The following is a 54259-nucleotide window of genomic DNA, read 5'->3' on the forward strand; positions in this document are numbered from 1 at the left end:
CGGAGAGGAACGGCTTCTACGGCGACACCGGCGCGAGCTTCGCGGTGCCGCCCGTTCGCGGCGACATCGAACGCCTCTGCCGCGACGGCAGGCGCGCCATGTGGGAAGGCATCCGCGCGGTCCGTCCCGGCGCGAAGCTCAACGCGATCGGCGCGCGCATCGAAAGCTTCGCCGAAAGGCGCGGCTATACGCTGATCCGCAATCTCGCCAGCCACAGCGTTGGCCGCTCGCTCCACGAAGCGCCCGAGGCCATCGCCACCTGGCGCGACCCTTCCGACCGCCGCCTGATGCATGAAGGCCTCGTCTTCACCATCGAGCCTTTCCTCTCGCTCGGCGGCGACTTCGCGGCGGAAAGCGGCGACGGCTGGACACTCCTCGCCGATCCCTCGGCGCCCACCGTGCAATACGAACATTCCCTCGTCGTCACGAAAAACGGCCCGGTGATTTTGACGCTGGCGTGAAAAATTAATCTGCGAATGCAGCAATGCACACACACGATTAGATGAGTGCGTCAATGCTAATATCTGGTTGTGGGCAGGCTGTAGGAACGTCAGGACAACCAATAGGAGTCCTGCCTGCAGTGATTGACTGCGAACGGAGGAGTTCTACTGTTTTAGATCGAAGAGCTACCGACGCTTGGTATTGTGGGCGGCGAGAATTTCACTAATCTCACCGCCTACCTTTTCCCTCTGGTCGCCCAAAACCCAATAGACGTCCAAAGGGCCGATGCCGTGCCCGCCCTGATTAGCGGGTGCGTGTGCTTCTAAATTCCACACCGAGAATGCTGAGCTAGGTCTGTTGGCGCGCATAGCTGTATTTTGCTTTTGGCTCATAGGGGAACTCCATCGTCGATGGCTGTGTCCCACTCTTTGTGTCGAACCCATCTAAATGGACGGTCGGTGGTGATTACCGCAAGTTCAATAGGTCCGCCACAGGTTTGTGAGAAATTTGAGAATTTCAGAGCCTTGATCGTGCTGTAGATGCACACGTGCACGAAATCGATTGCCTCTCTTATGGGCAAGATAGGGTGTCCAAATTGGTGCTGTTGTACCAATGACACTAGATCTTGATCTGTTCCCGTCCAGAACTGGGAGTGGGCGATGCTATCCAAGAAGTTTGGATCAGCTCCGGTTATCAATCGGTGAAAAATATTCGGAGCTCCCCAAAACCACCGGGTATTTATTCCTAGCGATGTGGCAACGGGTGGGGCGTTGCTGAGGGGGTCAAACTCTATGCACAACGCTGACGGAGTTCGGTCGGGCAGCACCATTCCGCCTATGCAAAATCCCACAAACAAGTTTTGGTTGAGCTGGAGAAAGCTATTTTCTTCGAGCTTTGTCCTAGCGAGAGGGTCTGGGGCGACAGCGTTCGCGTCAAACGCAGGTTTTGCGGCAAGTTGTTTGCACTTTGCGATGAGTGGAGCAAGGTCGGCCGATTGAGTGTATGCACCCCAGAATTTTGCCACCCAGCGGGCGCCAACGTCCGCCATATCGTTAGGCGGATTAGTGCTCAGGTCGTCGGCGAGTTCTGCAAACAACGATCGATAGCTGGTAGTGCCGAGGCCCCCGAGGCCCCAAGTGACTACCCCGAGATTGCTTTGTTCGCCGATTTCAAAAAGCTTCTGAGTGTGGTTGAAGTAGTGAAATCCGTCGGTGGCTGTATTTATTGAGGCTGTACTGTCTGCCCCTAGAACAACGCCCTCTGGTGATATATAGCAAGCAGCTATTGTCACGGAGTCGTTCCTCCCTTTGTCATCTATGGAAAGAGTGAATCTGTTGTTGTTGATTCGCTATGATTCTTTGACGGAGGGGATTCGTTTTGTCCCCAAAGGTGAAGATATATGAGTCATTTTTGCAACGCCGGAGGGCTTGTGAGTTGTTTGTAACAACGCATATGCTCTGAGTGCTTTTAAGTCGGCCAGAATAAGGCACTTGTGATCCCTCAGAGTGCTGATGATTCGACTCTTATGTCTTCTTGCATGCAAAAATTTGTTCTCTGTCATTTGCTGGGCTCTCGTCCTCCCAACGCCTCCAGCCGGTCGAGCAGCGCCTCGAACAGCACCGGCGGCACGGCGTAGAACTCGACCCTGTTGCGGCTGAGCACGGCGAGCGTGTCGCCCCTCGCCTCGGTCATGTGCCGGGCGGGGTTCTTCCTGAAATCGGTAACGGAGATGGTGCGCCTTGCGCGCATCGGCGAGAGCATGGGCGGTCTCCCTGAAAGGGGCGAGGGGAGAAGACGGCGGCGGCGCGGTTCTGTGTATCTGTGCAGGCGCGCGCATAGCCGCCGTCTTCTTTCCCGTCATTCTCGCCGCCTCACGAACCCCGGAGATAAGTCGTCCGAAACGCCGCCGGCGCCTTTTGTGACAGTTTTTTGACAGTTCCGTGACAGAGGGGGTGTCCGGCTGCTGTGCGGCGCTGCCACATGCCGGGTTTTCTGCCGGAAAACGGCTGAAATCCGCGCGTTTTCGCCGGTTTCGGCTGTTTTGTGACAGTTTGATGACAGCGCTGCCAGCCAACTGCCGGTAAAAATGGCTGAAACCTGCCGATTATCCGCTTGTTCTTGACATCGCCCGCTCGTTCTCTTAAATAAGAATAAGTCGCAATAGCGATTGAAGAACGGGACAGAGCATCATGCGCGACCTTGCAAAGACCATGACCTACGGCACGCTCCATTTCACGGTGGGCTTCGGTGTCGTCTATGCGCTGACCGGCGAAGTCGCGCTCGCGGCCAGCGTCGCGCTGATCGAGCCCGCCGTCAACACGCTGGTCTTCTATCTGCATGAAAAGGCGTGGGCGCGGTATCCGGCCAAGGCCTTGAAAAACATCGGCTTTCGCGGACCGTTCCAGGCCGCCTAAAGTTCAGCGCCAAGCCCAGAGCGGCTGTTCGAGATGGGCGACCCGCGTCGCGCGGCCCCTCAAACCCACCTCCGCGAACTGCCAGAGCAGGGCCGCCGTCGGCGCGTGCACATGGGCATCGCCGATATGGAGGCGGATCACGGGCCGGTCGCTTTCGGCGATGGTCAGAAACTCGGGCGAGCCTTCGCGTTCGAGCTCGGCAAGCGGGATCGGATGGATCGAGGCGACTTCGGCGGGGTTCGGCGCCATCGCGCTTGTGTCTTCCGCCCAGATCACCACCGGGGTGATGAGATAGCCCGAACGCGTCGGATAATCGTCAAGCAAACCAATGACTTCGCGGGCATCGAGCTTCAGCGCCACCTCTTCCTCAAGCTCGCGTAGCGCCGCCTCGACCGGCGTTTCATTGCCGTCGATGCGGCCGCCCGGCAGTGCCCATTGGCCGCCATGGGCATTGAGGCGGGCCGCGCGCCGCGTCAGCAGGAAGGCGGCTTGATCCTTGTACGGAGCAATGGCGATCGCGACCGCCGCGCGCTTCAGGCCGGCGCCGTCGAGCGCCTCGCGCGGGAAGGCGGCGAGCCGTGCGGCGAGGCGTGTCTTCAGCTCGTCGTCGAAGCGATGCGTCATGCGCATGCTTTTAGCATGGCGTTCGGGGTGTTTAAAATCCGGTGGCGTGGCCTGCGCGGGCGCGGATATATCCCGCTCCCGCGAAACGCAATAGCGAGCGCCGGCAAGGGCTTGGCGGCTTGCGCGCCGCGCCGGCGGCCATGCCCGCCCTGTCTATAATCCTGAACAGCGGCGCCCGATTGGCCCCATGCCCCGCCTTGGAGTTGTCCCCGCGCGGCGCTACACTTTTCTCCCGTCCCCGACCCCCCGCGAGGCCCCCATGCGTATCGGCGTTCCCAAGGAAATCAAGATCCACGAATACCGCGTCGGCATGACGCCGCCCGCCGTGCGCGAGGCGGTGCATCACGGTCACGCGGTTCTGGTGCAGAAGGGCGCGGGCGACGGCATCGGGCTTTTCGACGCGCAATATGAAGCGGCCGGCGCGCGCATCGTCGACACGGCGGCGGAGATTTTCGCCTCCGCCGACATGATCGTGAAGGTCAAGGAGCCGCAACCGGCCGAATGGAAAATGCTGCGCGAGGGCCAGATTCTCTTTACCTATCTGCACTTGGCGCCCGATCCCGAACAGGCGCGGGGCTTGATCGATTCCGGTTGCATCGCCATCGCCTATGAGACGGTGACCGATGCGCGCGGCGGTCTGCCGCTGCTGGCGCCGATGTCGGAAGTCGCGGGCCGCATGTCGATCCAGGCCGGCGCCCATTGCCTCGAGATCGCGCAGGGCGGGCGCGGCATGCTGCTCGGCGGCGTGCCGGGCGTGCCGGCGGCCAAGGTCGTCATCTTGGGCGGCGGCGTTGCCGGCACCAATGCCGCGCGCATGGCGATGGGTCTCGAGGCCCATGTCACCGTCATCGACATCAACCTGCACCGGCTCTACGAGCTCGACATGCAGTTCGGTCCAAGCCTCAACACGATCTATTCAACGGTCGATGCGATCGAGCAGCATGTGATGGGCGCGGATCTTGTGATCGGCGCCGTGCTGGTGCCGGGCGCCGCCGCGCCGAAGCTCGTGACCGAGGACATGGTCAGGCACATGCAGAAGGGTTCGGTGCTGGTTGATATTGCGATTGATCAGGGCGGCTGCTTTGCCACCTCGCATGCGACGACCCATGCCGATCCGACCTATGTCAAACATGAAGTGGTTCACTATTGCGTTGCCAATATGCCGGGCGCGGTGGCGCGCACCTCCACCTTCGCACTCAACAACGCAACGCTCCCCTTCACGCTGGCGCTCGCCGACAAGGGCTACAGGAAGGCGCTTGCCGACAATCCGCATCTCCTGGCCGGCCTCAATGTCCATCGCGGGCAACTGACCTATCAGGCCGTCTCCGATGCGTTGGGCGTGCCCTATCACAGGGCCGAAACCGTGCTGGCGGCCTGATTTCAACCCGTTGAAACAAAACGGTTTTTTCTGCCGTCCGGCATTTTTTGTGCCAATCCGGGCCGGATTTTAAACGGTGATTAACCATAGTCGGGCGAATCTCTCCGCCGTTACCGGCGCTCCGTTTTCGGGGCCCGGGCGGGGATGGAGGGCGACATGTTCGACAAGGTTCAGCGCGACCGGTTCTGGATCTTCCTTGGCGCGGTGCTGATTGCGCTTTTCGTTATCCAGAAGGAACGGGGCATCGTCGAACCGCGCGAGGCGGCGCGCTACGATCAGCGCGCGATGACGCGGCTCGTTGAAAAAACCATTGAAATTCCGATGCTTGCGGTGCGCCCGCCGCTGCCGCGTCCGCGCGCCCGGCAGGTCGCGTGGCGCGACGACGATCTCGTCACGGGTTCGCTCTGGACCTCGGCGCCGCGGCCGCTCGCCCGTCCGGGCCGCGCCGGTGTCATCACCACGGCTTCGCTGGCCGCACCCGCCGCATCCGCCGGCCGCTATTATGTCCAGCTCGGTTCCTACAGCAGCATCGACCGCGCCAGCCGCCGCTATTTCGATATTCTCGGCCGCGAACCGGACCTCCAGGGCAATGAGCGCGTTTCGATCGACAGCGCCACCGTCGGCGGCGAGCCGGCCCACCGGGTCCGCATGGGCGCCTTCGACAGCGCAGCTTCGGCGCGGGCGGCCTGTGCGCGGGCGGCCGTGCCGGCGGACGAATGCGCGGTCGTCCGCCTCAACTGAGCCTTGCTGCCCGAGGGATTTTCGGCTGCTTATGGACTTCCGCGCGGTTTTCACTGTATAAGGCCGCCAAAGGCCGTCCCCACGGATTTCAGGTCCAGGGCGGGAGCGGCCAATCTTTTGTTTTCAAAGCCTTTTTTGTGAGGCGAGGGCCCCGGGCCCTGATCGGAGCGACACGTCATGGCCGTCCCCAAAAGGAAAACCACCCCGTCGAAGCGCGGCATGCGCCGTTCGGCCGATGCGCTGAAGCAGCCGGCCTATGTCGAGAACCCGGATTCGGGCGAGCTGCATCGTCCGCATCATGTCGATCTGAAGAGCGGCATGTATCGCGGCAAGCAGATTCTGAAGCCGAAGGCCGACTAAGCCTTTCACGGGGCTTTGCCTAAATTCGAACGCCGCCTTTCCGAGGCGGCGTTTTCGTTTGTGGAATCAGCTCTGCAGGCCGCGCAGCGCCGCCGCGCAGACGTCGCGCGTTTGCGCCGTCACCGTTTCCTTCCAGTCGTCGGCATCGACGTAAAAGGCATCGCGGATCAGCTTCGCGACTTCGCGCGCTTTCGGATTTTTGTGGCCGCCGTTCTGGTGCAGCCAGTTGTCGGCCTGCAGCGCCACCGTCACCTCGCGGATCGGCACGGTGCCGAATTCGAGGCCGCCGGCCGTTACCTCGCGGCCCTTCAGTTCCTCGGCAAAGCAGACCGGGATCGAGCCCGGCACGTTCGATGAAATCGAGTCGCCATCGACGGTCGAGCGGACGATTTCTCCCCACCAGGCCCGCATTCGCTTGAAGCTTCCGCTCGCCTCGGCATCGGTACAGATCATTTCGCCGGCGCCGCGTGCGCCGAGCCCGGAATGGATATCCACGAAAACGACACGGGCCGCCGCTGCCATCTCCGCGCGCAGGATCGCGCGCAAGGTGCGGTTCGACCACACCGGCTTGAGCCCGCCAAATTGCACGCCGTCCGGATGCGTGTACTGGCCGGCGCTCAGCGCATGCTGCATGGCGCCGTGCCCGTGCTTTTCCGCATAGGCTTTCAGCTTCTCGCGGCTTTCCGCCAATGCTTCCGGCGAAATGTCGCGCGGGTTGATCGCGTCGAAAAGCGCTTCATAGCCGGGGTTTTCCGGATGCGGCTTCGTGTGATCGAGGAAGTTGCGGTTGAGGTCGACATTGTCCTCGTTGACGCGGCGGTCGAAGGCAAAGCCGTAGGGGTTGATCGCGTGGATCAGCACCAGCGCCGTGTCGGGCGGCAGGTTGCGGGCGAAACTCTCGCTCAGAAGCGCCGTCTGAACGCCCGAGCCGCAATAGCCCTCGACGCCATGCGTGCCCGAGCCGATGCCGAGGATGTTGCGGGCGTCGGCCGGTCCGATGCGGGCAATGTCGGTCGCCAGCGTTTCGCCGTCCGGCCCTTTCAGGGGATGTTCATGCGCCGACAGCACGGCGCCGGCCCGCCGCGCCGCGTCGAGAAAACGGCGGCGCGCCTCGTTGTAGCTGTGAGAAAAATGGCTTGCCGTCGACATGGGCCTCTCGCCGGCAGCGGACTATTTCATGATCACCATGTCGCTGGCGAGCTTGTTGAGCTTCAGGCCGGTCCAGGTGTTGATGAAGACGTCGGAGAGCGACACCAGGCCGAAGAGCCAGAGCGCGCCGACCAGGTGGTAGGGAAGGTCGGTCGCGCCGTTGAAATGCTGCACGGCGGCATAGCCGACAAAGGCCAGCGGCACCAGCGACAGCATCGTGTCGATGAGATAGCGCGTTTCCTGTCCGACCGGCTGGGTAACGACGGTCAGCGCCTGCAAGGCCAGATAGAAAATCGCGATCAGCCCGGCGATGACGGCCAGGTTGAAGGCCTGTTCGGGCGTGTCGAGCACCGGCGTGTAGCCACCCCAGAAGATGTACCAGATCAATGCCGCGAAAATCAGCGACGATCCCTCGCGGGCAAAGAGCAATACCGATCCGAAAATAGTCAGGAAACTCCGCATAGTCTTTGCTCCCCCGAGTGGTTCCGACCGCAGGCGTGGCTGATCGGCCGTCAGCTAGTGGAAGCATCGTGCCATTCCGGGAAAAAGTCCAGAAGCCTTGAATTTTCGAGGGCTTGTGCGTCGCTGCAGGGTTAATGGCCTGGGCTGCGGTCAGTTGTTTCTGTCCGCCGCATCGAGCAGCAGTTCGTAGGCGGCAGCGAGGCGCGCGGTCATCGGATGCACAGGCAGCGCCCGCCCGTCGAGGCGTGTCAACGGCACGATCCCTGTCAGGCTGTTGGTCAGAAAGGCGCCCTCGATATGCAACAGACGTGTGAGGTCGATGCGGTCTTCCACCGTTTCGAGCCCAAGTCCCGGCGCGAGCTCGAGGATCGCGGCACGGGTTATCCCCGCCAGAATGCCGCAATCGCCCGATGGCGTGATCAGCCGGTCGTTCTCCCAGACGAAAACATTGGCCGCGCTGGCGCAGGCGAGATGTCCCTCGATATCGAGCATCAGCGCTTCCTCGGCGCCGCGCGCGCGGGCTTCCTCTTTCGCCAGCACATTGTCGAGATAGGCGATCGCCTTCAATTGCGCAGATGGCGAGCGGTTGTTCCGGCGCGGCATTGCGACAATCGCCGACAGGCCTGCCGGCGGCGGGGTGGCGATTGCGGCGGCGATCATCAGCGTCGGCGCGGGCTCGGGCGGCAATGCGAGACCGCGCGGACCGGGCCCGCGCGTCAGCGTCAATCGCAGCGCGGCACGCGGTGCCTCGGCCAGCCCGTTCGCATCGAGCAGCGCCGTGCAGGCCATTGCGATGCGCGTCGGATCGAGCGGCAGCGCAAGGCCGATCGCATCGGCGCCGCGCATCAATCTCAGCAGATGGGCGTCAAGGAACGCCACCCGTCCGTGTCGCGCGAGCATGGTCTCGAAAATGCCGTCGCCCAGCAAAAAGCCGCGGTCGGCGGGGTCGATCCGTGCTTCCGATGCGGGGACAAGTTCGCCGTTGAGCCAGATGGTGTTGGTATTGGCCGTCATGCCGCCGCCTTTGCGCGGGACAGTGCGAGGAAATTCGCCAGCAGCGCGTGGCCATGTTCGGTCAGCACCGACTCGGGATGAAACTGCACGCCGACGATCGGCAACGTTTCATGCGCCAGCGCCATCAGCGTGCCGTCATCGGCGAAAGCCGTCGCGCGCAAGGGTCCGCCTTCCGGCAGTTCGGCGATCAGCGAGTGATAGCGCGCGGCGGTGAAGGGACTTGGCAGGCCATGAAATATCCCCGTGCCGTCATGCGCGATGCGCGCGGGCTTGCCATGTACGGGTCTTGCGGCGCGGACGATGTTGCCGCCAAAGGCCGCCGCGACCGCCTGATGGCCGAGACAGACGCCGAGCAGCGGAATGCCGCGCTCGGCTGCCGCCTTGACCAGCGGCACCGAAATGCCGGCCTTGTCGGGACCGCAGGGGCCCGGCGAAAGGACGATCGCCCGCGGCTTGAGCGCCAGAGCTTCCTCGACCGAGATCGCATCGGTGCGGATCGTCCGGCGTTCATGCCCCAGTTCGCCGATATAGCGGGCGAGGTTGTGAACGAAGCTGTCGAAATTGTCGATGACGAGGATCATGCCGTCGCTCCCGCCGTGGCGGTCATTGTGGCTTCGGGCGCCGCGCTGTCCAAGCCTTCGAGCACATGGCGCATGTCGCGGGCCTTGTCGAGCGTCTCTTCGTATTCGGCGGCGGGATCGGAATCGGCCACGATGCCGCCGCCGGCCTGAAAGGTGACGCATCCGTCGCTCACGACCATGGTGCGGATGGCGATTGAGGTATCCATCGCGCCGTCGGCGCCGAGATAGCCGATGGCGCCGCAATAGGGGCCGCGCGCCGTCGGTTCGAGTTCGGCGATGATTTCCATGGCGCGCAGCTTCGGCGCGCCGGTGATCGAGCCGCCGGGAAAGCAGGCGGCGAGCAAATCGACCGGCGTTGCGTCGGCGCGCAACCGGCCGCGAACGGTCGAGACCAGATGGTGGACATTTGCGAAACTTTCGAGCGCGCAGAGTTTTTCGACCGTCACCGAACCGTCGGCACAGACGCGCGAAATATCGTTGCGCAGCAGGTCGACGATCATCACGTTTTCGGCCCGGTCCTTTTCGGATGCGAGCAGTTCGGCAGCGAGGTGCCGGTCTTCAGCCGGAGATAACCCGCGCGGCCTTGTGCCCTTGATCGGCCGGGTTTCGACCGCGCCGCCACGGCAGGCAAGGAAGCGCTCGGGCGAGGAAGAGAGGATCGCGCCTTCGCCGAAATTGAAGAAAGCGCCGAAGGGCGCGGGGCTTGCCGCGCGCAATCTCAAATAGAGCGCATAGGGCGTGTCGCCTTCGGCAAGACGCGCTTCGAAGCGTTGGGAGAGATTGGCCTGAAAGATATCCCCGGCATGGATGTAGTCGATCACCCGCGCAGCCGCGCGCTCGTAGCCGGCGCGTGTGAAGTTCGATGCAATCGCCGCCGGTGCGGTACGCGGCGCGGGCGGCAACGGAGCCGCCGCCTCGAAGCGCGCGCGCAAGCGTGCGGCGCGTTCCGGCGCGCCGGTCGATATTGCCCATGCGCGGCGCTCGATCATGTCGAAAGCCAGCACGGCGTCGTAAATGCCCAGCGCCATGTCCGGCAGGTTCCGGTCCCTGACGGCGAAGGGTGGCGTTTCCGGCGGCAGGCGTTCCAATGTCCGGCCGAGGCCATAGCCCAAAAAGCCGGCGGCACCGCCGATAAAGGGCGGCAGGCCGGGCCGGGTGGTTGCGAGCGGTAGTGTCGCGAGCCTTGCCTTCAGCGCCGCAAAGGGGGCGGGCTCGCCGGCAATACGCAGTGTCAGACTGTCGGCCGGATCGGCCGCGATGAAACTCCAGCGGCCATGCAGCGCCGGATCGCGGCCCGGCCCCGCCGTCGCGCTGTCGAGGAACAGCGCGAAGGGTTCGTCTGCAAAGGCGTGAAACGCCTCATGCGGCTCACGCCACGCCAATTCCTGAACGAGCGGTTCGGTCACGTCGGTTGTGCTTTCCTCAGGCAGCCCTTGTCAGGGCAGTGTCGGTTCGCCGGGCTCCGCTTCGCCGGGGCCGCAGCTCGCGCATTCACGCGCTTCCATGCGCGCAAGCGGTCCGCGCGGTTTGCCGGCTGCGCCGCCGGACGTTGCGCGCGCACTCTGCACAGCCAGAAAATCGGTCAGCAGGCGGCTCACCAGCGGCGCCTCGGCGAACGTGATGTTATGTCCCATGCCCGGATAGGAGCGAAGCTGCGCCTGCGGCATCAGTTCCAGCAATTGTGTCGCATGGGCGAAGGGTACGACCTCGTCGGCCTCGCCCCAGATGACGAGAACCGGCCGCGGCGAACGGCCGGCGGTTGCGAAGGCCTGATGCGCGCTGCCCATCGGATAATGGCGCATGGTCGAAAGCAGCGCGTCGCCATAACCGCGGTAGTCGAGCTGGCGACTGAAATTGGCCAGAAACGCACCGGGATTGGGCGCGCTTGGCGCCTCTTTGGCCGCAGCATTGTAGAAAAGCCGGGCATCGAAAAGGCGCATGATCCAGTCGCCGATCACAGGCCGGCGCAGAAGTTCCACATTGCGGTTCGTCTCGACGCCGAGACCGGCCGGTGCGATCAGCATCAGCGAGCGGACGCGCTCGGGGTAGCGCGCGGCGAAAATTGTGGCGATGGCGCCGCCCATCGAATAACCGACGAGATCGACGCGGCGGTTGACACCGAGCGCATCGAGCAGTTCCTCGAGCTGACGGTCGAAGAGATCGGCGTCATAGACCGCGGCGGGACGGTCGGACAGGCCGCGGCCGAAATTGTCATAGGCGAGTACGCGGTAGCCTGCATCGGTCAACGGCGCGATATGGTCGTTCCAGACGAAGGAGGGCGTCGAAAAACCGTGGACAAGAACGACCAGCGGCGCATCCTCACGGCCCTCGAGCCGGTAGTGCACCGTGCCGCCCGGGAGGTCGATGAAATCGTGGGCCACGCCCTGCGCCGTCAGCGATGCGCGCACCGCCGCATCGAGCGCGGGCCGTGCCTGACCGGCCGCCCAGTAGCTCATCGCCATGATGAGCAGGACGGCAGCCGCCAATATCGCGATACCCTTCACGAATGCCATGATGTCGCAAACTTTCCCATACGCTGCCGGGTTCCAGTTTTCCGCTGCGGAAGGCCTCTTCGGAACGGCAGTCTAGAGCCTTGCCGGTGTTGCCACAAATGGCGCACAGGCTTGCGGGCATGGCCAAATAAGGGCTTGATGCGGGCGCACGAGGCAGAGAATGACGGAGACCCCCATGCAGGATGCATTCAAGGAAAAAGTACTCGCGGGCAAGACGGCCTTCGTCGCCGGCGCCTCCAGTGGCATCAATCTCGGCATCGCGCAGCATTTTGCGCGGGCCGGCGCCAAAATTGCCCTTATCAGCCGCAGCCACGACAAGATCACGGCCGCCGCAAAGACGATCACGGATGAAGGTTTCGACGCCATCGGCATGGCGGCCGATGTGCGCGACTTCAATTCGGTCGAGACGGCGATGAAACAGGCGCAGGCGCGGCTCGGCAATTTCGACATCGTGATTTCGGGCGCCGCCGGAAATTTTGTCGCGCCGGCGCTCGGCATGTCGTCCAACGGCTTCAAGACCGTTGTCGACATCGATCTCATCGGCACCTTCAATGTGCTGCGTGCCTCGTTTCAGTTTCTGAACCGGCCGGGCGCGTCGCTGATCTCGATTACCGCGCCGCAGGGCGTCAATCCCTCGCTCTTCCAGGCCCATGTCTGCGCGGCCAAGGCGGGGATAAACATGCTGACCAAGTGCCTGGCGATGGAATGGGGCCCGGCCGGCGTTCGCGTCAATGCGATCTCGCCCGGCCCCATCGCCGATACTGAAGGCATGGCGCGGCTGGCGCCCTCGGCGGAAGCCGAGAAACTGATCAAGTCGCGCATTGCGCTGCGCGACTACGGCACCAAGACGGATATCGCGGATACCGCGCTTTTCCTTTCCACCGACAATGCCAAATACATTACCGGCACCATCGTCGATTGCGACGGCGGCTCGAAGCTCGGCGATGCAGGTCCCGATGCGCTGGGAGATTTCAAGTAAGCCGAAACGACGGCGGAGGAGGGAGGAACAAGGGATGGCGAAGGCAGTATCGATTGCACCGGCGGATTTCAGCTGCGTTCTCTATGAGGTTCGCGACCATGTCGCGATCGTGACCCTCAACCGGCCGGAGCGGCGCAATGCGCTCAACCGGCGCGCCTATGACGAACTGGAGGCGGCATTTCGCGCCGCTTCGGCCGATGAAGATGTACGCTGCGTTATCGTGACCGGGACCGATCCCGCCTTCTGCTCGGGCGAGGACGTCAAGGAGATGATGACCGGCGAGCAGCGCGACAAGAGCGTGGCGCGGCTGACGGCCGTCCGGCCCGAGCCGACGCCTGCGGCGGTTGCCGCGCTTGAATGCGACCGGCCGGTGATTGCTGCCGTCAATGGTGCCGCCGTTGGTTGGGGCATGGAATTGACGCTCTTCGCCGACATCCGCATTGCTTCGGAGCAGGCGAAATTCGGCGAGATATTCATCAAGCGCGGGCTGATTTCCGATGTTGGCGGCTTGTGGCGGCTGCCGGCCATTGTCGGCCCGGCCAAGGCGGCGGAACTGCTTTTCACCGGTGATATCATCGATGCGAACGAGGCCTTGAGAATCGGCCTTGTCGGCGAGGTCGTGCCGCATGACAGGCTGATGGAAAGCGCGCTGGCGCTTGCCGCCCGCATTGCTGTCAATGCGCCGCTTGCCCTGCGTTTCATGAAAGACGGCCTGCGCCGCACATCCTATGGCGATCTGCGCGAGATCGGCAGCTGGGTCAGCGCAACGCTCGGCCGGCTGTTCGAAACCGAGGATCACCGCGAGGGCGTGCGCAGTTTCCTCGAAAAACGCGCGCCCGAGTTCAAGGGACGCTGAGGCGGGATGTCGGACGATGGCGCTTTTCTTCGATCAGCAATGGTTTGACGAAAGACTGAAAGCGACAAGCCGGACGCGCGATGATGTGGCGGCGGCGCTCGGGCTTTCGCGCCGCGAGGTCGACGAAATCTGGAAAGACCAGCGCGAGGTGACGCCCAATCAGGTGACGATGCTGGCGCGTCTGCTCGAGGCGCCGGCCGCCGAAGTCGTCAACCGGGCCGGTGTGGCGACGCCGATGCCCGCCGCACCGCCCGCGGGAGATGCCGCGCTCGCGCGCCGGCTCGATGAAATCGATGTCCGGCTGACACGCATCGAACGCGCGATTGCCGATCTGCAATCGCTTGTTCTCGCCACACGACAGGGTTGAGGCTTCGATGCGCGATTTCCACCTGCCCGGCCGGTCCACCGTTCACAGCGTCAACGGCATGTGCGCCACGTCGCAACCCGTCGCGGCGGAAGCGGCGATCTCGATCCTGCGGGCCGGCGGCAACGCGGTCGACGCGGCGATTGCCGCAAGCGCGGTCCTTTGCGTGGTCGAGCCCTACAATACCGGGATCGGCGGCGATTGTTTCGTCCTCCTGTCGAAAAAGGGCAGCGGGGATATTGTCGGTCTCAACGGTTCGGGCCGCTCGCCGAAAGCGATTTCGCTCGAGAAGCTGAAATCGGCCGGTGTCACGGCGCTCACGCTCAACAGCGTTCATTCGGTCACGGTGCCCGGCGCCATCGACGCCTGGGCACGACTTATCGCCGATCACGGCACGATGGAGCTTGGCCGCGTTTTCGAGCCGGCGACCCGCCTTGCCGAGGAAGGCTTTGCGGTTGCGCCGCGTATCTCGCTCGAATGGAATTTTCTGAAAGGCCATATCGCGAAAGACGCAGACGCGTTTGCGCAGTATACGGTCGATGGCAAGGCACCCGCGGCCGGGGATAAGTATCGTCTGCCAGTTCTTGCAAGGACGCTCCGTCTTGTCGGGGAGAAAGGGCGCGACGCCTTTTACGAAGGCACGATCGCCGAAGACATGGTGAGGAAACTCAACGCACTTGGCGGCTTTCACACGCTGGAAGATTTCGCGGCCACGAGGTCGGACTATGTGACGCCGATAAAGACAAGCTATCGCGGACGCGACATTCATGAGATACCCCCGAACGGGCAAGGCATCACCGCGCTTCTGATGCTGAACATCCTGTCGCATGCGGGGCTTGACGAGCTGGATCCAAGGGGTGCGCTCCGTCTGCATCGCGATATGGAAGCAGCGCGTCTTGCCTACGACATGCGGGACAAGCATGTCGCCGATCCCTCGTTCGGCGACATCCCCGTCGATCATCTGCTCTCGGACAAGCTGGCGGCCGAGCTTGCCGCACGTATCGATCCCGACCGGCGTATCCCCGATCTGACCACGCTGCGCGACCCGCTCAATCGCGACACGGTCTATCTCACCGTGGTGGACAAGGATCGCAACGCCGTTTCCTTCATCAATTCGCTGTTCTTCGGCTTTGGCTGCGGCATCCTCGCGCCCGGCTCCGGCGTCATGTTTCAGAACCGCGGTTCCGGCTTTGTCATGGAGGAAGGACATCCGAACTGCGTCGAAGGCGGCAAGCGGCCGCTCCACACGATCATTCCCGGGATGATGGTCGAGAACGGGCGGGCGGTCATGCCGTTCGGCGTCATGGGCGGCGCCTATCAGGCGGTCGGCCATGCCCATCTCGTCACGAACATGCTGGACCACGGCATGGACGTGCAGGAAGCGCTCGACAGTCCGCGCGCTTTTCCGGCCGCGAACTGGCTCGACCTCGAGCCCGCCATTTCCTCTGAGGCGCGCGAGGGCTTGCGGGCACGCGGCCATGAGATCAGAGACACGTTCCTGCCGCATGGCGGCGGCCAGGCGATCCTGATCGACCATGAACGGGGTACGCTGACCGGCGGTTCCGATCCGCGCAAGGACGGCGCGGCGGTCGGCTACTAGCCGGGAATTTTCCTGAAAGTCAGAGCTTGCGCTCAAGCCTCGGCAGGCGCAGCGCCTCGGCCAGCATGTCCGGCAGCATGTCCGCATCGATATAGGCGGTCGCCGCCCGCTGGCGCTTCTCCTGCTTGCGGGAAGGGGAGTAGGGCCAATGCCAGTGCTGGTCGACATATTGCGCGAGAAAACCGGCGACAGGCCGTGTCGCGCCGAGCGGCGGCCGGCCGAGTGCGGCATGGGAGGGATCGGAAGCGCGCGCATCCGCCGGACGCATTGCAGGCTCGGCCCGTTGCGCACGCATGCTCGCCTCCGCCTCCCGCCGCGGCGCGGGCAACGTCAACTGCGATCTTGTCATGCGCTCGATCTTCGACATCCGGCGCTTTCTCTCCAGCAAGCTGTCCTCGCTGCCGTATCTCCCACCGGTCCTGCCGGTACGGAGTTGGCGGCCTTCCACCGACGCAGCAAGAAGTCTGCCACGAGATTCGCTTTGCCGGGAGATGCGGGTGCGTCGAAACGATACAGAATCGTCGAATTAACCGATTTATTTAAAGCTTTAGTCGTTAAAACGCTTCTCTAAATCTTAACTGGCACTGCGCGACTATCGCATGTTCCGAGCGTCCAGAAGGGCGCCCTCGGAGACGACGACGCCTGGATTGTTCAGGCAAGTGAGTGCGGCGGGAGTAGTGTTGTGGACTCGAGGACGCAGGATGCGCGCAGAGTCGGTGGAACGTTGGATCTCAACGGTAGTGAGGTTCAGCCGGACGATCTGCTGAGAGGCGCTGTAACGGCAGTGGGCGATGCGGCCTATCGCTGGTCGATCGAAGACGATCGGCTCGATTGGGGTCCGGCCGCCAGCATGCTTTTCGGCATTTCCGACATATCGGCGATAGCGGCGCATCGCGATTTCGCGGCGCGCATCGTCCTTGACGGGCCGAGCCGTTATGAGCGCATCTGTCTCTTGCACGAGAGCGATCCCGGTCAAGGCGTTCCTTACGAACTGGAATATCAAATTCGCGACGATTTCGGCGGCTTGCGCTGGGTCGAGGATCGCGGCCGCTGGTATGGCGGTGCGGATGGCGCGCCGGCTTATGCGATCGGCGTCATGCGCGCGATCGATGAGCGCCATCGCCGCGAAGCGCAACTGGTGCGGCTTTCCACCTATGACGAACTGACCGGCCTGCTCAATCGTGTCCGGCTGAAGGAAGCGCTGAGCGAGGCCCTGATTGCCGCCCAGCGCGGCCGGCAGAATTCCGCCTTCCTGCTGCTGGCGGTCGACAATCTGGCCCTGATCAACGACGCGTTTGGCTTCGACGTCGCCGACGAGGTCATCGTCCGTGTTGGCGAACGGTTGTCCGGCCTCGCGCGTCGCGGCGACTCGTTCGGCCGTTATGCCGGCAACAAGTTCGGCATCGTTCTCAACAACTGCAGCGAGGAGCGGCTCGACGACGTTTGCGAAAGATTGCTTGCCGAAGTGCGCGACAAGGTGGTCGTGACGGCGCGCGGGCCTGTTGCGGTCACAGTGTCGGCCGGTTCGATTGCCCTGCCAGGCCATGCATCCAGCGTTGATCAGGCGCTTGCGCGCGCTGAAGAAGCGCTGGGATCGGCCAAACAGCGGATGCGGAACTCGCATGTCATCTATGCGCCGTCCCGCGAGCGGGACAAGACGCGTCTGCGCAACATCAATGTTGCCGATGAACTTATCACCGCGCTCAACGACCGGCGTATACGTATCGCCTATCAGCCGATCGTCGATTCACACACCGGTGAAACCTGCATACACGAATGTCTTGTGCGGATGGAGCGGCCGGACGGGACAATCGTTCCGGCGGGTCATTTCGTCCCGGTGGCCGAGAAGCTCGGCTTGATCGGTCTTCTCGACTATCGGGTCATGGAACTGGCGGTCGCCACGCTGCGCGAGCGGGATGATGTCAAGCTGTCGCTCAATATCTCGGGCCGGACCATCGGCGACCGGTTGTGGCGCGACACGCTTGCTTCCCATTTGCATGCGGAATCCGGCTTTGCCGAACGCCTGATCATCGAGATTACCGAGACGGTGGCCATTCACGAGATCGAGGAGTTGACCGATTTCGTCGCGAGTTTCCGCGAGCTTGGCTGCCAGATCGCGATCGACGATTTCGGCGCTGGCTACACCTCGTTCCGGAATCTCAAAACGCTCGATGTCGATCTGGTCAAGATCGACGGGTCCTTCGTGATCGATCTGGTGAACAATCCCGACAACCAGTTCTTCGTCCGAACGCTGGTGAATCTCGCCCACAACTTCAATCTGCCGACGGTGGCGGAGTGGGTCAGCAACGACGCAGAAGTCGCGATGCTGCGCGATTTCGGCGTCGAATATCTGCAGGGTTTCCATCTGGGCGAGCCGGCCATGTCGCTGCCGGCCTCGCGGGTGTCGGACCCTATTTCTTCGACAAGGCTTCGAGCTGCGCCTGCATAAGCGCGATCTGACGCTTCAGATCATCGAGTTCGCTTTCGCGGCCGCCGCTCTTGTCGACCGTCTTTTCCGATTTTGCGGGCTCTTTCGTGTCGCGTTCGGCGCCTGCGCCGGTGCGGCCGAAAGGTGAGAACATACGCATCGCATTGTCGAATATTTCAAGATTCTGGCGAATCTGATCCTCGAACTGCCCCAGCCGCTCGCGCCCGCCCAGCGCGCCGACAAGACGGTTGCGCAGCTTTCCCTGCTCCTTGGAAAAGCTGTTCATGCTCATTTCGAGATAGGACGGGATAAAGCTCTGCAGGCTGTCGCCATAGAAGCGGATCAGCTGGCGGAGGAAGTTGATGGGCAAGAGGTTCTGTCCCTTGCCTTCTTCCTCGAAAATGATCTGGGTCAGCACCGAGCGGGTGATGTCCTCGCCCGTCTTGGCGTCGCGAACGACAAATTCCTTGCTCTGCTTCACCATTTCGCAGAGATGCTCAAGCGTCACATAGCTCGATGTCGCCGTGTTGTAGAGACGCCGATTGGCGTATTTCTTGATGACGATGACGTCATCGTCCGTGGATGCTGTCTTTTTGGCCACGGTCACTCTCTCGCTCAAGTGTTGTCACGCCGGGGTTGTTTTTATCCCGCACGATAGCCGTTCGGCACCGCCCGGGCCCCTGACCCCCTGTCTTTTGGCATTGTGACGCGGTATTGTTGCGCTGCGCAAGCCCCGCATTGCGATGCACAGAATTCGACGATCCGGTCACGGCGGGCGGGTGTCCCGCAGCAGCGGCGAATCGGTGACCTATCATTTCTCCGGCAAAGGTTTCAGGGAGCCAGCAATGAGTAAATCCGGTACCGAGGTGGTGATTGTCGGCGCGGCGCGCACGCCCGTCGGCGCATTCAACGGCTCTTTGTCCAGTTTGCCCGCTCATGAACTCGGCCGCATCGCCATTTCGGCCGCGATCGAACGCGCCGGCGTCGACAAGGCGCAGATTTCCGAGGTCATCCTGGGCCAGATCCTGCAAGCGGGCCAGGGGCAGAACCCCGCCCGGCAGGCCGCGATCAATGCCGGCCTGCCGGTGGAAGTGCCGGCCTGGAGCGTCAACCAGCTCTGCGGCTCCGGCCTGCGCGCCGTCGCGCTCGGCTTTCAGGCCATCGTCAATGGCGACAGCGAGATCGTGGTTGCCGGCGGGCAGGAAAGCATGAGCCAGGCGCATCATTCTGCCTATCTGCGGGCCGGCCAGAAGATGGGTTCGCTCGACTTCGTTGATACGATGATTACGGATGGTCTCTGGGACGCCTTCAACGGCTACCATATGGGTCAGACGGCCGAAAATGTCGCCGCGCGCTGGCAGATCACGCGCGAAGAGCAGGACGTCTTCGCCGTAGCGTCGCAGAACAAGGCCGAGGCCGCGCAGAAGGCGGGCAAATTCAAGGACGAGATCGCAGCCGTCACCATCAAGGGGCGCAAGGGCGACACGGTGGTCGACGCCGATGAGTACATCAAGTCCGGCGTCACGCTCGACGGCATCAAGGGGCTGAAGCCGGCTTTTCAGAAGGAGGGTGGCTCGGTCACGGCCGCCAATGCGTCCGGCATCAATGACGGCGCGGCGGCGGTGGTGCTGATGAGCGCCGAGCGTGCGCAGAAGGAAGGCCGCAAGGTCATGGGGCGGATCGTTTCCTGGGCGCATGCCGGCGTCGATCCGGCGGTGATGGGGACAGGCCCGATCCCGGCCTCGCGCGCCGCCTTGAAACAGGCCGGCTGGTCGCCCGACGATCTCGATCTCGTGGAGGCCAACGAGGCCTTTGCCGCGCAGGCGCTGGCCGTCAACAAGGATCTCGGCTGGGACGCGTCCAAGGTCAATGTCAATGGCGGCGCCATCGCCATCGGTCATCCGATCGGTGCATCGGGCGCCCGCGTGCTGGTTACCCTTCTGCACGAGATGGAAAAGCGGAAATCGAAAAAGGGTCTTGCCACGCTTTGCATTGGCGGCGGCATGGGCATCGCCATGTGCATCGCGCGCGACTGAGGGCCGGGGGGCACCGGACAGGATGCGATCTCCTTTGAAGACGAGGACTTGAAACGATGAAAAAAGTTGCGCTGGTCACCGGCGGTACGCGGGGCATCGGCCACGCCATTTCGCTCGCGCTCAAGGCGGCCGGCTACGAGGTCGTGGCCAATTACGGTGGCAACGACGAGGCTGCCGCCGCCTTCACCGGGGAAACCGGTATCAAGGCGTTCAAGTGGAATGTCGGCGATTACGAGGCTTGCGTGAAGGGCATTGCCGAGGTTGAGGCCGCGCTCGGTCCCGTCGATGTGCTCGTCAACAATGCGGGGATAACGCGTGATGGGATGCTGCACAAGATGACCCCCGCGCAATGGCGCGAGGTCATCAGCGTCGATCTCGATTCGATGTTCAACATGTGCCAACCCGTCATCAACGGCATGCGCGAGCGCGGTTTCGGCCGTATCGTCAATATCTCGTCGATCAACGGCCAGAAAGGCCAGATGGGCCAGACCAATTATTCGGCTGCCAAGGCCGGTGTCATCGGCTTCACCAAGGCGCTGGCGCAGGAGGTGGCGCGGAAAGGCATCACCGTCAATTGCATCGCACCCGGCTATATAGACACCGACATGGTGGCTGCCGTGCCGCAAAAAGTGCTCGACGGCATCATCGCTTCCATTCCAGTCGGCCGTCTCGGCAAGGCGGAGGAAATCGCCCATTGCGTGACGTTCCTCGCCGACGAAAAAGCGAGCTTCGTCACCGGCGCGACGATCACGGCCAACGGCGCGCAGTTCATCGCCGGATAAGCTCCTTGCTGGCATGAAGGGGCAAGATGGGCAGAGCGGCTCGTTCAGCTCTCTTGCGTTTCCGCCGCCATCAGCGCGTCGTATTCGTCGTCGCGGCCCGGCCGGCCCGGCGTCGGATAGACCCAGGCGTCGACGGGTCCCACATCGACATGCGCATAAGGTGTTTTCGTCGGGTAGAAGCCGGTGCCGCCGCGACCGAGTTTTTTGGCCACGCGGTAGACTTCTTCCGGGTCATGAAAATCCTGCGTGATATCGATCGCCATGCCGCGCATATGAAAGCTGCCCGGATCGACGCCGTTGCCGCGTGCATCGAGCCATGCATTGGTTCGCTCGGTGCGGTAGCCGGACATGATGTAGATCGGATTTTTCGACCGTGTGTTGGCGTTGATGTCGTGGAGCAGATCGAGCAGGCGCGGATCGGTCGGCGCCGTCTTGTTTTCACGCAGGTCGCGCATGAACCAGTCGACGCGCTTGATTGCATCCGGCAGATAGTCGCCATCCGCCCAATAGACGATGTTGAGTCTTTCGCCGGAGTTGAGGCTTTGCAGGTTGAGCGCCCGCTTGTAGGGGGCGTCGGCCCGGATCAATGAGGGCGCTGCCAGAAGCGCCCCGGCGCCCGCCGCCAGCATCAGCGCCGTCCGGCGCGTTATCCCTTGCGACAAAACCTTTTCCATCATCGTAAAAACCTAACGAAGTGTCGCATTTGGCTCAAGCACCGGTTCCATATCGGCGACGGCGATCGGCTCGACGGCGCCAATCAGCGCGCCGGGTGCCGTGGCGGCGTGCTTGCGGCTCTCCGCTTCCGGTGCAAGCTGGACAAAGCTGTAGCCCTGGTCGCGCATTGTGGTGATAAAGGATGAAAGCATGTCGGCGGTACGCGGTTTGGTGTCATGCAGGATCAGGATGCCCCGCCCGACCGAGGCGATATTGCGGATTGCACGCCGCCGAACCTCCGCCGATCCTATCGGTTTCCAGTCGTCGGCGCCGAACTCGCAGGAGAATGTCGCCACATGCCGTTCGCCGAGCCAGCGGATGAGTGCCGAACTGTCGTTGAGGCCCGGGAAACGGAAAAAGGGCGCGAGGCGTTTGCGATCCTCGGCCGGTGCACTCGCCAGCGCCGCCTCGACGGCCTCGAAGCCACGACGTATTTCGCGTTGCGCCTGGCCAAGCGAGTAGCGGCGCAGGCTGTTCGGGTGGAGCCAGGTATGCGCGCCGATGATATGACCGCGCGCGGCAACTTCACGTACGATCTCCGGATGCTTCTCGGCATAGTAGCCGACCATGAAGAATGTCGCCTTGATGCAGTGATGATCCAGAATATCGAGCACGCGGCGCGTCGTTTCAGGGTCCGGTCCGTCATCGAAGGTCAATGCTACTTCTTTCGGGCCCAACGGGACGGTCTTCGGATACTGCATGTTGCCATAGGTCGGGCCGTCCGTTGTCGGCACCGTTACGATGCGGCTCGTCGCCGGGCCCGCAAGGTCGGTGCGGCAGGCGCCGTTGCTCGCGGACGCATTGGATGCCGCAAACAGCAATGCCGCGCCGATGGCCGCCCATGTTGGAATACATCTCACGCTGATGCCCCGTCGTGCCGTCACCAAGCTCCGGCAAATTCTAGCGTGGCGCGAGCGGCGGGCCAGCGCAAACGCGCCACAGGCCGGGTAAAAGCGATTGGCGCCAGATTTCTTTGTTTGTCGCATTTTCCGGTCAAGTGGATTGCCGGTTGACCGGAAAATGCTCTAGCGGCGCGGGCTCCAGCCCGGCTGCGCCATTTCGAAGCCTGAAAACTCGAAGCCGGGCGCCACCGTGCAGCCGACCAGCGTGAAATCGCCTTGCGGTTCGGCTGCCTGCCAATGACCCTTCGGCACCACGAGTTGCGGATGCTGGCCAGCGGCCAAGTCGGGCCCGAGAAGCCGCGTTTCGGAGGCCCTGCCATCGTGGCTTGTCGAAAGCGACAGCGGGCCGCCGGCATACCAATGCCAGATTTCAGTGGCGTCCACGCGGTGCCAATGTGAGCGCTCGCCCGCCTTCAGGAGGTAGTAAATGGCCGTCGAGTGCGCGCGGTCATCTCCCGCAGCGTCGCGGAAGGTCTCGGCGAAATGACCGCCTTCGGGGTGCGGCGCGAGTTTCAACAGTGCGACGATCTCATCCGCCGTCAATACCGTGTTCGAGTTATTCATCTCAGAAGTTGTCCTTGCGCTTGCGCGTCTCCGCAAAGACGTCCACATCTGATGCCTTTTCCAGGCCGATGGTTACGCGGAGATCCGGGCTTGCCGCGCGCAGGAAGGGGTTGGTTGCCTTTTCGAGACCGATGGTGGTCGGCACCGTCCATTCGCCGCGGGCGCGCTTTGCATCGATTTCCTTCGCGCGGGCAACGAGAGCGGCATTCTGCGGTTCGACACTGAGGGCAAAGCGCGCATTCGACTGCGTATATTCATGCGCACAATAGACTGTGGTGTCGTCGGGGAGCGCCATCAACTTGTTGAGGGATGTCCACATCTGCTGCGGCGTTCCCTCGAACAGACGCCCGCATCCGAGCGCGAAAAGCGTGTCGCCGACAAAAGCCACCTTGTCGTCGGCAAAGCTGTAGGCGATATGGCCCCGCGTGTGGCCCGGGACTTCGATGACGCGGGCGCGCGCGGCGCCGAGTTCCACGATGTCGCCTTCACCAACGGCGCGGTCGATGCCGGGGATCAAATCCTTCTCGCCCCTCGGGCCGATTACCATGCAACCCGTTTCCTTCTTCAGCGCCGCGTTGCCGCCGGCATGGTCGAAATGGTGATGGGTGTTGAGGATATGGGTCAGCTTCCAGCCCCTGTCGGCCAGCGCCTGCAGGATCGGTCCGACCTCGGGCGTGTCGATCGTTGCGGTGGCGCCCGTCGACGGTTCATGCACCAGATAGCCGTAATTGTCGTTCAAACAGGGGAACTGGTGAATCCGAAGTCCGCTCATCTCGCCTCCGTCTCGCTGTTTTTCAAGGTTTTCGGGATGCTTGCCATGATTGCGCGTGCCGCATGCACCGCTCGATTTGCCTTTGAGACTAACCTAGTGCGATCCGGGGGCGAGGTGAACCCGTCGCCGCCGGCGCGGAGAATCTGATAAGCTCCGATCCATGCCGATGGATGTGATCGATCTCCGCGACTTCTACGGACGGCCGCTCGGCCGGGTCGCGCGGCGTCACATCAGCCGCCGTATCGAGGCGACCTGGCCCGATCTGCGCGGCCTCAATGTGATGGGTCTCGGCTTCGCGACACCCTATCTGGGCATGTTCATCGGCAAGGCACAGCGGGTTGTGGGCCTGATGCCGGCGCGGCAGGGTGTTCTGCACTGGCCTTCCGTGGGCAAGTGCCTCGCAGGGCTCGTAGACGAGCATGAATTGCCATTGGCTGACGAAAGCATGGACCGTGTGCTCGTTGTTCACGGGCTTGAAGCCAGCGAGTCGATGCGCGTCATGCTGCGGCAGATCTGGCGCGTATTGGCGCCGGGAGGGCGTTTGCTGATCGTCGCGCCGAACAGGCGCGGGTTGTGGGCGCGACGCGAGGCGACGCCGTTCGGTCATGGCCAGCCCTTTTCGCGCGGTCAGCTGACCCAGCTTCTGCGTGAGTCGATGTTCAGCCCGTCCGCGTGGGAGGTTGCCCTGTTTGCCCCGCCTTTCGACTGGCGACCGCTGCTGCGCTCGGCGAGCGCCTGGGAGCGTGTCGGGCATGTGCTTTGGCCGCGTTTCTCCGGCGTCATACTGGTCGAGGCAACGAAACAGATTTATGCGGCGACGCCCTTGCCGGCCGCAAAAAATGTTGCGCAGCGCGTCCGCGCCCTCGCGCCGCTTCCGGCGCCCGCCCGGCCGGCCAGTTCATTCGACGAGAGTTAGAACGCCCGCTTGTCGTGGCGTGAGAGCAGAAAAACCGCATCTCCGGCCAGCAAATTGGCGATGGCGCCGGGCCGTGACAGCCGGCGTGTCGTCTCGCCGGTCACAATCACGACATCTTCGATGCTCAAACCCAGATCGTCGCAGAGCCCGGTGAAGTCGAGCAGGGTGCAGAGATGGATGTTCGGCGTGTCGTACCAGGAGTGACCCAGTGACGGCGTCTCGGGCATCCGGCCGCTGACGAGAAGCTGCAACCGAACACGCCAGTGCCCGAAATTCGGGAAGGAAACGATCACATGTCGTCCGATGCGCTTCATCGCGCGCAGCACTTCCTTCGGATTTCGGGTCGCCTGAATGGTCTGGCTCAGAATCACGTAGTCGAAAGCGTCGTCCGGATAGTCGGCAAGGTCGGTATCGGCGTCGCCCTGCACGACCGAAAGGCCGCGGGCCACGCAGGCATTCACGCCCTCCTGGCTCAGTTCGACACCGCGCCCGTCGACGTTCTTCTGGCGCGTAAGCAACTCCAGCAGTTCGCCATCGCCGCAGCCGACGTCGAGCACACGGCTGCCCGGCGCGATCATCTGGGCGATCAGATCGAGGTCGATGCGGCCCGTCGAGTAACCGTTGCCCTGGCTCATGCGCCGAGCCCTCGTGTCCGCGCAGCGCTATCGATAAAGCCGCGCAATGTCGCAAACATTTCGGGTTCGTCCAGCAGGAAGGCATCGTGACCCTTGTCGGTTCTGATCTCGACGAAGCTCACATTGGCCGCAATCGCATTGAGTGCATGCACGGTCTGCCGGCTGTCCGATGTCGGAAACAGCCAGTCGCTGGTGAAGGAGACGACGCAAAAGCGGGCCTTGGTGCCTCGAAATGCGTTGGCCAGAACGCCACCGAAATCATCGGCGAGATCGAAATAATCCATCGCGCGCGTGAGATAGAGGTAGGAGTTGGCGTCGAAACGATCGACGAAAGTCGATCCTTGATGGCGCAGATAGGATTCAATCTGAAAGTCCGCGTCGAAACCGTAGGTGACGGCTTCGCGGTCCTGGAGGTTGCGACCGAATTTGCGATGCAACGCCGTTTCCGACAGATAGGTGATGTGCGCGGCCATGCGTGCAACCGCGAGCCCCTTGGCAGGGCTCGTCCCCTCGATCAAATAGGCGCCCTGCTTCCATTCCGGATCGGCCATGATCGCCTGGCGGCCGACCTCGTGAAAGGCGATGTTCTGCGCGGAGTGGCGGGCGGCCGTCGCAATCGGGATCGCGGAGAAGACACGATCGGGATAGGCAGCCGCCCATTGCAGCACCTGCATCCCGCCCATCGAGCCGCCGATGACGCAAAAAAGGTCGCCGATGCCAAGCTTGTCGAGCAACATCGCCTGGGCCCGCACCATGTCGCCGATGGTGATAACCGGAAAGTTCAAGCCATAGGGTTGGCCGGTTGCGGGGTCGATATCCCGCGGTCCGGTCGTGCCCATGCAGCCGCCCACGACATTCGGGCAAATCACGAAAAAGCGGTCGGTGTCGATGGGCAGGCCCGGTCCGACCATGTGCGGCCACCAGCCGGCCTTGCCGGTGATCGGATGCGCGCTTGCAGCATATTGGTCGAGCGTCAACGCGTGGCAGATCAGCACCACATTCGACTTGTCGGCGTTCAGCGTGCCGTAGGTCTCGTAGGCGATGGTAAACGGACTGAGGCTGACGCCGGAATCGAGGGCGAGCGGCTTGTCGGCGCCGAAAGTCGCCGTGGCGCTTTGCGCTCCGACCCTGCCGTTGTCGTCCGGACGCCGCTCGTCCCCAGTCCTGTCGATCGTGTTCATTGCGCCCCTGCGCCGGCCTTTTTGCCCCCTGAAAGCCGCTCCGGACCCCCTTCGGGCGAGGGTGCATAGCTAGGGATGCACCCCCCAAAATGTCAATGTTTTCTTTGATTTTAGCGGGTCGGGCTCGTATGAATACCGCTCTTGCGGACCGGGGAGAGGGGCCCGCCGCGAGGGGGGTTCCCCGCCAAGAGACGCACATGACGACCGAGACGACCAGCCCTGAGAAAGCGCTCACCGATGTCCGCAAGGAGATCGATGCGATCGATGACGCCATTCACGATCTGCTGATGAAGCGGACCGAGCTTGTCGTCGAGGTTGCGGAGGCCAAGGCGCGCGAGGCGAGTGCCGCCGGAGAGGGCAGTTTTATCGCGTTCCGGCCCGGTCGCGAGGCGGAGGTTTTGCGTCGCCTGGCGGCGCGGCACCGGGGCGACCTGCCGTTGCGTGTCGTCTTCCGGCTCTGGCGCGAGATTATCGCTGCCATGACGCGCATTCAGGGTCCGTTCCGGGTCGAGGTTTTCGGCGGCGAGGGCGGCAATGCGCTCGGCAACTGGGATCTGGCGCGAAGCTATTACGGCTCGTCGACGCCTATGGAGTTGCACGAGACGGCGCGCGACATGTTGCGGCGGCTGGGAAACGATCGTTCGGCGGTCGGTATTCTGCCGGAGCCCGGCGGATATCCAGGCGGTGACTGGTGGACGTCGCTGGCAGCCAACGGCCATCTCGGCTTGCGTGTCGTCGCCCGTCTGCCATTCATCGAGGTGGTGCGTGACGAAGATGAATTGCGCGCCTATGTGGTGGCGCAAGCGGATTTCGAGGCGACGGGCGACGACACCAGCCTGCTGGCGCTGCTGACGAGCGAGAGCATCAGCGAGGCACGCGCCGTGGCGCTGGCAAAGGCCGCGGGCCTCGACGGCGTGCGCATCGGCCAGGCGCGGATTGCCGACGGCGCTGCGACATATGCCAATCTTCTCGCGGTAAGCGGATTCGTCGGCGAAGACGATCCGCGGCTTGCCGTATTGTCCGACGGCGGGGTTGCCGAGGCGCGGGTCATCGGAGGCTATGCCAGTCCGTTGCGCCGCGAAACGGATGGCGAGTGAGGCGATCATGACACGCCCGACGCCCCAGAAGGGCATTCTCGATATCGAACCTTATGTCGGCGGCCGCGCTAGCGCGGGCGGCACCGGCAAGGTTTTCAAGCTGTCGGCCAACGAGACGCCGCTCGGCCCGAGCCCGCGCGCGCGCGAGGCCTTTCTCTCCGCCGCCGAGAGCATGGCGCTTTATCCGGATGGCGGTGCCGACGAATTGCGTGCCGCGATTGCCGCGCGTTACGGCCTCAATGCGGAGCGGATCGTATGCGGCGCCGGTTCCGACGAACTGCTGCATCTTCTGGCGCAGGCCTATCTCGGTGAGGGCGACGCGGCGATTGCGACCGAGCATGGATTTCTCGTCTATCCGATCATTACCAAGGCGGCCGGTGCGGCCTGCATCCAGGTGAAGGAGAAAGACCTCCGCACCGATGTCGATGCGATTCTCTCCGCGATTACGCCGAAGACGAAGATGATCTTTCTCGCCAATCCCAACAACCCGACCGGCAGCTACCTGCCGGCCGACGAGATGCGCCGTCTCCATGCCGGTCTGCGGCCCGATATTCTCCTCGTCGTCGATGCGGCCTATAGCGAATATGTGAGCCGCAACGACTATGAGGCAGGGATCGAGCTTGTCGCGACATCGGAGAATGTCGTGATGACGCGCACTTTCTCGAAGATATACGGACTGGCGGCGCTGCGGCTCGGCTGGATGTATGCGCCTGCGCATGTTGCCGACGTGATCAATCGCATCCGCGGGCCGTTCAATGTGTCGGTTCCGGCCATGAACGCGGGCGTCGCGGCGATGCGCGACACCGCGCATGTCGACATGGCACGCGCATATAACGACAAATGGCTCGCCTGGCTGACGGAAGAAATTGCGAAGCTTGGGCTCGACGTGGCGCCAAGCGTTGCGAATTTTCTGCTGATCGGCTTTCCAGATGAACCGGGCCGCCGCGCCGGCGATGCCGATGTCTTTCTGATGCAGCGCGGTCTCATTCTGCGCCAGATGGTGTCCTATGGCCTGCCGAACCATCTGCGCCTCTCAGTGGGTATTGAGGAGGCAAACAGGCTCGTCGTCGCCGCGCTTGCCGATTTCATGAGTCAAAAGGGAGATGCTGCATGAGTGGCGGCAAGCTCTTCGACCGGGTGGCGCTGATCGGGCTGGGTCTCATCGGCGGTTCGCTCGGCCATGCGATGAAGCGAGACGGCATCGCCGGTCATATCGCGGGCTATGCGCGCTCTGACGCGACCCGGAAACGCGCGCTTGAGATCGGCTTTATCGACAGCGTGCATGAAACAGCGACGGCGGCTGCCGCGGATGCCGATCTTGTCGTCATCTGCACCCCCGTCGGTGCTCTAGCCGATGTTGCCGGCCAGATCGAGCCCGCGCTCAAGAAAGGTGCCATCGTCACTGATGTCGGCTCGGTCAAGGTCGCGGTCGTGCGCGATGTTGGGCCGCATATCCCTGACGGCGTTCACTTCATCCCAGGTCACCCGATTGCGGGCACAGAGGAGTCGGGCCCCGATGCCGGCTTTGCCGAACTTTTCGATGGCCGCTGGTGCATTCTGACGCCCGTACCGGGCACGGAGGCGCAAGCGCTCGAAAAGCTCAGCGCCTTCTGGACGGCCTGCGGGTCGAATGTCGATGTAATGGAGCCGAGGCATCACGATCTCGTTCTCGCGATCGTGAGCCATCTGCCGCACATCATTGCCTACAATATCGTCGGCACAGCGAGTGATCTCGAAACGGTGACCCAGTCTGAAGTGATCAAGTACTCGGCCTCCGGCTTTCGCGACTTCACGCGCCTCGCCGCTTCCGATCCCACCATGTGGCGCGATGTCTGCCTCAACAACAAAGAGCCGATTCTCGAGATGCTGGCGCGTTTCTCCGAGGATTTGACGGCATTGCAGCGGGCAATCCGCTGGGGCGATGGCGATGTCCTGTTCGATCTTTTCACGCGCACCCGCGCCATTCGCCGGTCAATCATCGATGCGGGTCAGGACTCGCCGATGCCGAATTTCGGCCGCAACCCGACCCATGCCCCGGTCCAGGTGAAGTCCGGCGAAGAGGATGGTCAGTAGAGCGGCGACAGCTGTGCTATGGCGAGCGGCCCGAGATAGAGACGGCCCTCGGTCATGCTGACCGGCACGCGGACACGCCCCGGTTCGCTTCCCTGGAGCTGCGAAACAAGAACGAGGCCTGCCAGCGCGATTCGTGCGTCACGTTCGCGCACCAGCCCGTCCCGCACCATTGCGTCCAGCAAGCCTTCGAAATCGGCGATTTCGGTATCCAAACGTCCCTGCAGACGGTTGTCGGCGTCAAGCGTCACTTCGCCATGCGCGGTCATGTCGAGCGCGCCCCATTGGACGATCATGTCGGAGATTGCCAACGTTCCACCGTCGGCGCGCCAGCGATCAAGCAGCTCGACCGCACTCAACCGCTCGACGCGCGGCAGGCCGCGGGCGCGGGCTTGCGCGACGATCTTCCGGATATCGGGACCAAGAACCGGGACCCGCTGCGAAAGCCGAAGTACGATATCGTCGCCCTGTACGGCGATGTCATAGTTGGAGGTGCTTCCGGCGATCGTCTCCTTTGGCGCCGGCCGCATATGAAGTTGCAGGCGTGCGGCATCCAGGCGGTCGTTCAGGCCGTCGGCGCCCCTTTTGTGGTGTGCCTCGATATTCTCGATGTCGATCGCGAGGCGGCCGAAGGGCGCGTCGGCCACGTCGACATAGCTGCCCCACGCTCCTTTCATCGATGCGCGCAGCGTATTTTCGGCAGGTCGCGCTGCCGAGAGGTCGCGATAGCGAAGCTCCTGCGCGCCGCGGAGGTTGACGATAATGTGACGCAGATTATGCGGGAGAAGCGCGATCTCCGCCGCCTCGCCCTTCCACGCCCATGCTTCCGGCGTCGAGGGGGCGCCGGCTTCCGGCGCGGCGAAGCGTGCTTCGATGCGGTAGGGGAAACCACCCATCGACAATTCCCGCCAGCCGACGACGAGGCCGCGCTCGGGACTGGTCTCGAAACGCTCCAGCGCGGCGTGTATCTCGCGCGAGACGGAGAGCCAGTAGATCGCATAGATTGCGACGAGTACGACGATGGCGATCGTCGGCGCAAAAATGTGCCAGCGGCGGGGCCGGGGCGGGCCCATGTCGGTTGTCGGTTCTGTCATCTTACTTTTAGAGTGTGGCTGCGCGATGGAGTGCCGCCAGCATGCAGGATTTGTGGGTCTTTGGATACGGGTCGCTGATGTGGCGGCCGGGCTTCGAGCATGAAGAGCGGTATCCAGCGTTGCTGCGCGGCTATCACCGGGCCTTTTGCGTCTATAGCCATGTTCATCGCGGCACGCCCGAAAAGCCCGGCCTCGTGTTCGGGCTCGACGCCGGTGGCGCTTGCCGAGGTGTCGCCTTTCGCGTTGCGGCGGCCCGCGCCGATGAAACCCGGCGCTATCTGCAGGCGCGCGAGCAGGTGACGCTTGTCTACAAGGATGCGATGAAGCCGGTGGAGCTTGCGGGCAAAGGCCGCAAGGTCGAGGCACTTTGCTTCATCGTCGACCGCGCCCATGCGCAATATGCGGGACGGCTGCCGTTCGAGGAGCAGGTGCGGCTGATCGCCGAGGGTGAGGGGCGTTCGGGAAGGAACCCCGATTATCTGGAAGGCACGGTGCGCCATCTGGATGAGGCAGGCGTGCCCGATGAAAATCTCAGCCGGCTTTGGCACGCCGTAGAGCAGCATCTGCGTCGACCTCCGGTGTCCCGGTGAAACCGGCAAGCTCCGCCAGGGCGCGGCGGATGCCGGCTTCACGGGCCTTCGTCAGTTTGATGCCGGGCTCACTCCAGAATCCCTTGACCTCAAGTCTGCCGTCGGCTCGATGCGCCTTTACATCGGCGCGGCCGATGAAGCGGTCGCCCTCGAGCAACGGCAACACATAATAGCCGTAGCGGCGTTTCTTCTCCGGCACGAACACCTCGATGCGATAATCGAAGCCGAACAGGCGCACCGCACGCGGGCGGTCGCGGATCGCCGGATCGAAGGGCGAAAGAAAGCGCATTGTCGACGGCGGCTTGGGCGCGCCGGCGATATGTGCCTCGATGTCAGGCGGGGCGACGGCCTTTCGCCGTTCGCCGGCCGTATCCTCGACGCTTACTTCGACAAGGTCGCCGCGCTTCAGCGCCTTGGCGGTCCATTCCTTTGCACGCTCTATCGGCACCAGTTTCCAGAAGGCCGCAATCTCCTGCGGTGTCGCGAAGCCGAGGCGGGCAAGGGCCTCGCGGCAGAGAAAATCAGTGGATGCCGCGAGGCTCGGCCGCTCCCGGCGCGCGTCGTCCGGGATCACCCGCTCGGCAAGGTCGTAGACTTTCTCGAAGCCGTCGCGCCGCGCAATGGCAAGCTCGCCGGTGCGCCAGAGCGTTTCGAGCGCGGTCTTGGAAGGACCCCAGCCCCACCATGAACCCTTTCCCTTGTCCTCGAAGTCGCGCGCCATCACGGGGCCGTCGCGGCGAATGCGGGCGCGCACCTTGCGAATGACTTTTGCGCCGTCGGGACCGATGCGTTCGCGCCAGCGCGGATTGGCCTCGAGCCTCGCCTTCGCGGCCAGAAAGCGGTGACGCCAGTGCGGGTAGAAATCCATCGGGATCAGTGAAGCGTCATGCGTCCAGTGCTCGAAAAGATCGCGGCGTTCGTGATGAAGATCGGCGAGGTGGTCGCGGCTGTATCCGGGCGCGCGCGAAAAGAGGATCAGATGATGGGCGCGCTCGACCGTGTTGATCGAATCGAGTTGTACGAAGCCCAGATGCTTCACCAGAGCGAGCGTGCGGTCGGCGCAAAATTCGGAAGCCGCCGCCGTGCTCAGCGCGTGGCGCTCGAGGAAGAGGCGCCGCGCATCTGCGTTGGAGATGGGGAGCGGCGCCGGCATCAGATATGCGAAAGGCCGGGATTGTCGCGCGGTTCGTAGACGAGTTCCAGCTTCAACCCGTCGGGATCGGCGAACATCACCGCGTAGTAGCCGTCTCCATATTCGGGATAGTCGGCGGGCGGATCGAGAACGGTTGCGCCGATTTCGATCAGCAACGCATGAAGCCGGTCGACATCATCACGGCTTTCGGCAATCCAGGCGATGTGATGCAAACCCGGCGAATAGCGATCATGCATGCGGTCCGCGTTCGGGCCTTCGGCCTTGAAAATACCGATGCTCGGCAGCCGGTCGGGCGATGCGGTGTGTTCCCAGTCGAAGCCGCGTTCGTCCTCGCGCAATCGGCGATAGCCCATGTAGCCGAGCACGGCGTCGTAGAACCACGCCGAGGCCCAAGGATCCTTCACCGTCAAATCGATATGATGAATGAAGCCGCGCATCGTCACTGATGTCTCAGCTGCATTTCGAGAAGCCGCAGGAAGTGCACGTTTCGCACCCTTCCTGACGTACCATGCCGCGTTCGCCGCAGCGCGGGCAGCCCTTGAGCCGGGTTACCGTCGGATCGCCGCCCTCGCTCGGGAGGCGCTCACCAGCCACTGCGCGCAGGGCTTCCGTCACCGGACGGCCGTCCTTTGCCGCAATGAAGCCGGTGTCGATCATGTGCTGCTCGATCACTTCGCCGATGGCGGCGAGCAGGCTCGGCACGTAGCGGCCTTTCATCCATGAGCCGCCGCGCGGGTCGAACACGGCTTTCAATTCCTCGACCACAAAGGTTACGTCGCCGCCACGGCGGAAGACGGCCGAAATCATGCGCGTCAGCGCCACCGTCCAGGCGTAATGCTCCATGTTCTTCGAGTTGATGAAAATCTCGAAAGGCCGTCTGCGTCCGTCCTGCAATATGTCGTTGATGGTGATGTAGATCGCATGGTCCGACTCCGGCCATTGCAGCTTGTAGGTGAAGCCCGGCAATACCGCTTCGCGTTCCAGCGGCTTCGACATATAGACGACGCCATCCTTCTCGTAGATTTCATGCGCGGCAGGGGCGGCTAGCGGCAAGGCCGGCTGTGCGGCCTGTTTCGTCTCGGGTTTGAGTTCTTCATCGAGCGCGAGCACCGAGCCGCGCACCTCGCTCGGGCGATAGGTCGTGCAGCCTTTCAGGCCCTTTTCGTACGCGGTCGTGTAGATATCCTTGAACGCGTCGAAGGAAATATCGGCGGGCACGTTGATCGTCTTCGAGATCGAGCTGTCGATATAGTTCTGCACGGCGGCCTGCACGGCGATGTGGTCGGCCGGCGCGAGTTCCTGCGCATTGACGAAATAGTCCGGCAGCGCCTTCTCGGTGCCGAAAATTTCGTGAAACTTTTCGACCGCGTAGTCCTGCACACGTTCTTCCCGGCGCGTGCCATCGGGCATCAGTACCTTGCGTGTGTAGCTGTAGGCGAAAACGGGTTCGATACCGGATGAGACGTTGCCGGCGAACAGAGAAATCGTTCCGGTCGGCGCAATCGAGGTGACGAGTGCGTTGCGGATGCCGTGTTTTGCGATGGCGTCGCGCACATCCTTGTCGAGCGCCGAAACGGTCTCCCCCGCGAGATAGGCATCGGCGACGAAGAGCGGGAAGGGACCCTTTTCCTTCGCGATGTCGACCGATGAGAGATAGGCAGCGCGCGACAGCGCTTTCATCCATGCGCGGATCAGTTTCAGCGACGCATCCGAGCCGTAGCGCGCGCGGCACATGATGAGCGCGTCGGCGAGCCCCGTCACGCCGAGGCCGATGCGGCGCTTCGCCTGCGCCTCGTGGCGCTGTTCGGGCAGTGGGAAACGCGACACGTCGACCACATTGTCCATCGCACGCACGGCCACATGTACGAGATCGGCGAGTTCCGCCTCGTCGATGCGAGCCTTACCGGTGAAGGGCTCCTTCACCAGCGTAGCAAGGTTGATCGAACCGAGCAGACAGGCGCCGTAGGGCGGCAGCGGCTGCTCGCCGCAGGGATTGGTCGCGTGGATCGTCTCGGCGTAATAGAGATTGTTTCGCGCATTGATGCGGTCGATGAAGATGACGCCCGGTTCGGCATAGGCAAAGGTCGCGGCGATGATCTTGTCCCAGAGCGCGCGCGCCTTCAGCGTCTTGTAAGCCGTGCCGCCGAAGACGAGGTTCCAGTCTGTGTCCGCCTTTACCGCCGCCATGAAGGCATCGCTGACCAGAACCGAAAGGTTGAACATGGTCAGGCGTCCGGCCTCGCGCTTGGCATCGATGAAGGCCTCGATGTCCGGGTGGTCGCAGCGCATCGTCGCCATCATCGCGCCGCGCCGGGAACCGGCCGACATGATGGTGCAGCACATTGCGTCCCAGACATCCATGAAGGAAAGAGGCCCGGACGCGTCCGCGCCGACGCCCAGAACGGGGGCGCCTTTCGGGCGTAGCGTCGAGAAGTCATAGCCGATGCCGCCGCCCTGCTGCATGGTCAGCGCGGCTTCCTTCAGGTTTTCGAAAATGCCGGCCATCGTGTCCGGGATTTCACCCATCACGAAGCAGTTGAACAGCGTCACATCGCGACCGGTGCCGGCGCCGGCAAGGATGCGGCCGGCCGGGAGGAAACGGAAACCGGCCATGGCCTCGCGGAAGCGGGCGGCCCAGGCTTCGCGCGTGTCTGGTGCCTCGACCTCGGCCAGTGCGGCGGCAACGCGTGCCCAGGTGTCCGCGACCGTCAGGTCGACGGGCGTGCCGTCTTCCTTGTGAAGACGGTATTTCATGTCCCAGATTTGTTCGGCAATGGTTTTCATGGAGGCAGCCTAGGCGCGGCTCAGGCGCAAATCAATGTTCCTGCTTTGTACATAATTTATCCACAAGCCAGCGTAAAACAAGATATTGAAAATCAAGCTAAACCCCGGTTTTCCCCACTTTCAGACCGCCACACAGGCTATTTATCCACAGACCGTTCTCCCGTGCCGGTTTCGGCAAGGAGGCGGGTTGCGGCGGCCTCGACGCGCGTTTCGAGCGTCTCCATGAAGGCCTTGCGGTCAAGCCCGGCCGGAATCGGCTCCAGGAACTCGATAACAATGGTGCCGGGGTGCCGGAGGAAGCCGCGCCGGCCCCAGAACAAGCCGGAATTCACCGCCGCGGGCACGCAAGGCACGTCGAGCTGGCGATAGAGCGCAGCGACGCCCGGTTTGTATTCGAGCTTGCTGCCCGGCGTGCTGCGCGTGCCTTCCGGGAAGATCACGATCGGTCGTTTTTCGGCCAGTGCGGCCTTGCCTTGGGCGATCAGGCGGCGGATCGCTTGCGAACCGGCGCCGCGGTCGATGGCAATCATGCGGGCTTTCTGCGCGTACCAGCCATAGAAAGGGATCCACAGCAGTTCACGCTTCAGTACCATCGCCGGACGGTCAAGCAGGGCGGTCATCGCGATCGTGTCCCACATAGACTGGTGCTTCGAGGCGACAAGCGTCGCACCTTGCGGCAGCGTTCCGCGCACTTCGTAAGTTGTGCCGGCTAGGATACGCAGCAGCCACAGCGTTGCATGCGACCACCAGCGGATCGCGCCATGGGTGAAACGGCGCGGCATGACAAGAGCGGGCGTCACGGCGATCACGGCGACGACTGACATCGCATAGAAAGAGAGATTGAAGGCGGCGGAACGGAGCCAGAGCAAAGACGGGATTCCTTTGTGCGGGAAGCCGCTCAGGACGGCATGGAGGACTGACGATAAACCAGCGTGAGCAGATATTTGGTGTATTCGGAAACCAGTAGCCGCGTCGTGCCAGGGTAAGCCCACCAGCCATCCAAATGTAACGTGTCCTGAAAGACGGGATAGGAAACGATTTCCACAGCGGGCATGGCGCGATTCAGTTCCAGCCGCGCGCGGGGCAGGTGATAGGTGCTGGTAACCAGAATTACCGAGCGATAATCGTTTCGGCGAACCCAATCGGCGGTCTCCGCGGCATTGCCGATCGTGTTCTCGGCCATGCGGCCGAGATCGACGCAACAATCGAATTTATCGGCCTCGCCCGGCACGATGTTTTTCAGTGATACAGGCGTTACGTCGGGATGCACGCCGGTGATCAGCAGCCGCATGCCCTTGCCCTCGTCGAGCAGCCGGTAGGCGACGGTAATACGATCGGGACCGCCGGTCAGCGCAACGATGCCGTCTGCAACCGGCACCTCGGCAGGCGGCGTACGCTGGAGTTCGGCGGTAAAGAGAAAGAAGCCGCCCACATAGGCAACGGCAAGCAACGCAGCAACACCCGCGGCGATGCGGGTGATGCGACGGCCCGGCTCCTGTCGCGGCGTGTCGTCCGCCTTCATGTTCGCGCTCATCTCCATCGATCGCGCCACGTTGCCTTGGGGCCGGCTCTTGTGCCGGCGCTTCGACCGGATTGAAGTCTAGCACAGCCGGACGGTCTCAAGGATATGGCAAGCCGGAGACAGGCGCCCACATAACGACGGCTCAGAGCATTCTCTCGAGACTGCGCATGACTGTTATCCGGGCCGTCATAACGGCGACCGTTGCCGCAGCGAAGGGCACGGTTGCGAGTACCGGATAATGTGCCGGTTGAAGACCCGATATGGGGACCATGAACAGCCCGCTGCCGCCGCCTGTAAAATTCAGCGCCAGGAAGGTCGCGACCGAGAGCGCAAGGCCGATCAGGCCGCCCCGGAAACCCAGATGAAGGAAGTGCCGTTGTACCTCCGCGGCAATGAATTTGTCGCGGGCGCCGATCAGATGCAGCACCTCCACCACTTCTCGATTTGCCGAGAGCCCGGCCCGTGTCGCGAAAGTCACGATCGCAATCGTGGTGGCGGCGACGGCGACGAGGATCCCGTAAGCCAGCAACGTCGCGGCGCGCGCTGCCCGGTGCAACTCGGTGCGCCACTGGCGGTGGGTATCGAGTGTCGTGCCGGGGGCCGCGGCGGCGATATCGGTGGCCAGCGCCTCGAGATCGGGCGGTGCGGCGGCATCAATGCGAATATCGACCAATCGAGGCAGCGGCAAATCCTCCGTAACATTGCCCGCCCCGAGCCACGGTTCGAGCATTGCTTCGGTGTCGGAGCGTGACAGGACTTTTGCCGAAAGAATGCCTGGCGTTTTGTCCAACAGCATCATCACCGCGTCGATCTGCTCCTCGGGCGTCGTCGCGGTCGAGGGTTTGATCTGCACAGTGAGCGCACCCGACAGATCACTCGTCCAGTCCCGGGCGACATGGTTCACCGAGAGCGCCGCGCCGAGTGCGAGGCTGGCCAGGAAACACATGGCTGCAATGACCAGCACCAGGGAAAGCCCGGTCGCACCGGCGGCCGGCATTACGCTTCTGGTTTCGACGAGAAGGCCGGCAAGGGCGGCACCGCCGCCGCGCGGTTCACTGTGAAAGGTCGGGGCAGGATCGGGACGGCGGGATGTGTCAGCCACGAATGGTCAACCCCCCCTTATGCAGGACCAGTTCCGGAGCACCCGCCGCTTCCACCAGCGCGTGATCATGGGTCGCAATCAGTACAGAGGTGCCAAGGCGATTGAGCTCGACGAAAAGACGCAACAGGCGTTGGCCCATTTCGGGGTCGACGTTACCTGTCGGTTCGTCGGCCAACAATAAGTCTGGCTGGGCGACAACGGCGCGGGCAATCGCGGCGCGTTGTTTTTCGCCGCCTGAAAGCGTTGGCGGCTTTGCACTCAGGCGGTCGCCGAGGCCGACCCAGGCCAGCAGCTCCTCGACGTCCGCCCGGTAGTCTTCCTCGGTCCGGCCCTGAATTTTCAGCGGTAGTGCCACATTCTCGTAGGTCGTCAGATGGTCGAGCAGGCGGAATTCCTGAAAGACGACGCCGATGCGGCGGCGCAATGTCGGCAGCTCGGCGCGGGGCAGGGTTGCGACATCCTTGCCGAACATCGTGATCAGACCGCGCGAAGGTCTCGTTGCCAGAAACATCAGTTTCAGGAGCGACGTCTTGCCGGCGCCCGACGGGCCGGTCAGAAAATGGAAGGATGCCGGCGCGAGGTGAAAGCTCACATCGCGCAGCACTTCCGGCCCCATGCCGTAGCGCATGCCCACATTTTCAAAGCGAATCATGGATGCGACGGTATCATGGAACAAAGGGGGCCATGCAGATCGGCTAGGCAAAAAAAGCGGCTTGTCGCGGGGCTTTTCGAGCTTTTGGCCGCATCCTTTTAACGCGCCTTTAACCATGGGGCGGCTTTCAATAGGCTTGTGGAAATGCGGATCGGGGCCGGTTGCGCTACGTTCCGTTTCGGACCTCGTAATCATCAATGCCAAACTGAATGTCCCGGATGATCATCACCTGCCCATCCTGTTCGACGCGATACCCGGTGGAGGCATCCTCCTTCGCACCGGCGGGGCGGAAAGTGCGTTGCGCCAAATGCGGCCAGAGCTGGCATCAGGCGCCACCCGCCGACCTTGATGAGAGCCCGTCGTCCGTTCCGCCGCCGGCTGAGACTGTATCAACCGAGGTTGTTGCGCCGGCATTTATCCCCGCTTCGACGCGCAAGAAGATTTTTGGCGAAAAAGCAGCGCCGGCCGCCGATGCACTGGCCAATGCCGCCAGCGACCCCGACGGCGATGACGACGTGGTCTTTGCAGACACGCCTGTTGCCGCCATCAGTACCACATCGGATATCGGCAACCGGTTTCGTGCCCAGGTTCGGCGCGCGGCATCGATGCGACGCGGCAAGGCGCTCAATGTCGCCGGCTGGGTGACCCTGGCTCTGTTCGTAGGTGGAACGCTGATGGGTGGCTATCAGTGGCGTGCCGACATCGCCTCTTTCTGGCCAGCGACAACTCGCGTCTATGCTGCCGTCGGTGCGCCGGTCAATCTGCGCGGTCTTGAATTTCGCAATGTTGCCTATGAACGGCAGGAAGAGCAGGGACTGCCTGTGCTGGCCGTCACGGGCGAGGTCGTCAATGTCAGCGGCAAGGCGGTAGCACTGCCGCGTCTGCGGATCGGATTGCGCGACGTCGATCAGACGGAACTCTATCACTGGACATTTGCGCTCGATCAAGGCGAGTTGCCGGCCGACGAGGCGACAACGTTCACGACCCGTCTTTCAAGTCCGCCCGTCGAGGCGCGCGACATCGAGATTCGCTTCGTTCGCGAGCAGGAAGATACCGCCGCGCCGGACGATGCCGCGCCTGCGGAGGAATAGGGTCTTGAGCCGGCTTGCGCCGCGCGGTGCCCCCATCTCTGTACTATATTCGGCGGAAGAGATCACGGAACGCGTGCGCGCGCTGGCTGCCGAGATTGCCGCCACAATGGGGCGTGAACCTCTGGTCGTTCCGATCCTCAAAGGAAGTTTTATTTTCGCCGCCGACCTTCTGCGTGCGCTGCATGAGGCGGGAGTGGAACCGGACATGGATTTCATCGGCCTGTCGAGCTACGGCGCGGGCACGCAGTCGCGCGGGGAGGTGCGCATTTTGCGCGATACCGAGGCGGACATCACCGGTCGCGACGTATTGATCGTCGACGATATTCTGGAGTCGGGCCGAACGCTTGCCTTCGCGGCAGACTTGATGGCAGCGCGCGGTGCGCGCACGGTCAAGAGTTGTGTTTTGCTGCGCAAGCCGGGCAAGCTGGCCGTCGATTTCACCGCCGATTTCATCGGCTTCGAGTGCCCCGACCGCTTCGTCGTCGGTTACGGCATGGACATTGCCCATGCTTATCGCCAGTTGCCGTTTGTCGGTTTTGTGGAGCGCTGACGATGGCCCGCATTCTTGTCGTCGAAGACGAGCCCGATGTCAGAACTTTCGTGACACGCGCGCTCAAGGGAGCCGGTCACGAGGTTGATGGCGCGGGTGACGGGAGCGCGGCGCTTGAGGCGCTGTCGCAAGCACGCGCCGACGCCCGACCTTATGACCTTCTGCTGACGGATATTCTGATGCCGGTGATGGACGGTGTGTCGTTGGCGCTTGCCGCTTCGCGCGACGCGCCGGCGCTGCGCATCATGTTGATGACCGGCTATTCCGACCAACGCGAACGTGCCCATGGGCTCGAGGCGATCATCCACGACATCTTGTTGAAACCCTTTACGCTCGACGAACTTGTTCTTCGCGTTGCTTCGGTCCTGGATGGCGGCGCCTAGAAGCGCTGCAGCAGCCGATCAAGATAGTCGAGTTCGATCCGGGGCCGTCCGAGATCGGCGGCACGCCGGCGCAACTCTTCGAGAATTTCCCGTGCGCGCTGCATGTCGATCTTGTCGGGCACGGCGACGTCGGCGCCCGTTTCTTGTCCGGATTGGCGCATGGGCCGTCCGAGTGGATCGCTGCGGGACTGGCCGCGTCCCCGACCTTCCTGCCGTCCTGCCATCCCTTGCATCAACTGGTCAGCCATGGCCTGTGCGCCGGCGCGCATTTCGTCGATAGCTTGTCCTTGCGCGCCTGTGGCGCGATCGGCGCGCCCGGCTTCCAGCCGTTCCTCGGCGTCTCGCATCGATCTCTCCGCGTTGCCGAGCGCGCCCGGCACTTCGGCGCCGCCTTCACCCAGGCGTTTCAGGATTTCGCCAAGTTCGTCGCGCAACGCGCGTTGTGCCTCGGCGAGGGCATCGAGCGAGGGCATGGATCCGGCCTCACCGCCATGGGGCGTCTGGCCCGGCATGCCGGCGCCGGGGGTTTGTCCGTCGGCGCCATCCTCGCCGATACCGCCTTGCGTTTCGCCGAAAGTCCGGTCCATCAATTCGCGCTGCTTCGTGATCATCTCGCCCATCTGATCGATCGCTTGCGCCATGGCCTGTTCGCCGGGACCCATCGGTCCTGCCTGTCCCGGCAGTTGCAGATTTTCGAGAATGGCCTGGAGTTGCTGCAGCATCGCTTTCGCCTGGTCGCGCGCGCCGCTTTGGGCAAGTTCGCCGATAGCGTTCAGCATGTCTTCAAGCTGCTGGCGTTCAACGGTTTGTGCATCCGACAAGGCGTTGTTTGTCGGGGGCGTATCGGGCATTGGCCCCTGGCTCGCCGTCAGGGCATCCATGTGCCTGTTGAACGCATCTCTCAACTCCGACATCAGGCGCGCGATCTCTTCCTCACCGGCGCCCTGGTTCAATGCATCCGCCAGAGCCTTCTGCGCGTCGCGCAGATCGCGCTCGGTGAGAGAGATGTCGCCATCCTCGACCCGCAATGCGATCGACCAGAGAAGATCGAAAATGCCCGTCAGGTCAGCGTCGCGGCGGGCCTCGGTCAGCCGCCAATAGGCGGCGCGCAACGACAGATAGACGACCTTGTCGTCGATATAGCGATCGGCATCCTGCGTGAAATTATCGATGAAGCGCGCGACACTGGCGCCCGAGCGCGGATCGAGCGCGAGGCGGCGGCGCTGTTCGACGATGGCGCGTGCCAGAGGATCGGTGAACGTGCGAGCTGGTAGCACCGTCTCGACCGGTTCGGCCGCACCTTCCTGGTTCGCGTCGTCGCGCGCAACCAATGTGATTTTCACAGGCAGTCCGGCCCAGGGATGAGGTGTCAGGTCGGCATAGGTTTCACCCGCTGCATCGCGTGGCCGCAGCGATGGCAGCGGCAGTTGCACATGCGGTGCCGTCACGCGCGGCTCCGCGGCGGATCGCGCTTCTTCGAGTTTGGGGTCGGCGCTGCGATCGAGTTCGATGCGTGCTTCCGCGCCGACGACGCCATGGTCATCTGAAACCTTGTAGGCGAAGCGCAACGCGCCGGATGCTGATTGCGCCAGCGGTTCGCTCAGTTCGATCCTCGGCGTTTCGTCCGGCGTGACCTCGATGCGCCAACCTCGGATCACACGACCTCCTTCGGTGAGTGCGAGATCGGTCGTCTCGATCAATTCTGCATCAATCGAATGATTGCCCTCACTGATGGTTTTCAGCGCCTGTGGTTTTTCTCGTGTGTCGTCACCGTGACTTTCGAGAACCGGCGCATTCCTCAGGCCGTGCACACGCAACGACAGGATGCTGCCCTGCGGCGCACTCACGTTTTGCGCGACCGGCGTGTCGTCGCCGCGACGATCGAGATAGAGTGGCGGCTCGCCGGTATAGGCCGGTGGCGTGATCCATGCCTCGATCGTCGCCTGCATGACAGCACTTGCGCCCGGCAACAGCGCGGCGGCGATGCGCTCGGCGCGGCCGGGACCCGTACCGATCACTGCAACAACCAGCAGCAGCAAGACGGCGGCGCGCAGCGCCCTCGGATCGCGTGAGGCAAGGCCGGGTTGCGGCAGGCTGAGGCGGAGCTTGCGCAGCCGCTCCGTCACCCAACGCCGATGCGCAGACCAGAGCGCCGGATCGCCGCTTGTTTCGGCGGCAACATCCTCATAGGCCGCAAGCGGCGAATGGCGCAGACCGGAGGATTTTTCGAGATGACGAAAGGCGTCGTGGCGCGTCGGCCATTTGAAGCCGCGAAAGCCGCGCCACAATGTCCAGACCATTGTCGTGCCGAAGGCGGCCAGAAAGGCCCAATGCAGTGGCAAGGGCAGAACGGTGAAGGCGCCGAACAAGGCCAGAACCACGAATATTCCCGCCAAGCCGGCTGCTGGCCAAAGCGCAGGCCAGAACGCCTGCCAGATCAGCAGCGCCCTCGCGATCCGGACGCGCCGCTCGATATGCGGCGGCAGCCGCGCGGCGCGTGCGTCAATAGAGTCTGGTTTGTTTCGTTCGGGGCCGGTCAAAGCCTTCCGCCCTTGTTGCCGTCAGCCCAATCCGGAGCGGTCGACGATGCCGTCAATCCAGCCAGTCAGGGATCATATCCTGTTTCAGGATTGCGTCATAACTGGGGCGTGCGCGCACCTCGGCGAAATCCCCTCCGTGCACCATGACCTCGGGAATCAGCGGTCGCGTGTTGTAGGTGGAAGCTTGCACCGCACCATAGGCGCCCGCCGACATGATGGCGACGAGATCGCCGCTCTTCAGACGCGGCAAGTCCCGCCCCTTGGCAAAGAAGTCGCCGGTTTCGCAAACCGGGCCCACGACGTCATAGGTCACGCGCTCCGCGCCGTCGGGAGGCTCCGCAATTGGGCGGATGTCGTGGAAGGCATCGTAAAGCGTCGGCCGGATGAGGTCGTTCATGGCCGCGTCGAGAACGAGAAAGGCACGGTCGTCACCGAGCTTTTCATAAATGACGCGCGTCACCAGAATGCCGGCATTGCCGGCGATCAGGCGGCCTGGTTCAAAGGTCAGCTCGCAACCGAGATGGCCGATCGTGCGCTTCACCATCGCCGCATATTCGTCCGGATGCGGCGGCACGTCATTGTCGCCCCGATAGGGAATGCCCAGACCTCCGCCGAGATCGATATGGCGGATCGTGTGGCCTTCGGCGCGCAGCGCTTCCACCATACCGGCGACGCGCTCGAAGGCGGCGGCAAAGGGCTCGAGCGCCGTCAACTGGCTGCCGATATGCACATCGATGCCGCTGGCGTCGACACCTCTCAGTTCGCGCGCCCGTGCATAGACAGCCGGCGCACGCCGCCATGAGATGCCGAACTTGTTTTCCGCCTTGCCCGTCGCAATTTTTTCATGCGTCCCCGCATCGATGTCAGGATTGACACGGATGGCGACGCGCGCGACAAGACCGCGTGCCTCCGCCAGCGCCGCCAGCAACTCGAGCTCGGGTTCGGATTCGACGTTGAACTGGTCGATGCCCGCTTCCAGTGCGAAAGCCATCTCGCCTTCGGTCTTGCCGACGCCGGAAAAGACGATCTTGTCCGGCGCCACACCTGCCGCCAGCGCGCGGCGAAGCTCCCCTTCCGAAACCACATCGGCGCCCGCACCGAGGCGCGCCAGTGTCGCAATCACGGCGAGATTGGAGTTGGCCTTGACCGAATAGCAGATGCGCGCCGGCTGGCTCTTGAACGCGGCAGCGAAGACACTGTAGTGCCGTTCGAGTGTCGCGCTCGAATAGCAATAGAAGGGCGTCCCGATCGCGGCGGCGATGTCGGGGATCGCCACATTCTCGGCATGCATGATGCCGCTGCGATACTCGAAGTGATGCATGATAAGGCGATCAGTCGTCGTTGCCGCGCGTTGCGCCCATGCCGTCGCGCATCGGACGCAGGTCGATCGGCGGCTCCTCGTCGATGACGACGTTCGTCTCGGCCGCCGGTGCGGGCGTCGCCCCGGGCGGCAGTTCAAGCGGCCCCTTCTTGCCGCAACCGGCCATGGCTGCGATCAGGAAGATGCCCAGCAGAGCAATCGGCAAATGGTGTGTGGTCATCTTCCCTGGTCCCTTCCAGTGCCCTTGCGGTCAAGTTCGGCCTGCCAGCGCGCGACTGCGGCCTTCACATTGGCGGGTGCCGTGCCGCCCAGGCTTGTACGGCTCGCCACCGAATTGTCGACGCCCAGTACAGCATATACGTCTTCCGCGATCCGGGGCTCCACCTCGCGCATCTCGTTAAGTGTCAGCTTGTCGAGATCGACACCCTTTTTTTCAGCCATCGCAACCAGCGCGCCGGTTACATGATGCGCCTGCCGGAACGGCAAGCCAAGCGTCCGCACCAGCCAGTCGGCGAGATCAGTCGCGGTCGAGAAACCGCGCGAAGCGGCGGTGCGCATCGCCTTCTCGTTAACGGTCAGCGTTTCGACCATGCCGGTCATGGCGGCGAGCGACAGCGACAGCGCGTCGAGCGCATCGAAAGTCGCTTCCTTGTCTTCCTGCATGTCCTTCGAATAGGCGAGCGGCAGGCCCTTCATCACGATGAGAAGCGTCGTCAGCGCGCCGACGACACGGCCCGTCTTGGCGCGCACCAGTTCGGCGGCGTCTGGATTGCGCTTTTGCGGCATGATCGACGAACCGGTCGTGAAGCTGTCGGGCAGTCGCACGAAGTCGAAGCCGGGCGTCGACCAGATGACGATCTCCTCGGCCAGTCGTGAAAGATGCGTCGCGCAAATGGCGGCGGCGGACAGCGTCTCGAGCACGAAATCGCGATCTGATACGCTGTCGAGCGAGTTTCGCGTGGGCGCATCGAAGCCGAGTTCGGCCGCCGTCCTTTCGCGGTCGATCGGAAACGAGGTGCCGGCCAGCGCTGCCGCGCCCAATGGGCATTCGTTGAGCCGCTTGCGCGCGTCGGCCAGCCTGCCGCGGTCGCGCGCGGCCATTTCGACATAGGCGAGACAGTGATGGCCGAACGTCACGGGCTGCGCTGTTTGCAGATGCGTGAAACCCGGCATGATGGTCGCCGCGTGAGCGTCGGCTTTCGCGATCAGCGCAAGCTGGAAATCCCGAAGTTGATCGTCGAGATGGTCGATCGTGTCGCGGACATAAAGCTTGAAGTCGGTCGCCACCTGGTCGTTGCGCGAACGCGCGGTGTGCAGCCTGCCGGCCACGGCGCCGATCAGCTCGGCGAGCCGCGCCTCGACGTTCATGTGAATGTCTTCGAGTTCACGCTTGAAGGCGAACGTGCCTGCCTCGATTTCGGCCAGCACCGCGTCGAGCCCTGCGACGATTTTGTCGGCATCGTCTCTTGAGATAATCCCCGTTTCGGCCAACATGCGGCAATGCGCCTTCGAGCCCGCAATGTCCTGGGCGAAAAAGCGCTTGTCGAAGCCGATGGAGGCGTTGATCTCCTCCATGATCCGGTCGGGGCCGGCGCCGAAACGGCCGCCCCACATCTTGTTGCTCATTGTCTTTCTCCGGGCGGCCGCAGGCCCGAACCGGGGTGGAAGCGGATTGTCCCATGGCTCAGGTCGGACCGAAGTCTATCGCTATTCTGGTCGGCGCCGCCCTTTTGATCGTCGGGGCGGTATACTTGATCGGTCGGGGGGGCGGCAACCCGGACGATTTGGCGGGCAGCCGCGTGCCCTCACCCCTTCAGGCGCTGGCCGTGGGCGATATGGCCAATTTCAGGGCCGCCCCGGAGCCGGCAGCGGTCCCGGCTATCGCTTTCGAGGGCGGCAAGGGGCAGACGCTGACATTGGCTGATTTCGAGGGCAGGCTCGTCCTGCTCAATCTCTGGGCCACCTGGTGCGCGCCCTGCCGGGAGGAAATGCCGGCGCTTGACCGGCTGCAGGCGGCGCTGGGAAGCGAGCGTTTCGAGGTCGTCGCGCTCAGCGTCGATCTGCGGGGTCACGATCTCGCGCGGCGCTTCTTTGCCGAAAACGGTATTGATAGTCTCGGCTTCTATATCGACCCGACAGCGCGGGCGAATGTGACGCTCAAGGCGTTCGGGCTGCCGACGACGCTGCTGATTTCGCCGGATGGCCGCGAGATCGGGCGTATGGTCGGCCCGGCTGAATGGGACGGCGAGGACACGAAACGTCTGATCGAGGCCGCGCTCAGTCTTTCCGCGCCTTCAGCGAATAACTGAGCGGCAGGCGTGGCGCGCCGTCTGGCGCCATGTAGTAAGGCCCGCTTTTTTCGAGGCTCGGTACGCCCGGCCAGACGAGTTTGTCGTGCTCGTGCAGGAATTCGATACGAAGCCCCGCCGCCGCCAGCGCGGTCACCACCTCGCCCAGCGTGTGCTGCCATTCGTTGCTCTTGAAGTGCCGCAGTGTGATCGACGGCTCCGCGTAGTCGTGCGCATTCTCCCATTGCTGGGGGCCTTCGAGGAAGTAGGAGCGGACGATGCGGAAATTCTCGGCCACCGTCGTTCCTTCGTCGTCCAGCGTCCACAGCATCGGATGGCCCTCTGCGATGTAGAAGAAGCCGCCGGGGGCCAGGCACTCAGCGATATTTTTCGCCCAGACGTCGAGGTCCGGCAGCCACATCAGCACACCCCAGCTCGTGAAGACGATGTCGTAACCGGGGCCGGCTTTCGCCGCAGCCTCGTCGACACGCGCTTCGACGAAACGCGCCGCCACGCCCGTTTCTTCGGCAAGTTTCCGTGCCGCTGCGATCGCCTTCGGCGAGAAGTCGAGGCCGGTGATCTCGGCTCCGAGCCGTGCCAGGGACAGCGAATCGAGGCCGAAATGGCATTGCAGGTGGAGGAGCCGCTTGCCCCTCACGTCGCCGATTTCCGAAAGGACCAGCGGGTCGAGGCTCGTGCCGCCGGCGCGAAACTCCTTCACGCGATAGAAGTCCGAACCGACATGAATGTCGACCTGTTCCTCCCAGCGAGCGAGGTTTGCGGCGAACGGGTCCGGTGAAATCTCGGTGGACATGGGCGAGGCTCCCTTTCTGGTGCCCCGCCGGTTGCGAAGCCGGGCAGGATACGCCTCAGGCGTCGTGCGTCAATCGGAGCGCCGTTCGGTGTGGGTAACGAACATCGCACCGACAACCTGCGCCGGCTCCGTGCCGCCGGCCGTCAGGGGTACTGAAATGGTGTGGCCGGCGAGATAGAGGCGGTCCGAGGCGGCGAAGGGCACTTTCGCGAAGACGGGCTTGCGGCCGATAAATGCCTGGCGTGTTATATAGAGCCAGCGCCGCTGTACGGCCTTCTTGTCCTTGGCGATGGCGCCTTCCTCGGCAAACTCCGACAGGAGCTTGCCGGTGCGTTCCTCGCCCAGCAATTCCACCAGCGCCGTCCCGAAAAGCCGTGTACGGAAATCCTCGCCGCCGTTCACGGCTTCGGTGATGATCATGTTGGGCAGAAAGCGGAGGAGGTCGGCGGGTGATATGTCGGCACGGTCGGCCATCTCGCGGGCACCGCGCTTGCCTTCGATATAGTTGAGAAACTCGATAACGAGCGGATGTTCCGGCGTGTCGAGAAACTGTGGCTCTTCGGTGATTTTCCGGGCGCTGTCGCCGCCGCTGAAACTCTCTCCACCCATCGCTGCGTCTCCTTGCCCCAATTCGGGCAAGTTTCGCATGGGACAGTTAACGAACTATCGGCGCCGTCCTAACGTGTCGGAACGGGTTTCTCACCGCGATAGTCGTAGAAACCGCGCTGGGTCTTGCGGCCGAGCCAGCCGGCCTCGACATATTTCACCAGAAGCGGACAGGGCCGATACTTCGAATCCGCCAGCCCGTCGTAAAGCACCTGCATGATCGAAAGGCAGGTGTCGAGACCGATGAAGTCGGCAAGCTGCAACGGGCCCATCGGATGGTTGGCGCCGAGCCGCATTGCCTTGTCGATGCTTTCAACCGATCCGACGCCTTCGTAAAGCGTATAGACGGCTTCGTTGATCATCGGCAACAGGATGCGATTGACGATGAAGGCCGGATAGTCTTCGGCATTGGCGATCTTCTTGCCCAGCGTTTCGGCAAAGCCGCGCACGATCTCGAAGGTGGGATCGTCGGTCGCTATGCCGCGTACCAGCTCCACCAGTTCCATCACCGGGACCGGATTCATGAAATGCATGCCCATGAAGCGCTCGGGGCGGTCGGTGGAGGCGGCAAGGCGCGTTATGGAGATCGAGGAGGTGTTGGTCGCGATCAGCGCATCCTCGCGCAGATGCGGGCACAGCTCGGCGAAAATCTTGCGCTTCACTTCTTCGATTTCGGTCGCGGATTCGATGACGATGTCGGTGTCGTCGAAACTCCCCATGGAGGCTGCCGGCCCGATACGTTCCAGCGCGGCGTCGCGCTCGACCTCGGTGATGCGCCCGCTCGCGACCTGTCGGGTCAGATTGCCGTCGATGGTGGCGAGGCCGGCTTCGATACGTTCCTTCGAGATGTCGAAAAGCGATACCTCGTAGCCCGCCAGCGCGCAGACATGCGCGATCCCGTTGCCCATCTGGCCGGCGCCGATCACGCCTACTTTGCGAATTTTCATCTCACTCCATCCCGCCTGGCGGGTCCGATAGCATCGCCCGCGTCAAACGTAGCAAAGATTTGGGCGTTGTGCGCCCGATAACGACCCGACAGCAAAACGGCGCCGGCCTGTTTCGAGGCGGCGCCGTTCCCGGTATCTCATGCTTGCAGGCCTGTTTGCTCAGAGGCCGGCTTTCGTCAGCTCTGCTTCAAGCTCCGGCACCGCCTTGAAGAGATCGGCAACAAGACCGTAATCGGCAACCTGGAAGATCGGCGCTTCCTCGTCCTTGTTGATGGCCACGATGACCTTCGAGTCCTTCATGCCCGCGAGATGCTGGATCGCGCCGGAAATGCCGACGGCGATGTAAAGATCGGGTGCCACGACCTTGCCGGTCTGGCCGACCTGGTAGTCGTTGGGCACAAAGCCCGCATCGACGGCCGCGCGCGAGGCGCCGACGGCGGCCCCGAGCTTGTCGGCGATTGTTTCGAGCATGGCGAAATTCTCGCCATTCTGCATGCCGCGGCCGCCCGAGATGATGATCTTGGCCGATGTCAGTTCCGGACGGTCCGATTTCGTCAGCTTTTCCTCGACGAATTCGGAGAGGCCCGGATTGTCGCCAGCGCCGATTTTCTCGATGGAGGCCGAGCCGCCCTGACCGGCCGCCGGGAAGGCGGTGGTACGCACCGTGATGACCTTCTTCGCGTCCGTCGCCTTGACGGTCTGGATCGCGTTGCCGGCATAGATCGGGCGCTCGAACGTGTCGGCGCCATTGACGGCGGTGATTTCCGAAATCTGCGCCACGTCGAGCAGGGCGGCCACGCGCGGCATGAAGTTCTTGCCGACGGTGGTGGCAGCGGTGACGATCGCGTCGTAATCGGCGGCGAGCTTCACCACGAGTGCGGCGAGCGGCTCGGCGACGGGATGCGCGTAGAGCGCATCGTCGGCAACCAGCACCTTCTTGACGCCATCGAGCTTGGCGGCCGCTTCGCCGGCGGCGCCGCAATCCTGGCCGATCACGAGAACATGAACGTCGCCGCCGAGCTTGGCAGCGGCCGTCACGGTCTTGGCGGTGGCGTCGTTCAGCGCCTTGTTGTTGTGGTCTGCAATAACAAGCGTGGTCATCCGATCACTCCCGCTTCCTTGAGCTTCGATACAAGCTGTTCAACCGATTCGACCTTGATACCGGCCTGGCGTTGCGGCGGTTCCGTCACCTTCAGCACTTCAAGACGGGCCTTGACGTCGACGCCATAATCCGACGGTGCCTTTTCGTCGATCGGCTTCTTCTTGGCCTTCATGATGTTGGGGAGCGAGGCGTAGCGCGGCTCGTTCAGGCGCAGATCGGTGGTTACGACCGCCGGCATCTTGAGCTTCAGCGTCTGCAGGCCGCCGTCGATTTCGCGGGTGAGGTTCAGCGTTGCGCCGTCGACCTCGACTTTGGAAGCAAAAGTGCCCTGTGCCCAGCCCAGCAGCGCGGCCAGCATCTGGCCGGTCTGGTTGCAATCGTCGTCGATCGCCTGCTTGCCGAGAATGATCAGGTCGGGCTTCTCCTCTTCGGCGATTGCCTTGAGAATCTTCGCCACATTGAGCGGCTCGACCGTTTCGTCGGTCTTGACCAGAATGCCCCGGTCGGCGCCCATGGCAAGCGCGGTGCGGATGGTTTCGGTTGTCTGCTGGACGCCGATCGACACCGCGATCACTTCGGTCGCCTTGCCGGCTTCCTTCAGACGCACCGCTTCTTCGACGGCGATTTCGTCGAACGGGTTCATCGACATCTTCACATTGGCGAGATCGACACCGGTCTGGTCCGACTTGACGCGGATCTTGACGTTGTAATCGACCACTCGCTTGATCGGGACGAGGACTTTCATTGAGGCGAACTCCCTGCGCGTTGCCGGGGGCATCGGAAATCCGGGGGTGGGACCCCGGCCCCCTGGAACCCCGGCGCCGGTCTTGGTGTGGGTCTTTCGAAGCGGCGGGCGGTCCGCGAAATGGCTGTTTCCCTGAGGAAATTCCGCCTGCCTGCGAAAAGCGACATAAAGCTGCTGCTGCGGTGCGGCAACCTAGTGGCCTCATCCCCTCCTGTCAACGCGACCGGAGCGGCCCTCGGGGCCTCCTCAGCGGCTTGCGCCCGGCGTCCACAACACGTCGCCCGGCCCCTTGCCGTCCGGGCCCTTGTTGACCCAGCGCGCGGCGACGAAAAGGAAGTCCGAGAGGCGGTTCAGATAGCGTAGCGCCGGGGCGCCGACGCGCTCCTCCGGCTTTTCGGCCAGCGCCGCCACCAGCCGTTCGGCGCGGCGGCAGATCGTGCGGGCAAGGTGCAGACAGGCGGCCGCGGGCGTGCCCGCCGGCAGAACGAAGGAGCGCAAGGGCTCCAGCGCCGCATTCAACTCATCGATCTCGGCCTCGAGCCGCGTGACCTGCGCCTCGACGATGCGCAAGGGCTCGTAGTCGAGCTTCTCGCCCCGGTCGGGCGTCGCGAGGTCGGCGCCGAGGTCGAACAGGTCGTTCTGGATGCGGGCCAGCATCGCGTCGAGCTTTTCCATGCCGCCGGTGTGAAGCCGCGCCACACCGATCGCCGAATTGGCCTCGTCGACGGTGCCGTAGCTCTCGATCCGCAGCGCATGTTTCGGCACGCGCTCGCCCGACGCCAGCGCCGTCGTGCCTTTGTCGCCTGTGCGCGTATAGATCTTGTTCAGCGTGACCATCTCGCTCGTCAGGCCTTTCCGAACGGCAATATTCGCGTCAGCACATTGTCGCGTCGGATGAAATGATGCTGGAGCGCGCCTGCGATATGAAACGCCACCAGCGCCACGAGAATGAAGGCATTGACCATATGGGCCACATGGCCGATCTCGTTGATCGTGTCGTTCTGCGCGATCTTCAGCGGAATGAAGCCGAAAGCCACCGGCGAACCCTTCGATGTCGTCGCCATCATCAACCCGAAGACCGGTTGCAGGGTCACGCAAAGATAGAGGCTGTGATGGGTCGCCCGCGCGGCGATCTGCTGCCAGCGCGGCGTGTCGGCGGGCAACGGCGGACGCGGTGTGCGGCCCCGGATCGCCAGCCAGCCCACCATCAACACCAGGATGACGAGGCCGGTGCCGAAATGCCAGGTCGCGGTCTCGCGGCTCAGCGTGAAGCCGCCATAGAACATCAGCAGCACCAGCACGCCGATGACCCAGTGAAAGCTTTTCATCGCCGCGCTGAAAGTTGCCGGCGTCTTTGCGTATGCGGTATCGGTCATCGGAACCCCCTCCTGTGGATTGTGAACGTCAAGCCTCGCGCGAGGCGGGCCGCCGATCAAGCCTCAGCTTTTTTCCAGCCCTTGCGCCATTTGGCGACGGCTTCGCCGATTTCATGCGGGCTGTCTTCCTGGATGAAGTGGTTTCCCTTCACGGTCACCTCGGTCTGGTTCTTCCAGCTCCGGCAGAACTCGCGCTGGGCGCCGATCAGGATTGCCCCCGGCTCGGCATTGACGAAGAGCTTCGGCAGCTCGTTCGCGGCCATCCATTCGGCATAGGACTTGACGATTTCGGTCACGTCTTCCGGCGCGCCGTCGAGTGGGATCTGGCGCGGCCATGTCAGTGTCGGGCGGCGGTCCTCACCGGGCTCGCGGAAGGGGCGGCGATAGACCTCCATTTCCTCCGGCGTCAGCTTGCGCAGGATCGAGCCCGGCAGCACGGCCTCGATGAAGAGGTTTCGTTCGAGAATCATTTCCTCGCCGGCCGCGGAGCGGAAGCCCTTGAAGATGCCCCTCGCGGCTTCGTTCCATTCGCTCCATGCCAGCGGCCGGACGATCCCCTCCATATAGGCGATGCCGTCGACGGCGGTGCGGTTGCGGTTCGCCCAGTCGAAGCCGAGCGCCGAACCCCAGTCATGGATGACGAGGGTAACGTTCTTCGCCACCCCGACCGCATCGAGAAAGGCCTCGAGAAAGCGGCGATGCTCCCGGAACGTGTAGCGCTCGGCGCTGGAGGGCTCGAGCTTGTCGCTGTCGCCCATGCCGATCAGATCGGGCGCGATGCAGCGGCCCTGATCCTTCAGATGCGGCATCACGTTGCGCCAGAGATAGGAGGAGGTCGGGTTGCCATGCAGGAAGACGATCGGGTCGCCCTTGCCCATTTCGACATAGGTCATGGCGCGGCCGGAAATCGTCACCGACTTCTTGGGATGTTCGTGCGCGGAAATTGGCTGATCGGTCATCAGTGGCCTCCACCATGCAAACCGGCATGATACGCTGGGCATTCGTCAGGCCCAAACGCCAAAAAGGGCGCCCGTCGCGGGGCGCCCTTCATGGCCGTTGTGGCATTGCCGTGCTTAGAAACTGTAGGCGTAGCGCAGGCCGGTATTGGTCAGGCCTTCATTGTCGTCGCAGAGACTGGCGTTCGACATGTGCTCGATCGACACCATGATCGCATTGGCCTTGTTGAAGCGGTAGCCGATGGATGCGCTTTCGTGGAACTGGGCGCGGCAGCCGAAATTCTTGCTGGTCGCGGTTGCGCGCTCGGTTTCGCCGTCATGCACCGCGCCGCCGAGTGTGAAGTCGACGAAGAAGGCCTCGGTGAGATCGAAGGTCCAGCCGAGGCCGGCATAGCCGAAGCTGGTGCCGTCGCCGGTGTTGATCGTGCCGCCGATCAGCGGCCGCGGCGCGAAGGCCCAGTCGAGAAAATCGGGCGATACGAAACGGACCTCGAAATTGACGTCCGGATCGGTCGTCTCATGGCTGTCGTGGAACATGCTGGAGTCGTGATCCATCACGCCGATGCGCACTTCGCTGATAAAGCTCTCTGCGTATGCCGGCGCGCAAACAAAGGCGGCCATGCCCACGGCCGCCAGCAAGCTTGTCTTTCGATTCACTTTGTAGCTCCCCTTTTAAACCCCCGAACGCGGTGCGAGCCTACCGGATGTCCGCCGGAATGTCCGAGGCCCCCCGCGGCGGCCGGCGTGTCTCGCATGCGAATATGCATCATTGTGGCAGGCAGGTTTCAGTTTTTGGTTAATCAAGGGGGCTGGATCCCTAGCTGCTGGCGAGCCAGAGGCCGGCCATAATGACGATAACGGCCAGAAACTGCAGGCCGACGCGCCAGCGCATCAGGGTCTGCGAGCGGCTGGCCGGACCGCCGCGCATCATGTTCCACAGGCCCGCCAGCAGCACGGCCAGCACGGCGATCAGGGCGACGGGCGCCAGCCAGTTAACGAATTCAGCCATGATTCGATTCCCTAATTGCCGCCTTCAAGCAGGCGGCGGGCGATCACCTGTGCCTGGATTT

Annotated in this window: 61 protein-coding genes (1 of these 61 cut by a window edge); 21 read left to right on the plus strand and 40 right to left on the minus strand. The window is 63.2% G+C overall.

Annotation, left to right across the window (positions count from 1 at the left end; all coding sequences use genetic code 11):
* The coding region (locus WEB61_RS12895) for a M24 family metallopeptidase (RefSeq protein WP_368064742.1) at nucleotides 1–461 on the plus strand (461 nt) is incomplete at its 5' end.
* Nucleotides 462–829: 368 nt separating this feature from the next.
* Here the strand turns inward: WEB61_RS12895 and WEB61_RS12900 are convergent.
* Together WEB61_RS12900 and WEB61_RS12905 are read right to left on the minus strand one after the other, a co-directional pair.
* Nucleotides 830–1732 carry a hypothetical protein gene (locus tag WEB61_RS12900; protein WP_368064743.1) on the minus strand — a complete coding sequence of 301 codons (903 nt, stop codon included), beginning with the start codon at nucleotides 1730–1732 and terminating at the stop codon, nucleotides 830–832.
* A 266-nt stretch (nucleotides 1733–1998) separates the two neighbouring features.
* Nucleotides 1999–2202: a plasmid stabilization protein gene (locus tag WEB61_RS12905; protein WP_368064744.1), complete on the minus strand. Its 204-nt coding sequence runs from the start codon at nucleotides 2200–2202 to the stop codon at nucleotides 1999–2001.
* Between the two features lie 428 nt (nucleotides 2203–2630).
* Between WEB61_RS12905 and WEB61_RS12910 the strand changes: the two genes are divergently transcribed.
* Nucleotides 2631–2855, plus strand: a complete 225-nt coding sequence (locus WEB61_RS12910) for a DUF2061 domain-containing protein (protein WP_368064745.1) — start codon at nucleotides 2631–2633, stop codon at nucleotides 2853–2855.
* Between the two features lie 3 nt (nucleotides 2856–2858).
* Here WEB61_RS12910 and WEB61_RS12915 read toward each other — a convergent pair whose 3' ends face one another.
* Nucleotides 2859–3479 (minus strand): CoA pyrophosphatase, encoded by a 621-nt coding sequence (locus tag WEB61_RS12915; protein WP_368064803.1) that lies wholly within the window; start codon nucleotides 3477–3479, stop codon nucleotides 2859–2861.
* A gap of 259 nt (nucleotides 3480–3738) precedes the next feature.
* Here WEB61_RS12915 and ald point away from each other — a divergent pair, with 259 nt between their 5' ends.
* From ald to rpmF, 3 genes are all read left to right on the plus strand, one after another.
* Nucleotides 3739–4857, plus strand: coding sequence for an alanine dehydrogenase (gene ald, locus WEB61_RS12920; RefSeq protein ID WP_368064746.1), 1119 nt, complete (start codon nucleotides 3739–3741; stop codon nucleotides 4855–4857).
* A gap of 156 nt (nucleotides 4858–5013) precedes the next feature.
* Nucleotides 5014–5598, plus strand: coding sequence for an SPOR domain-containing protein (locus WEB61_RS12925; RefSeq protein ID WP_368064747.1), 585 nt, complete (start codon nucleotides 5014–5016; stop codon nucleotides 5596–5598).
* 177 nt (nucleotides 5599–5775) lie between these two features.
* Entirely contained in the window at nucleotides 5776–5958 is a 183-nt protein-coding gene (rpmF, locus tag WEB61_RS12930) for a 50S ribosomal protein L32 (RefSeq protein ID WP_293508314.1), read from the plus strand.
* 66 nt (nucleotides 5959–6024) lie between these two features.
* On the opposite strand, the gene WEB61_RS12935 is transcribed toward rpmF, so the two are convergent.
* The 6 genes from WEB61_RS12935 to WEB61_RS12960 form a co-directional block, all read right to left on the minus strand.
* Nucleotides 6025–7107, minus strand: a complete 1083-nt coding sequence (locus tag WEB61_RS12935) for a M14 family metallopeptidase (protein WP_368064748.1) — start codon at nucleotides 7105–7107, stop codon at nucleotides 6025–6027.
* 21 nt (nucleotides 7108–7128) lie between these two features.
* Entirely contained in the window at nucleotides 7129–7569 is a 441-nt protein-coding gene (locus WEB61_RS12940) for a hypothetical protein (protein WP_368064749.1), read from the minus strand.
* A gap of 150 nt (nucleotides 7570–7719) precedes the next feature.
* A complete protein-coding gene (locus WEB61_RS12945; RefSeq protein ID WP_368064750.1) occupies nucleotides 7720–8583 on the minus strand; it encodes an aminotransferase class IV in 864 nt (287 codons plus the stop codon).
* A complete protein-coding gene (locus WEB61_RS12950; protein WP_368064751.1) occupies nucleotides 8580–9164 on the minus strand; it encodes an aminodeoxychorismate/anthranilate synthase component II in 585 nt (194 codons plus the stop codon). The genes WEB61_RS12945 and WEB61_RS12950 overlap by 4 nt, the downstream gene beginning before the upstream one ends.
* The gene (pabB, locus tag WEB61_RS12955; protein ID WP_368064752.1) at nucleotides 9161–10570 is read right to left on the minus strand and encodes an aminodeoxychorismate synthase component I; all 1410 of its coding nucleotides are present in this window, start codon (nucleotides 10568–10570) and stop codon (nucleotides 9161–9163) included. Before pabB ends, WEB61_RS12950 begins: the two co-directional genes overlap by 4 nt.
* 30 nt (nucleotides 10571–10600) lie before the next feature.
* Nucleotides 10601–11677 (minus strand): alpha/beta fold hydrolase, encoded by a 1077-nt coding sequence (locus WEB61_RS12960; RefSeq protein WP_368064753.1) that lies wholly within the window; start codon nucleotides 11675–11677, stop codon nucleotides 10601–10603.
* Nucleotides 11678–11852: 175 nt separating this feature from the next.
* Here WEB61_RS12960 and WEB61_RS12965 point away from each other — a divergent pair, with 175 nt between their 5' ends.
* The 4 genes from WEB61_RS12965 to WEB61_RS12980 are packed head-to-tail and all read left to right on the plus strand — an operon-like array spanning nucleotide 11853 to nucleotide 15476.
* Nucleotides 11853–12656 carry an SDR family oxidoreductase gene (locus WEB61_RS12965; RefSeq protein ID WP_368064754.1) on the plus strand — a complete coding sequence of 268 codons (804 nt, stop codon included), beginning with the start codon at nucleotides 11853–11855 and terminating at the stop codon, nucleotides 12654–12656.
* A 34-nt stretch (nucleotides 12657–12690) separates the two neighbouring features.
* Nucleotides 12691–13512: an enoyl-CoA hydratase/isomerase family protein gene (locus WEB61_RS12970; RefSeq protein WP_368064755.1), complete on the plus strand. Its 822-nt coding sequence runs from the start codon at nucleotides 12691–12693 to the stop codon at nucleotides 13510–13512.
* A gap of 16 nt (nucleotides 13513–13528) precedes the next feature.
* Nucleotides 13529–13879, plus strand: coding sequence for a hypothetical protein (locus WEB61_RS12975; RefSeq protein WP_368064756.1), 351 nt, complete (start codon nucleotides 13529–13531; stop codon nucleotides 13877–13879).
* A gap of 7 nt (nucleotides 13880–13886) precedes the next feature.
* Nucleotides 13887–15476: a gamma-glutamyltransferase family protein gene (locus tag WEB61_RS12980; protein WP_368064757.1), complete on the plus strand. Its 1590-nt coding sequence runs from the start codon at nucleotides 13887–13889 to the stop codon at nucleotides 15474–15476.
* Nucleotides 15477–15495: 19 nt separating this feature from the next.
* Here the strand turns inward: WEB61_RS12980 and WEB61_RS12985 are convergent, their stop codons facing one another.
* Nucleotides 15496–15771 (minus strand): hypothetical protein, encoded by a 276-nt coding sequence (locus tag WEB61_RS12985; protein ID WP_368064758.1) that lies wholly within the window; start codon nucleotides 15769–15771, stop codon nucleotides 15496–15498.
* A gap of 387 nt (nucleotides 15772–16158) precedes the next feature.
* Between WEB61_RS12985 and WEB61_RS12990 the strand changes: the two genes are divergently transcribed.
* Complete coding sequence (locus WEB61_RS12990) at nucleotides 16159–17925, plus strand: putative bifunctional diguanylate cyclase/phosphodiesterase (RefSeq protein ID WP_368064759.1); 1767 nt, start codon at nucleotides 16159–16161, stop codon at nucleotides 17923–17925.
* Here WEB61_RS12990 and phaR read toward each other — a convergent pair.
* Nucleotides 17888–18505: a polyhydroxyalkanoate synthesis repressor PhaR gene (phaR, locus tag WEB61_RS12995; RefSeq protein ID WP_368064760.1), complete on the minus strand. Its 618-nt coding sequence runs from the start codon at nucleotides 18503–18505 to the stop codon at nucleotides 17888–17890. The two genes, WEB61_RS12990 and phaR, sit on opposite strands and share 38 nt — an antisense overlap.
* A gap of 244 nt (nucleotides 18506–18749) precedes the next feature.
* Here phaR and WEB61_RS13000 point away from each other — a divergent pair, with 244 nt between their 5' ends.
* Together WEB61_RS13000 and phbB are read left to right on the plus strand one after the other, a co-directional pair.
* A complete protein-coding gene (locus WEB61_RS13000) occupies nucleotides 18750–19940 on the plus strand; it encodes an acetyl-CoA C-acetyltransferase (RefSeq protein ID WP_368064761.1) in 1191 nt (396 codons plus the stop codon).
* A gap of 56 nt (nucleotides 19941–19996) precedes the next feature.
* The gene (phbB, locus tag WEB61_RS13005) at nucleotides 19997–20722 is read left to right on the plus strand and encodes an acetoacetyl-CoA reductase (RefSeq protein WP_368064762.1); all 726 of its coding nucleotides are present in this window, start codon (nucleotides 19997–19999) and stop codon (nucleotides 20720–20722) included.
* Nucleotides 20723–20766: 44 nt separating this feature from the next.
* Here the strand turns inward: phbB and WEB61_RS13010 are convergent, their stop codons facing one another.
* The 4 genes from WEB61_RS13010 to gloB all read right to left on the minus strand — a co-directional run bounded on the left by WEB61_RS13010 (nucleotide 20767) and on the right by gloB (nucleotide 23674).
* The gene (locus WEB61_RS13010) at nucleotides 20767–21399 is read right to left on the minus strand and encodes a DUF882 domain-containing protein (protein WP_368064763.1); all 633 of its coding nucleotides are present in this window, start codon (nucleotides 21397–21399) and stop codon (nucleotides 20767–20769) included.
* A gap of 9 nt (nucleotides 21400–21408) precedes the next feature.
* The gene (locus WEB61_RS13015; protein WP_368064764.1) at nucleotides 21409–22296 is read right to left on the minus strand and encodes a polysaccharide deacetylase family protein; all 888 of its coding nucleotides are present in this window, start codon (nucleotides 22294–22296) and stop codon (nucleotides 21409–21411) included.
* A gap of 165 nt (nucleotides 22297–22461) precedes the next feature.
* Nucleotides 22462–22881, minus strand: coding sequence for a cupin domain-containing protein (locus tag WEB61_RS13020; protein ID WP_368064804.1), 420 nt, complete (start codon nucleotides 22879–22881; stop codon nucleotides 22462–22464).
* A 22-nt stretch (nucleotides 22882–22903) separates the two neighbouring features.
* A complete protein-coding gene (gloB, locus tag WEB61_RS13025) occupies nucleotides 22904–23674 on the minus strand; it encodes a hydroxyacylglutathione hydrolase (RefSeq protein WP_368064765.1) in 771 nt (256 codons plus the stop codon).
* A gap of 160 nt (nucleotides 23675–23834) precedes the next feature.
* On the opposite strand from gloB, the gene WEB61_RS13030 reads away from it, so the two are divergent.
* On the plus strand, nucleotides 23835–24590 hold the full coding sequence (locus tag WEB61_RS13030; protein WP_368064766.1) for a class I SAM-dependent methyltransferase: 756 nt from the start codon (nucleotides 23835–23837) through the stop codon (nucleotides 24588–24590).
* On the opposite strand, the gene metW is transcribed toward WEB61_RS13030, so the two are convergent.
* Entirely contained in the window at nucleotides 24587–25225 is a 639-nt protein-coding gene (metW, locus tag WEB61_RS13035; protein ID WP_368064767.1) for a methionine biosynthesis protein MetW, read from the minus strand. The genes WEB61_RS13030 and metW overlap by 4 nt on opposite strands.
* Nucleotides 25222–26406: a homoserine O-acetyltransferase gene (locus WEB61_RS13040; protein ID WP_368064768.1), complete on the minus strand. Its 1185-nt coding sequence runs from the start codon at nucleotides 26404–26406 to the stop codon at nucleotides 25222–25224. Before WEB61_RS13040 ends, metW begins: the two co-directional genes overlap by 4 nt.
* A 197-nt stretch (nucleotides 26407–26603) precedes the next feature.
* On the opposite strand from WEB61_RS13040, the gene pheA reads away from it, so the two are divergent.
* From pheA to WEB61_RS13055, 3 genes are read left to right on the plus strand one after another with little or no spacing between them, the layout of a single operon-like run.
* The gene (pheA, locus tag WEB61_RS13045; RefSeq protein ID WP_368064769.1) at nucleotides 26604–27503 is read left to right on the plus strand and encodes a chorismate mutase; all 900 of its coding nucleotides are present in this window, start codon (nucleotides 26604–26606) and stop codon (nucleotides 27501–27503) included.
* Nucleotides 27504–27510: 7 nt separating this feature from the next.
* Nucleotides 27511–28617, plus strand: coding sequence for a histidinol-phosphate transaminase (hisC, locus tag WEB61_RS13050; protein WP_368064770.1), 1107 nt, complete (start codon nucleotides 27511–27513; stop codon nucleotides 28615–28617).
* Entirely contained in the window at nucleotides 28614–29576 is a 963-nt protein-coding gene (locus tag WEB61_RS13055) for a prephenate/arogenate dehydrogenase family protein (protein WP_368064771.1), read from the plus strand. The genes hisC and WEB61_RS13055 overlap by 4 nt, the downstream gene beginning before the upstream one ends.
* Here the strand turns inward: WEB61_RS13055 and WEB61_RS13060 are convergent.
* Nucleotides 29570–30667 (minus strand): DUF2125 domain-containing protein, encoded by a 1098-nt coding sequence (locus WEB61_RS13060; protein ID WP_368064772.1) that lies wholly within the window; start codon nucleotides 30665–30667, stop codon nucleotides 29570–29572. The genes WEB61_RS13055 and WEB61_RS13060 overlap by 7 nt on opposite strands.
* Nucleotides 30668–30708: 41 nt before the next feature.
* Here WEB61_RS13060 and WEB61_RS13065 point away from each other — a divergent pair, with 41 nt between their 5' ends.
* Complete coding sequence (locus tag WEB61_RS13065; protein ID WP_368064773.1) at nucleotides 30709–31257, plus strand: gamma-glutamylcyclotransferase; 549 nt, start codon at nucleotides 30709–30711, stop codon at nucleotides 31255–31257.
* Here the strand turns inward: WEB61_RS13065 and WEB61_RS13070 are convergent.
* The 7 genes from WEB61_RS13070 to ftsE form a co-directional block, all read right to left on the minus strand.
* Complete coding sequence (locus WEB61_RS13070; RefSeq protein WP_368064774.1) at nucleotides 31199–32410, minus strand: winged helix-turn-helix domain-containing protein; 1212 nt, start codon at nucleotides 32408–32410, stop codon at nucleotides 31199–31201. The genes WEB61_RS13065 and WEB61_RS13070 overlap by 59 nt on opposite strands.
* Entirely contained in the window at nucleotides 32410–32847 is a 438-nt protein-coding gene (locus WEB61_RS13075; RefSeq protein ID WP_368064805.1) for a VOC family protein, read from the minus strand. The genes WEB61_RS13070 and WEB61_RS13075 overlap by 1 nt, the downstream gene beginning before the upstream one ends.
* A gap of 13 nt (nucleotides 32848–32860) precedes the next feature.
* Entirely contained in the window at nucleotides 32861–35194 is a 2334-nt protein-coding gene (locus WEB61_RS13080) for an adenosylcobalamin-dependent ribonucleoside-diphosphate reductase (RefSeq protein ID WP_368064775.1), read from the minus strand.
* Between the two features lie 137 nt (nucleotides 35195–35331).
* Nucleotides 35332–36063: a lysophospholipid acyltransferase family protein gene (locus WEB61_RS13085; RefSeq protein ID WP_368064776.1), complete on the minus strand. Its 732-nt coding sequence runs from the start codon at nucleotides 36061–36063 to the stop codon at nucleotides 35332–35334.
* Nucleotides 36064–36092: 29 nt separating this feature from the next.
* Entirely contained in the window at nucleotides 36093–36728 is a 636-nt protein-coding gene (locus tag WEB61_RS13090; protein WP_368064777.1) for a YdcF family protein, read from the minus strand.
* Between the two features lie 130 nt (nucleotides 36729–36858).
* Nucleotides 36859–37818: a cell division protein FtsX gene (locus tag WEB61_RS13095; RefSeq protein WP_368064778.1), complete on the minus strand. Its 960-nt coding sequence runs from the start codon at nucleotides 37816–37818 to the stop codon at nucleotides 36859–36861.
* The gene (gene ftsE / locus WEB61_RS13100) at nucleotides 37811–38470 is read right to left on the minus strand and encodes a cell division ATP-binding protein FtsE (protein WP_368064806.1); all 660 of its coding nucleotides are present in this window, start codon (nucleotides 38468–38470) and stop codon (nucleotides 37811–37813) included. The genes WEB61_RS13095 and ftsE overlap by 8 nt, the downstream gene beginning before the upstream one ends.
* A gap of 209 nt (nucleotides 38471–38679) precedes the next feature.
* On the opposite strand from ftsE, the gene WEB61_RS13105 reads away from it, so the two are divergent.
* Genes WEB61_RS13105 through WEB61_RS13115 form a run of 3 tightly spaced genes read left to right on the plus strand, consistent with a single transcriptional unit; the run spans nucleotide 38680 to nucleotide 40494 of the window.
* A complete protein-coding gene (locus tag WEB61_RS13105) occupies nucleotides 38680–39561 on the plus strand; it encodes an MJ0042-type zinc finger domain-containing protein (RefSeq protein ID WP_368064779.1) in 882 nt (293 codons plus the stop codon).
* Between the two features lie 4 nt (nucleotides 39562–39565).
* The gene (gene hpt / locus WEB61_RS13110; RefSeq protein ID WP_368064780.1) at nucleotides 39566–40111 is read left to right on the plus strand and encodes a hypoxanthine phosphoribosyltransferase; all 546 of its coding nucleotides are present in this window, start codon (nucleotides 39566–39568) and stop codon (nucleotides 40109–40111) included.
* A 2-nt stretch (nucleotides 40112–40113) separates the two neighbouring features.
* Nucleotides 40114–40494: a response regulator gene (locus tag WEB61_RS13115; protein WP_368064781.1), complete on the plus strand. Its 381-nt coding sequence runs from the start codon at nucleotides 40114–40116 to the stop codon at nucleotides 40492–40494.
* On the opposite strand, the gene WEB61_RS13120 is transcribed toward WEB61_RS13115, so the two are convergent.
* The 4 genes from WEB61_RS13120 to argH are packed head-to-tail and all read right to left on the minus strand — an operon-like array spanning nucleotide 40491 to nucleotide 45981.
* Nucleotides 40491–43034: a TIGR02302 family protein gene (locus tag WEB61_RS13120; protein ID WP_368064782.1), complete on the minus strand. Its 2544-nt coding sequence runs from the start codon at nucleotides 43032–43034 to the stop codon at nucleotides 40491–40493. The two genes, WEB61_RS13115 and WEB61_RS13120, sit on opposite strands and share 4 nt — an antisense overlap.
* A gap of 52 nt (nucleotides 43035–43086) precedes the next feature.
* On the minus strand, nucleotides 43087–44355 hold the full coding sequence (gene lysA / locus WEB61_RS13125) for a diaminopimelate decarboxylase (RefSeq protein ID WP_368064783.1): 1269 nt from the start codon (nucleotides 44353–44355) through the stop codon (nucleotides 43087–43089).
* A gap of 10 nt (nucleotides 44356–44365) precedes the next feature.
* Nucleotides 44366–44575, minus strand: a complete 210-nt coding sequence (locus tag WEB61_RS13130; protein ID WP_368064784.1) for a lipoprotein — start codon at nucleotides 44573–44575, stop codon at nucleotides 44366–44368.
* Entirely contained in the window at nucleotides 44572–45981 is a 1410-nt protein-coding gene (argH, locus tag WEB61_RS13135; protein WP_368064785.1) for an argininosuccinate lyase, read from the minus strand. The genes WEB61_RS13130 and argH overlap by 4 nt, the downstream gene beginning before the upstream one ends.
* A 53-nt stretch (nucleotides 45982–46034) precedes the next feature.
* On the opposite strand from argH, the gene WEB61_RS13140 reads away from it, so the two are divergent.
* Nucleotides 46035–46664 carry a TlpA family protein disulfide reductase gene (locus WEB61_RS13140; protein WP_368064786.1) on the plus strand — a complete coding sequence of 210 codons (630 nt, stop codon included), beginning with the start codon at nucleotides 46035–46037 and terminating at the stop codon, nucleotides 46662–46664.
* Here the strand turns inward: WEB61_RS13140 and WEB61_RS13145 are convergent.
* From WEB61_RS13145 to WEB61_RS13195, 11 genes are all read right to left on the minus strand, one after another.
* On the minus strand, nucleotides 46633–47457 hold the full coding sequence (locus tag WEB61_RS13145) for a class I SAM-dependent methyltransferase (protein ID WP_368064787.1): 825 nt from the start codon (nucleotides 47455–47457) through the stop codon (nucleotides 46633–46635). The genes WEB61_RS13140 and WEB61_RS13145 overlap by 32 nt on opposite strands.
* Nucleotides 47458–47526: 69 nt before the next feature.
* A complete protein-coding gene (locus tag WEB61_RS13150; protein ID WP_368064788.1) occupies nucleotides 47527–48066 on the minus strand; it encodes a PAS domain-containing protein in 540 nt (179 codons plus the stop codon).
* A gap of 68 nt (nucleotides 48067–48134) precedes the next feature.
* Nucleotides 48135–49010, minus strand: coding sequence for a 3-hydroxybutyryl-CoA dehydrogenase (locus WEB61_RS13155; RefSeq protein ID WP_368064789.1), 876 nt, complete (start codon nucleotides 49008–49010; stop codon nucleotides 48135–48137).
* Between the two features lie 159 nt (nucleotides 49011–49169).
* Nucleotides 49170–50111, minus strand: a complete 942-nt coding sequence (locus tag WEB61_RS13160) for an electron transfer flavoprotein subunit alpha/FixB family protein (protein WP_368064790.1) — start codon at nucleotides 50109–50111, stop codon at nucleotides 49170–49172.
* On the minus strand, nucleotides 50108–50857 hold the full coding sequence (locus WEB61_RS13165) for an electron transfer flavoprotein subunit beta/FixA family protein (RefSeq protein ID WP_368064791.1): 750 nt from the start codon (nucleotides 50855–50857) through the stop codon (nucleotides 50108–50110). Before WEB61_RS13165 ends, WEB61_RS13160 begins: the two co-directional genes overlap by 4 nt.
* Before the next feature lie 246 nt (nucleotides 50858–51103).
* Nucleotides 51104–51694: a cob(I)yrinic acid a,c-diamide adenosyltransferase gene (locus WEB61_RS13170; RefSeq protein ID WP_368064792.1), complete on the minus strand. Its 591-nt coding sequence runs from the start codon at nucleotides 51692–51694 to the stop codon at nucleotides 51104–51106.
* 8 nt (nucleotides 51695–51702) lie between these two features.
* Nucleotides 51703–52233 carry a cytochrome b gene (locus WEB61_RS13175; protein ID WP_368064793.1) on the minus strand — a complete coding sequence of 177 codons (531 nt, stop codon included), beginning with the start codon at nucleotides 52231–52233 and terminating at the stop codon, nucleotides 51703–51705.
* Nucleotides 52234–52289: 56 nt separating this feature from the next.
* Nucleotides 52290–53192 carry a haloalkane dehalogenase gene (locus WEB61_RS13180; protein WP_368064794.1) on the minus strand — a complete coding sequence of 301 codons (903 nt, stop codon included), beginning with the start codon at nucleotides 53190–53192 and terminating at the stop codon, nucleotides 52290–52292.
* 114 nt (nucleotides 53193–53306) lie between these two features.
* Nucleotides 53307–53846: an acyloxyacyl hydrolase gene (locus WEB61_RS13185; RefSeq protein ID WP_368064795.1), complete on the minus strand. Its 540-nt coding sequence runs from the start codon at nucleotides 53844–53846 to the stop codon at nucleotides 53307–53309.
* 160 nt (nucleotides 53847–54006) lie between these two features.
* Nucleotides 54007–54198 (minus strand): twin transmembrane helix small protein, encoded by a 192-nt coding sequence (locus WEB61_RS13190; protein ID WP_368064796.1) that lies wholly within the window; start codon nucleotides 54196–54198, stop codon nucleotides 54007–54009.
* Between the two features lie 11 nt (nucleotides 54199–54209).
* Nucleotides 54210–54259, minus strand: the 3' portion of a protein-coding gene (locus WEB61_RS13195) for an acyl-CoA dehydrogenase family protein (RefSeq protein ID WP_368064797.1). 1660 nt of this gene lie beyond the right edge of the window; only the last 50 of its 1710 coding nucleotides appear in the window; the start codon falls outside the window, past its right edge — the gene reads right to left on this strand; its stop codon occupies nucleotides 54210–54212.

Source organism: Parvibaculum sp. (assembly GCF_040882025.1).
Lineage (GTDB): Bacteria > Pseudomonadota > Alphaproteobacteria > Parvibaculales > Parvibaculaceae > Parvibaculum.

Coding starts and splice junctions, on each gene's coding strand:
- WEB61_RS12905 (WP_368064744.1), bottom strand. CDS start 2,202: ATGCTCTCGCCGATGCGCGCAAGGCGCACCATCTCCGTTACCGATTTC.
- WEB61_RS12910 (WP_368064745.1), top strand. CDS start 2,631: ATGCGCGACCTTGCAAAGACCATGACCTACGGCACGCTCCATTTCACG.
- WEB61_RS12915 (WP_368064803.1), bottom strand. CDS start 3,479: ATGACGCATCGCTTCGACGACGAGCTGAAGACACGCCTCGCCGCACGG.
- ald (WP_368064746.1), top strand. CDS start 3,739: ATGCGTATCGGCGTTCCCAAGGAAATCAAGATCCACGAATACCGCGTC.
- WEB61_RS12925 (WP_368064747.1), top strand. CDS start 5,014: ATGTTCGACAAGGTTCAGCGCGACCGGTTCTGGATCTTCCTTGGCGCG.
- rpmF (WP_293508314.1), top strand. CDS start 5,776: ATGGCCGTCCCCAAAAGGAAAACCACCCCGTCGAAGCGCGGCATGCGC.
- WEB61_RS12935 (WP_368064748.1), bottom strand. CDS start 7,107: ATGTCGACGGCAAGCCATTTTTCTCACAGCTACAACGAGGCGCGCCGC.
- WEB61_RS12940 (WP_368064749.1), bottom strand. CDS start 7,569: ATGCGGAGTTTCCTGACTATTTTCGGATCGGTATTGCTCTTTGCCCGC.
- WEB61_RS12945 (WP_368064750.1), bottom strand. CDS start 8,583: ATGACGGCCAATACCAACACCATCTGGCTCAACGGCGAACTTGTCCCC.
- WEB61_RS12950 (WP_368064751.1), bottom strand. CDS start 9,164: ATGATCCTCGTCATCGACAATTTCGACAGCTTCGTTCACAACCTCGCC.
- WEB61_RS12960 (WP_368064753.1), bottom strand. CDS start 11,677: ATGGCATTCGTGAAGGGTATCGCGATATTGGCGGCTGCCGTCCTGCTC.
- WEB61_RS12965 (WP_368064754.1), top strand. CDS start 11,853: ATGCAGGATGCATTCAAGGAAAAAGTACTCGCGGGCAAGACGGCCTTC.
- WEB61_RS12970 (WP_368064755.1), top strand. CDS start 12,691: ATGGCGAAGGCAGTATCGATTGCACCGGCGGATTTCAGCTGCGTTCTC.
- WEB61_RS12975 (WP_368064756.1), top strand. CDS start 13,529: ATGGCGCTTTTCTTCGATCAGCAATGGTTTGACGAAAGACTGAAAGCG.
- WEB61_RS12980 (WP_368064757.1), top strand. CDS start 13,887: ATGCGCGATTTCCACCTGCCCGGCCGGTCCACCGTTCACAGCGTCAAC.
- WEB61_RS12985 (WP_368064758.1), bottom strand. CDS start 15,771: ATGCGTGCGCAACGGGCCGAGCCTGCAATGCGTCCGGCGGATGCGCGC.
- WEB61_RS13000 (WP_368064761.1), top strand. CDS start 18,750: ATGAGTAAATCCGGTACCGAGGTGGTGATTGTCGGCGCGGCGCGCACG.
- phbB (WP_368064762.1), top strand. CDS start 19,997: ATGAAAAAAGTTGCGCTGGTCACCGGCGGTACGCGGGGCATCGGCCAC.
- WEB61_RS13010 (WP_368064763.1), bottom strand. CDS start 21,399: ATGATGGAAAAGGTTTTGTCGCAAGGGATAACGCGCCGGACGGCGCTG.
- gloB (WP_368064765.1), bottom strand. CDS start 23,674: ATGAGCGGACTTCGGATTCACCAGTTCCCCTGTTTGAACGACAATTAC.
- WEB61_RS13030 (WP_368064766.1), top strand. CDS start 23,835: ATGCCGATGGATGTGATCGATCTCCGCGACTTCTACGGACGGCCGCTC.
- metW (WP_368064767.1), bottom strand. CDS start 25,225: ATGAGCCAGGGCAACGGTTACTCGACGGGCCGCATCGACCTCGATCTG.
- WEB61_RS13040 (WP_368064768.1), bottom strand. CDS start 26,406: ATGAACACGATCGACAGGACTGGGGACGAGCGGCGTCCGGACGACAAC.
- pheA (WP_368064769.1), top strand. CDS start 26,604: ATGACGACCGAGACGACCAGCCCTGAGAAAGCGCTCACCGATGTCCGC.
- hisC (WP_368064770.1), top strand. CDS start 27,511: ATGACACGCCCGACGCCCCAGAAGGGCATTCTCGATATCGAACCTTAT.
- WEB61_RS13055 (WP_368064771.1), top strand. CDS start 28,614: ATGAGTGGCGGCAAGCTCTTCGACCGGGTGGCGCTGATCGGGCTGGGT.
- WEB61_RS13060 (WP_368064772.1), bottom strand. CDS start 30,667: ATGACAGAACCGACAACCGACATGGGCCCGCCCCGGCCCCGCCGCTGG.
- WEB61_RS13065 (WP_368064773.1), top strand. CDS start 30,709: ATGCAGGATTTGTGGGTCTTTGGATACGGGTCGCTGATGTGGCGGCCG.
- WEB61_RS13070 (WP_368064774.1), bottom strand. CDS start 32,410: ATGCCGGCGCCGCTCCCCATCTCCAACGCAGATGCGCGGCGCCTCTTC.
- WEB61_RS13075 (WP_368064805.1), bottom strand. CDS start 32,847: ATGCGCGGCTTCATTCATCATATCGATTTGACGGTGAAGGATCCTTGG.
- WEB61_RS13080 (WP_368064775.1), bottom strand. CDS start 35,194: ATGAAAACCATTGCCGAACAAATCTGGGACATGAAATACCGTCTTCAC.
- WEB61_RS13090 (WP_368064777.1), bottom strand. CDS start 36,728: ATGAGCGCGAACATGAAGGCGGACGACACGCCGCGACAGGAGCCGGGC.
- ftsE (WP_368064806.1), bottom strand. CDS start 38,470: ATGATTCGCTTTGAAAATGTGGGCATGCGCTACGGCATGGGGCCGGAA.
- WEB61_RS13105 (WP_368064779.1), top strand. CDS start 38,680: ATGTCCCGGATGATCATCACCTGCCCATCCTGTTCGACGCGATACCCG.
- WEB61_RS13115 (WP_368064781.1), top strand. CDS start 40,114: ATGGCCCGCATTCTTGTCGTCGAAGACGAGCCCGATGTCAGAACTTTC.
- lysA (WP_368064783.1), bottom strand. CDS start 44,355: ATGCATCACTTCGAGTATCGCAGCGGCATCATGCATGCCGAGAATGTG.
- WEB61_RS13130 (WP_368064784.1), bottom strand. CDS start 44,575: ATGACCACACACCATTTGCCGATTGCTCTGCTGGGCATCTTCCTGATC.
- argH (WP_368064785.1), bottom strand. CDS start 45,981: ATGAGCAACAAGATGTGGGGCGGCCGTTTCGGCGCCGGCCCCGACCGG.
- WEB61_RS13140 (WP_368064786.1), top strand. CDS start 46,035: ATGGCTCAGGTCGGACCGAAGTCTATCGCTATTCTGGTCGGCGCCGCC.
- WEB61_RS13145 (WP_368064787.1), bottom strand. CDS start 47,457: ATGTCCACCGAGATTTCACCGGACCCGTTCGCCGCAAACCTCGCTCGC.
- WEB61_RS13150 (WP_368064788.1), bottom strand. CDS start 48,066: ATGGGTGGAGAGAGTTTCAGCGGCGGCGACAGCGCCCGGAAAATCACC.
- WEB61_RS13155 (WP_368064789.1), bottom strand. CDS start 49,010: ATGAAAATTCGCAAAGTAGGCGTGATCGGCGCCGGCCAGATGGGCAAC.
- WEB61_RS13160 (WP_368064790.1), bottom strand. CDS start 50,111: ATGACCACGCTTGTTATTGCAGACCACAACAACAAGGCGCTGAACGAC.
- WEB61_RS13165 (WP_368064791.1), bottom strand. CDS start 50,857: ATGAAAGTCCTCGTCCCGATCAAGCGAGTGGTCGATTACAACGTCAAG.
- WEB61_RS13170 (WP_368064792.1), bottom strand. CDS start 51,694: ATGGTCACGCTGAACAAGATCTATACGCGCACAGGCGACAAAGGCACG.
- WEB61_RS13175 (WP_368064793.1), bottom strand. CDS start 52,233: ATGACCGATACCGCATACGCAAAGACGCCGGCAACTTTCAGCGCGGCG.
- WEB61_RS13180 (WP_368064794.1), bottom strand. CDS start 53,192: ATGACCGATCAGCCAATTTCCGCGCACGAACATCCCAAGAAGTCGGTG.
- WEB61_RS13190 (WP_368064796.1), bottom strand. CDS start 54,198: ATGGCTGAATTCGTTAACTGGCTGGCGCCCGTCGCCCTGATCGCCGTG.